Source organism: Sphingobium sp. (assembly GCF_041987595.1).
Taxonomy (GTDB): Bacteria; Pseudomonadota; Alphaproteobacteria; order Sphingomonadales; family Sphingomonadaceae; genus Sphingobium.
On record NZ_JBHIWJ010000006.1, the window covers coordinates 1 to 56829 of the forward strand.

Annotated in this window: 51 protein-coding genes, 1 tRNA gene and 1 riboswitch (1 of these 53 only partly in view); of the genes, 36 read left to right on the forward strand and 16 right to left on the reverse strand. The window is 63.4% G+C overall.

Features of this window, described 5'->3' with window-relative positions:
* Nucleotides 1-4: 4 nt before the first annotated feature.
* The 3 genes from ACFC3J_RS02890 to ACFC3J_RS02900 all read right to left on the reverse strand — a co-directional run bounded on the left by ACFC3J_RS02890 (nt 5) and on the right by ACFC3J_RS02900 (nt 7945).
* Nucleotides 5-1018 (reverse strand): hypothetical protein, encoded by a 1014-nt coding sequence (locus ACFC3J_RS02890; RefSeq protein WP_375194710.1) that lies wholly within the window; start codon nt 1016-1018, stop codon nt 5-7.
* Between the two features lie 284 nt (nt 1019-1302).
* On the reverse strand, nt 1303-2127 hold the full coding sequence (locus ACFC3J_RS02895; RefSeq protein ID WP_375194711.1) for an IS5 family transposase: 825 nt from the start codon (nt 2125-2127) through the stop codon (nt 1303-1305).
* 391 nt (nt 2128-2518) lie between these two features.
* Nucleotides 2519-7945 carry a hypothetical protein gene (locus tag ACFC3J_RS02900; RefSeq protein ID WP_375194712.1) on the reverse strand — a complete coding sequence of 1809 codons (5427 nt, stop codon included), beginning with the start codon at nt 7943-7945 and terminating at the stop codon, nt 2519-2521.
* 536 nt (nt 7946-8481) lie between these two features.
* On the opposite strand from ACFC3J_RS02900, the gene ACFC3J_RS02905 reads away from it, so the two are divergent.
* From ACFC3J_RS02905 to ACFC3J_RS02920, 4 genes are all read left to right on the forward strand, one after another.
* Nucleotides 8482-9402, forward strand: a complete 921-nt coding sequence (locus ACFC3J_RS02905; protein ID WP_375194713.1) for a HEPN domain-containing protein — start codon at nt 8482-8484, stop codon at nt 9400-9402.
* Between the two features lie 190 nt (nt 9403-9592).
* The gene (locus ACFC3J_RS02910) at nt 9593-10111 is read left to right on the forward strand and encodes a hypothetical protein (protein WP_375194714.1); all 519 of its coding nucleotides are present in this window, start codon (nt 9593-9595) and stop codon (nt 10109-10111) included.
* On the forward strand, nt 10108-10620 hold the full coding sequence (locus ACFC3J_RS02915; RefSeq protein ID WP_375194715.1) for an RNA polymerase sigma factor: 513 nt from the start codon (nt 10108-10110) through the stop codon (nt 10618-10620). Before ACFC3J_RS02910 ends, ACFC3J_RS02915 begins: the two co-directional genes overlap by 4 nt.
* Before the next feature lie 241 nt (nt 10621-10861).
* Nucleotides 10862-11776 (forward strand): ArdC family protein, encoded by a 915-nt coding sequence (locus tag ACFC3J_RS02920; protein ID WP_375194716.1) that lies wholly within the window; start codon nt 10862-10864, stop codon nt 11774-11776.
* Nucleotides 11777-11876: 100 nt separating this feature from the next.
* Here the strand turns inward: ACFC3J_RS02920 and ACFC3J_RS02925 are convergent, their stop codons facing one another.
* Genes ACFC3J_RS02925 through ACFC3J_RS02935 form a run of 3 tightly spaced genes read right to left on the reverse strand, consistent with a single transcriptional unit; the run spans nt 11877 to nt 13871 of the window.
* Nucleotides 11877-12218 carry a helix-turn-helix domain-containing protein gene (locus ACFC3J_RS02925; protein WP_044661285.1) on the reverse strand — a complete coding sequence of 114 codons (342 nt, stop codon included), beginning with the start codon at nt 12216-12218 and terminating at the stop codon, nt 11877-11879.
* Nucleotides 12211-12570, reverse strand: a complete 360-nt coding sequence (locus ACFC3J_RS02930) for a type II toxin-antitoxin system RelE/ParE family toxin (RefSeq protein WP_375194717.1) — start codon at nt 12568-12570, stop codon at nt 12211-12213. The genes ACFC3J_RS02925 and ACFC3J_RS02930 overlap by 8 nt, the downstream gene beginning before the upstream one ends.
* Nucleotides 12571-12611: 41 nt before the next feature.
* Nucleotides 12612-13871: a tyrosine-type recombinase/integrase gene (locus ACFC3J_RS02935; protein ID WP_375194718.1), complete on the reverse strand. Its 1260-nt coding sequence runs from the start codon at nt 13869-13871 to the stop codon at nt 12612-12614.
* Between the two features lie 370 nt (nt 13872-14241).
* Here ACFC3J_RS02935 and ACFC3J_RS02940 point away from each other — a divergent pair, with 370 nt between their 5' ends.
* Nucleotides 14242-14781, forward strand: a complete 540-nt coding sequence (locus ACFC3J_RS02940) for a glycoside hydrolase family 108 protein (RefSeq protein ID WP_375194719.1) — start codon at nt 14242-14244, stop codon at nt 14779-14781.
* Nucleotides 14782-14791: 10 nt separating this feature from the next.
* Nucleotides 14792-15064 (forward strand): 3TM-type holin, encoded by a 273-nt coding sequence (locus tag ACFC3J_RS02945; protein ID WP_375194720.1) that lies wholly within the window; start codon nt 14792-14794, stop codon nt 15062-15064.
* Here ACFC3J_RS02945 and ACFC3J_RS02950 read toward each other — a convergent pair.
* Nucleotides 15061-15942, reverse strand: coding sequence for a LysR family transcriptional regulator (locus ACFC3J_RS02950; protein ID WP_375194721.1), 882 nt, complete (start codon nt 15940-15942; stop codon nt 15061-15063). The genes ACFC3J_RS02945 and ACFC3J_RS02950 overlap by 4 nt on opposite strands.
* Nucleotides 15943-16041: 99 nt before the next feature.
* On the opposite strand from ACFC3J_RS02950, the gene ACFC3J_RS02955 reads away from it, so the two are divergent.
* Nucleotides 16042-17553 carry an acetyl-CoA hydrolase/transferase family protein gene (locus ACFC3J_RS02955; protein WP_375194722.1) on the forward strand — a complete coding sequence of 504 codons (1512 nt, stop codon included), beginning with the start codon at nt 16042-16044 and terminating at the stop codon, nt 17551-17553.
* 450 nt (nt 17554-18003) lie between these two features.
* Here ACFC3J_RS02955 and ACFC3J_RS02960 read toward each other — a convergent pair whose 3' ends face one another.
* Nucleotides 18004-18540 carry a hypothetical protein gene (locus tag ACFC3J_RS02960; RefSeq protein WP_375194723.1) on the reverse strand — a complete coding sequence of 179 codons (537 nt, stop codon included), beginning with the start codon at nt 18538-18540 and terminating at the stop codon, nt 18004-18006.
* Nucleotides 18541-18858: 318 nt separating this feature from the next.
* Between ACFC3J_RS02960 and rpsM the strand changes: the two genes are divergently transcribed.
* From rpsM to guaA, 11 genes are all read left to right on the forward strand, one after another.
* Nucleotides 18859-19227 carry a 30S ribosomal protein S13 gene (rpsM, locus tag ACFC3J_RS02965; protein WP_340265710.1) on the forward strand — a complete coding sequence of 123 codons (369 nt, stop codon included), beginning with the start codon at nt 18859-18861 and terminating at the stop codon, nt 19225-19227.
* Nucleotides 19228-19329: 102 nt separating this feature from the next.
* Nucleotides 19330-19719 (forward strand): 30S ribosomal protein S11, encoded by a 390-nt coding sequence (gene rpsK, locus ACFC3J_RS02970; protein ID WP_004208752.1) that lies wholly within the window; start codon nt 19330-19332, stop codon nt 19717-19719.
* Between the two features lie 121 nt (nt 19720-19840).
* Nucleotides 19841-20905, forward strand: a complete 1065-nt coding sequence (locus tag ACFC3J_RS02975) for a DNA-directed RNA polymerase subunit alpha (protein WP_375194724.1) — start codon at nt 19841-19843, stop codon at nt 20903-20905.
* A 143-nt stretch (nt 20906-21048) separates the two neighbouring features.
* Entirely contained in the window at nt 21049-21474 is a 426-nt protein-coding gene (gene rplQ / locus ACFC3J_RS02980) for a 50S ribosomal protein L17 (RefSeq protein WP_375194725.1), read from the forward strand.
* 112 nt (nt 21475-21586) lie between these two features.
* The gene (locus ACFC3J_RS02985) at nt 21587-23770 is read left to right on the forward strand and encodes a prolyl oligopeptidase family protein (RefSeq protein ID WP_375194726.1); all 2184 of its coding nucleotides are present in this window, start codon (nt 21587-21589) and stop codon (nt 23768-23770) included.
* Between the two features lie 66 nt (nt 23771-23836).
* Nucleotides 23837-24394 (forward strand): hypothetical protein, encoded by a 558-nt coding sequence (locus tag ACFC3J_RS02990; RefSeq protein WP_375194727.1) that lies wholly within the window; start codon nt 23837-23839, stop codon nt 24392-24394.
* 90 nt (nt 24395-24484) lie between these two features.
* Nucleotides 24485-25084, forward strand: a complete 600-nt coding sequence (locus ACFC3J_RS02995) for an OB-fold-containig protein (RefSeq protein ID WP_375194728.1) — start codon at nt 24485-24487, stop codon at nt 25082-25084.
* 12 nt (nt 25085-25096) lie between these two features.
* Entirely contained in the window at nt 25097-26797 is a 1701-nt protein-coding gene (locus ACFC3J_RS03000) for a flotillin family protein (RefSeq protein ID WP_375194729.1), read from the forward strand.
* A 32-nt stretch (nt 26798-26829) separates the two neighbouring features.
* Entirely contained in the window at nt 26830-27477 is a 648-nt protein-coding gene (locus ACFC3J_RS03005; protein ID WP_375194730.1) for a YoaK family protein, read from the forward strand.
* Nucleotides 27478-27505: 28 nt separating this feature from the next.
* On the forward strand, nt 27506-28780 hold the full coding sequence (locus ACFC3J_RS03010) for a TCR/Tet family MFS transporter (RefSeq protein WP_375194731.1): 1275 nt from the start codon (nt 27506-27508) through the stop codon (nt 28778-28780).
* Nucleotides 28781-28826: 46 nt separating this feature from the next.
* The gene (guaA, locus tag ACFC3J_RS03015) at nt 28827-30386 is read left to right on the forward strand and encodes a glutamine-hydrolyzing GMP synthase (RefSeq protein WP_375194732.1); all 1560 of its coding nucleotides are present in this window, start codon (nt 28827-28829) and stop codon (nt 30384-30386) included.
* 51 nt (nt 30387-30437) lie between these two features.
* Here guaA and ACFC3J_RS03020 read toward each other — a convergent pair whose 3' ends face one another.
* Nucleotides 30438-30698 carry a DUF6356 family protein gene (locus ACFC3J_RS03020; RefSeq protein ID WP_375194733.1) on the reverse strand — a complete coding sequence of 87 codons (261 nt, stop codon included), beginning with the start codon at nt 30696-30698 and terminating at the stop codon, nt 30438-30440.
* A 117-nt stretch (nt 30699-30815) separates the two neighbouring features.
* Between ACFC3J_RS03020 and ACFC3J_RS03025 the strand changes: the two genes are divergently transcribed.
* Nucleotides 30816-31991 carry an aminotransferase gene (locus ACFC3J_RS03025; RefSeq protein ID WP_375194734.1) on the forward strand — a complete coding sequence of 392 codons (1176 nt, stop codon included), beginning with the start codon at nt 30816-30818 and terminating at the stop codon, nt 31989-31991.
* Here ACFC3J_RS03025 and ACFC3J_RS03030 read toward each other — a convergent pair.
* The 3 genes from ACFC3J_RS03030 to ACFC3J_RS03040 all read right to left on the reverse strand — a co-directional run bounded on the left by ACFC3J_RS03030 (nt 31946) and on the right by ACFC3J_RS03040 (nt 34216).
* Nucleotides 31946-32467, reverse strand: a complete 522-nt coding sequence (locus tag ACFC3J_RS03030) for a hypothetical protein (RefSeq protein ID WP_375194735.1) — start codon at nt 32465-32467, stop codon at nt 31946-31948. The genes ACFC3J_RS03025 and ACFC3J_RS03030 overlap by 46 nt on opposite strands.
* 13 nt (nt 32468-32480) lie before the next feature.
* Nucleotides 32481-33275 (reverse strand): SDR family NAD(P)-dependent oxidoreductase, encoded by a 795-nt coding sequence (locus ACFC3J_RS03035; RefSeq protein WP_375194736.1) that lies wholly within the window; start codon nt 33273-33275, stop codon nt 32481-32483.
* A 110-nt stretch (nt 33276-33385) separates the two neighbouring features.
* Nucleotides 33386-34216 (reverse strand): alpha/beta fold hydrolase, encoded by an 831-nt coding sequence (locus ACFC3J_RS03040; protein WP_375194737.1) that lies wholly within the window; start codon nt 34214-34216, stop codon nt 33386-33388.
* Nucleotides 34217-34362: 146 nt separating this feature from the next.
* Here ACFC3J_RS03040 and ACFC3J_RS03045 point away from each other — a divergent pair, with 146 nt between their 5' ends.
* The 12 genes from ACFC3J_RS03045 (at nt 34363) to gltB (ending at nt 49696) form a co-directional block, all read left to right on the forward strand.
* Nucleotides 34363-35352 carry a GlxA family transcriptional regulator gene (locus tag ACFC3J_RS03045; protein WP_375194738.1) on the forward strand — a complete coding sequence of 330 codons (990 nt, stop codon included), beginning with the start codon at nt 34363-34365 and terminating at the stop codon, nt 35350-35352.
* A gap of 62 nt (nt 35353-35414) precedes the next feature.
* Nucleotides 35415-36848: a DNA recombination protein RmuC gene (locus ACFC3J_RS03050; protein ID WP_375194739.1), complete on the forward strand. Its 1434-nt coding sequence runs from the start codon at nt 35415-35417 to the stop codon at nt 36846-36848.
* 144 nt (nt 36849-36992) lie between these two features.
* Nucleotides 36993-37622: a nicotinate-nucleotide adenylyltransferase gene (locus ACFC3J_RS03055; protein ID WP_375194740.1), complete on the forward strand. Its 630-nt coding sequence runs from the start codon at nt 36993-36995 to the stop codon at nt 37620-37622.
* A gap of 12 nt (nt 37623-37634) precedes the next feature.
* Nucleotides 37635-38039 carry a ribosome silencing factor gene (gene rsfS / locus ACFC3J_RS03060; RefSeq protein ID WP_046761735.1) on the forward strand — a complete coding sequence of 135 codons (405 nt, stop codon included), beginning with the start codon at nt 37635-37637 and terminating at the stop codon, nt 38037-38039.
* 44 nt (nt 38040-38083) lie between these two features.
* Entirely contained in the window at nt 38084-38506 is a 423-nt protein-coding gene (locus ACFC3J_RS03065; protein ID WP_375194741.1) for a 23S rRNA (pseudouridine(1915)-N(3))-methyltransferase RlmH, read from the forward strand.
* Between the two features lie 57 nt (nt 38507-38563).
* The gene (locus ACFC3J_RS03070) at nt 38564-39796 is read left to right on the forward strand and encodes a murein hydrolase activator EnvC family protein (RefSeq protein WP_375194742.1); all 1233 of its coding nucleotides are present in this window, start codon (nt 38564-38566) and stop codon (nt 39794-39796) included.
* Between the two features lie 162 nt (nt 39797-39958).
* Nucleotides 39959-40065, forward strand: a riboswitch (yybP-ykoY riboswitch).
* A gap of 97 nt (nt 40066-40162) precedes the next feature.
* Nucleotides 40163-40741: a TMEM165/GDT1 family protein gene (locus tag ACFC3J_RS03075; RefSeq protein WP_375194743.1), complete on the forward strand. Its 579-nt coding sequence runs from the start codon at nt 40163-40165 to the stop codon at nt 40739-40741.
* Nucleotides 40742-40845: 104 nt separating this feature from the next.
* Nucleotides 40846-41784: a complex I NDUFA9 subunit family protein gene (locus ACFC3J_RS03080; RefSeq protein WP_375194744.1), complete on the forward strand. Its 939-nt coding sequence runs from the start codon at nt 40846-40848 to the stop codon at nt 41782-41784.
* Nucleotides 41785-41935: 151 nt separating this feature from the next.
* Nucleotides 41936-42745, forward strand: coding sequence for an undecaprenyl-diphosphate phosphatase (locus tag ACFC3J_RS03085; RefSeq protein ID WP_375194745.1), 810 nt, complete (start codon nt 41936-41938; stop codon nt 42743-42745).
* Between the two features lie 164 nt (nt 42746-42909).
* Nucleotides 42910-44361 (forward strand): NAD(P)-dependent oxidoreductase, encoded by a 1452-nt coding sequence (locus ACFC3J_RS03090; protein WP_375194746.1) that lies wholly within the window; start codon nt 42910-42912, stop codon nt 44359-44361.
* Nucleotides 44361-45071 carry a DUF2059 domain-containing protein gene (locus ACFC3J_RS03095; RefSeq protein WP_375194747.1) on the forward strand — a complete coding sequence of 237 codons (711 nt, stop codon included), beginning with the start codon at nt 44361-44363 and terminating at the stop codon, nt 45069-45071. The genes ACFC3J_RS03090 and ACFC3J_RS03095 overlap by 1 nt, the downstream gene beginning before the upstream one ends.
* Nucleotides 45072-45157: 86 nt before the next feature.
* Entirely contained in the window at nt 45158-49696 is a 4539-nt protein-coding gene (gene gltB, locus ACFC3J_RS03100; RefSeq protein WP_375194748.1) for a glutamate synthase large subunit, read from the forward strand.
* Nucleotides 49697-49705: 9 nt separating this feature from the next.
* Here the strand turns inward: gltB and ACFC3J_RS03105 are convergent, their stop codons facing one another.
* Nucleotides 49706-50131: a hypothetical protein gene (locus ACFC3J_RS03105; protein WP_375194749.1), complete on the reverse strand. Its 426-nt coding sequence runs from the start codon at nt 50129-50131 to the stop codon at nt 49706-49708.
* A gap of 190 nt (nt 50132-50321) precedes the next feature.
* Between ACFC3J_RS03105 and ACFC3J_RS03110 the strand changes: the two genes are divergently transcribed.
* The 5 genes from ACFC3J_RS03110 to ACFC3J_RS03130 all read left to right on the forward strand — a co-directional run bounded on the left by ACFC3J_RS03110 (nt 50322) and on the right by ACFC3J_RS03130 (nt 55142).
* Nucleotides 50322-50408 (forward strand) — tRNA-Leu (locus ACFC3J_RS03110).
* A gap of 231 nt (nt 50409-50639) precedes the next feature.
* Nucleotides 50640-51425: an LPS export ABC transporter ATP-binding protein gene (gene lptB / locus ACFC3J_RS03115; RefSeq protein ID WP_375194750.1), complete on the forward strand. Its 786-nt coding sequence runs from the start codon at nt 50640-50642 to the stop codon at nt 51423-51425.
* A gap of 48 nt (nt 51426-51473) precedes the next feature.
* Nucleotides 51474-52988: an RNA polymerase factor sigma-54 gene (gene rpoN, locus ACFC3J_RS03120; protein WP_375194751.1), complete on the forward strand. Its 1515-nt coding sequence runs from the start codon at nt 51474-51476 to the stop codon at nt 52986-52988.
* A gap of 51 nt (nt 52989-53039) precedes the next feature.
* The gene (locus tag ACFC3J_RS03125) at nt 53040-53891 is read left to right on the forward strand and encodes a D-amino-acid transaminase (protein ID WP_375194752.1); all 852 of its coding nucleotides are present in this window, start codon (nt 53040-53042) and stop codon (nt 53889-53891) included.
* 252 nt (nt 53892-54143) lie between these two features.
* Nucleotides 54144-55142 (forward strand): MarR family transcriptional regulator, encoded by a 999-nt coding sequence (locus ACFC3J_RS03130; protein WP_375194777.1) that lies wholly within the window; start codon nt 54144-54146, stop codon nt 55140-55142.
* Between the two features lie 155 nt (nt 55143-55297).
* Here the strand turns inward: ACFC3J_RS03130 and ACFC3J_RS03135 are convergent, their stop codons facing one another.
* The 3 genes in view from ACFC3J_RS03135 to ACFC3J_RS03145 are tightly spaced (each overlapping or abutting the next) and all read right to left on the reverse strand, a layout consistent with a single transcriptional unit that may run on beyond the window.
* Nucleotides 55298-56359, reverse strand: a complete 1062-nt coding sequence (locus ACFC3J_RS03135) for a tyrosine-type recombinase/integrase (protein WP_375194753.1) — start codon at nt 56357-56359, stop codon at nt 55298-55300.
* A complete protein-coding gene (locus tag ACFC3J_RS03140; RefSeq protein ID WP_375194754.1) occupies nt 56245-56544 on the reverse strand; it encodes a helix-turn-helix domain-containing protein in 300 nt (99 codons plus the stop codon). Before ACFC3J_RS03140 ends, ACFC3J_RS03135 begins: the two co-directional genes overlap by 115 nt.
* On the reverse strand, nt 56541-56829 hold the end of the coding sequence (locus ACFC3J_RS03145; RefSeq protein ID WP_375194755.1) for a hypothetical protein. 494 nt of this gene lie beyond the right edge of the window; only the last 289 of its 783 coding nucleotides appear in the window; its start codon lies off the right edge, out of view; it ends in the stop codon at nt 56541-56543. The genes ACFC3J_RS03140 and ACFC3J_RS03145 overlap by 4 nt, the downstream gene beginning before the upstream one ends.

The following is a 56829-nucleotide window of genomic DNA, read 5'->3' on the forward strand; positions in this document are numbered from 1 at the left end:
TGGGCTACTGGCAGCCGCCCGCGAAGAAGGTGGAGATGTTCGCCGAGGCCGTCGCGAACTCGCCGGAGGACAGCTCCGTCGACAGCTCGGTGAGGGCGTTCAGCGTCTCGGGGTCCGGCACCTGGCCCGGCTCGAGGCTGACGCCGCCGAGGGTGTCGGCGATCGAGGTGAAGGCGTCGGCGACCGTGGTGAAGTCGTCGGCATAATCGATCGCGCCATAGATGTGCCACCCGATCAGCGGCACGGCGATTATGCCCGCGAGGATCGCGACCAGCGCCACGCCGCGCGAGATGCCGCCCGACGGCTCGGGATCGGCGGGTTGCTCGGGTGGCGGCGGGGGATCGTCCCCTTCGCGCACATCGTTGTCGATATCCACCTCGCCGCCATCGAAGGTGACCAGCCCGCCAAATTCGCGCAGCGCCGCCCGCAACCGATCCTCATAATCGGGCACACCGCCTGCATTATAGGAGACCGCCCCTATGATTAGCCGCTCGCGGCCGACGTCGCCGCAGGCGAAGCTGCGGCCGCCACTGACCGCGGTGTTGATGCGGTGTATGAGATAAAGAATACCCCAGACATAGCTATGAGTCGGAGCGAAGGCGCTATTGCCATGGCCCTTTTTGATATCGGCGAGGAGCGCGAGGCTGGCAGCCGGGTTGAAGCCGGACGCGGTGCTCGCGGCGTCGGCTATCTCATCAGCCCAATAATTATCATGGCCGGGACCGCAGATGAAGCGCGATCCCTGCCCGGCTTGGCCGGTCAACTCGCGCCACCAACTGTCGGCGGGGTTGCCGCATTGCAGGGGGTCGCGCTTGGGCTGGCTGGGGCCAATAGTGCCATGGCGGCTTTCGACAATCGAGACCGCCCGGCAGATATCGAGCAATCTGCCACGGGCGGCGGCGTCGAGCAGCTTGTCGTTTTTTGGCCCCATGCGGCAGCCCAAAAAGGCGATCGTGAAATCGAGCGCAGCTTCCACCGTCGCGCGCTGCACACCCCACAGTTCAGCTTCACTCGGCAAGGCCGTTGCTCCCCTGTCGTCTTCACCCGAATCGAACCTGAACTATTTCAGCAGTAGAGCAAGAAATTTTATGCGGAGATTCCTACCGCTATTCTATAGCCCGGATGGAGAGCCACATTGCCTCGTCCAATCTAGCAGCGGTGAGCGATTAAATCGCTCTCCGAGGTGCGTTTTTTAATCGAAGCGGAGACTCCTTCTTCTCGCTGCGAAGTTTTGAACCGAATTAGATTTAGTTCTGACCGTCAATCCGCTCTTCGATCGGCTGAGAGTCCGTTTGAGAATGCTCATGGGTGGACAATTCTGCGGAGCATGAGACTGCCGAGAGCGACATGGATCATGGCCTCCGAGACGTCGATCCGCTGCTCGTAGTCGCGGACGAGCCGTTTCCACCGGGTCATCCAACCGAAGGTGCGCTCGACGACCCAGCGCCTAGGCAGCACCTTGAAGCCCGCCTCGTTGTCGGAGCGGCGGATGATCTCGAGAACGAAGTCCTGATAGGCAGCGGCGTCCATCAGACGGGTGCGATCGTAGGCGCCGTCGGCGAACAAATGCTTCAGCCAGGGCCATCGCTTGCGAATGGCCGCGACGATCGTTTGAGCGCCAGCGCTGTCGGAGATGTCGGCAGTGGTCAGATTGACCATGAGCAATCGGCCATCGGTATCGACAGCAATGTGCCGTTTACGACCGAGGACCTTCTTGCCTGCATCAAAGCCTCGTTTTTCTGCCGCTGGGGCCTTGATCGACTGACTATCCACGACGGCCGCCGTCGGGCTTTGTTCACGGCCTTCGCGTTCACGGTCCAGCATGAGGGTAACGTCGTGGAGCGTGCGGAACAGTAGCCGGCGCACGAAGCGGCGGAACCACCAATATACCGTCTGCCAGGGCGGGAAGTCGTTCGGCAACATCCGCCATCCACCGCCTGTCCGTGCCAGATAGCGAAGTGCATCGAGGACATCACGCAGGTCAGTCGCTGGTTTGCGTCCACGCCTGGCCACAGGCGGCAGGAACGGCTGAATGAAGAGCCATTCTTCGTCCGTCAGATCGGTCGGGTTGCGCTTCGATCGCTTTTCAAATCCAGCCATCCGGCTGCGGCTCGCTCGGGTCCACATCCCAAGCTTGAATCACGCCCGAGCCGCCTCAGCAACCGGTCTCTGAGCGCCAACGAAGGGTGCCGACTCGATGCTCGTGTCGCAAAACGTGAGCCGCATCCGACCAGATTCGCCTTTCCTGCTTTCTCACGGGCGTCGATGACTTCATCAGTTCTTAGATGAGAGTAGAACCCTGGATGGGATGCGACCTGGCTCGGACAAACCAAGGCCAACCCGGTCAAACAAACTCTGGATGTCCGCACCAGCCAACATACGTCGTTCGTCGATCGGGCTTAGAACGGCAGCTTCCGCCACAACCTTCCATTCGCTCAGCGGAAAGCCGTCCAGCAGTTAAGCGCCCTACTATCGATCGTTCGCCGAGTGATCGCGGCCGCCGAAAGCCGACATTCACTCAGGCCATCCGGATTTCCCGAAAGGCTTCTGCGAACTGGAGTGCTGCGCTGCGCCGATCGCCCATATCGACTAGGAGGTCGAGTATCCGAAGAAACTTCTGCGCCAGCCGGAGGGGCATGGGGGAATCCCGATCTGCAAAATGCTGCACCAGGCTTGCGATCCGCGCCGGCAGCCACGTCCCGCGCCAGCCCTTGAGCTTGGCATCATTCTCTTGGAGCGTGTCGAGAACCTGGTCTGCGAACGCCTCTGCCGGGTAGCTCGCTCTCGCTCTCTCGCACAGGGTGAGGTAATGGCCCATAACCGTGGCGGCCCAGCCACCGGCGCGTACATAGCGATCGATCAGCGGTAGGATCCGCTCGATCTCGCTCCAGTCCCCATTCACATATCGCGAAGCGCCTGTAGCGCGCTCGATGGAAACGAACATCAGATGGCGGGCCAGCCGGGGCTGGTCGAAGCCCGAGAATTCGCCGCTACGGTAGGAGCCCGCCTTGAGCTCGGGTGCGGCGAGGAAGCGCGTCAGCACGGTGTCGAGGACTTGCACAGCCCCAACGGGAACCGTCGGGGCGTCGAGCAGATACCGGCAGATATAGACATTGGCGAAGGGCGCAAGCAGCGACCAGCACGCCTCGCCATGCAATGCGGCGATTGGTGCCAGAAAGAGATCCGCGGCCTCCGGTTCCGAAATGAGCCCTGCGATACGGCCAAGCATGCTGCCCAGCGCGTGGGTCCATTCGAACAAGGAGCTATCCGTGCGGTCGCGGCGGCCCAGCTTCTCTCCCGGAGGTTCGTTCTTCAAGCTCGTCCAGAGCAGAAGGCCGCTGGCGAATCGCAACAGGCTGTCACGCATAGTGCCCGCGACAATCCTCTCGACGGGCAGCAAGGGGAGGATATTGTCGGCCAGCTGATAGTGCCAGAGAGACGCCGGCTCCGCCCAGACCTCGGTGAACCGCTCGCCGGCGATCAGGTTCTCATCGTCCTCGCCACCGTCATCGCCGTGATCGAGAATGGGGATATAGCGAAGGTCGTTCGCTTCGCTTTTCGGCATCCGGATAAAGGCTGGCGGCGGCAAGGCGAGGTCCGGCCAGGGTTGGTCGGAATGGTAAAAGGCCAGGACGGACGAGATGGCCGCGTCGGTCTCCCGCGTGGAATGAATGGGGTCGCTCGAGCCACGTGAACCCCTGGAGCGTGGCGATATATGGCAGAGCGAGAAGGCCAGGCACAAAGCCGCCCAGCTCAGCCTCGCATCGTGGTCCCATAAACGTCCTGCTTCGTCGATGGCGGCCAGGCTGACGATCTCGAGCGGATGGGCGACGAGACGGAGCAGGTTTTCGGCGGCGTTCCCGTTTGCTGTTCCCGCCGCCAGATCCGCTGCAAGCCCGCGTGCGGCAAAAGTGGCGTGATGCCAGGGAATGATCGAGCCGGAGGACCAGAACTGGTCGTGTTGCTCGGGAGCCTCAGCCGCCCTGGACACCGTCTCGCGCGCCCAGGCAAGACTTTCGGATGTCGCGCCGTCGCGGAAGCGAAGAATCATCGCAGCCGCGCCGGCTACGGCGCCGCGGCGCGTTCCGAGGCCTTCCTCTTCCGCCAAGAACAGCGTGGGCGCGTCTAGTTGCTGCGCGAGAGCGCGTGCGGAGGAGAGCGTGAAGGCGTCGCCAGGCACCCCTGTCTCGAATGCCTTGGCCGCCCAGGCCCATAGATTGCCTTCCTCCAGCCGGAGCTTTGCCTCTTCGGCTTTTGCCTTTCGATCGGGATCGGAAGCGGAAGGGCTGACATGGACGATGGCCACCTCATCCGGCACCTCGGTCCGATAGGCCTTGTAATTGCCAGGTTCGACCAGCTCGGCATATTCCGTGGCCTGCTGTGTCAGGTCCGTGATCGCAGCGGACAGGCCGCGATGCTCCTCGAGCTGGAAGGGCAGGGCGTTGGGAAAGTCTCGTACCGCGACCTGGACCGTCTTCGCGATTGCCTCGCCACCCATCATGAAGTGGCGCTGGAGCAGCGTGCTCAGCTGCTTTCGCCGAACCTCCCGCGCATTCGCGGTGGCGATGATCTCTATATCGGCCTTGTTGGCATTGCCGTCTAGGCCGATGAAACTTGCACTCCCTTCGGTGAGATCCTTGATGAACCGATTATGGTCCGCCGCCAGAAGCCGCTGGGAGGTGACGAGCGGGACCGTCACATCGGAGATGGAATCACCGTGCATGGCGATCATCGCGGCGACCCCGAGGATCGCGATACACGCATTACCTTCGACGATCTGCCGAATGAGGTCGTCCGCGTCTCTTCCGCGCTCCAGCTCCGCGAAGCACCACTCCTCTAGCGCCATGAAGCCGCAGCCCAACGCCTTGGGTGCCCACATGTTGCGAAACCAGAGATATTCCCGGTCGCCGCCCCAGAAAATCTGCTTTCCCCAGGGGAATGCGATCTCCAGCGGAACCGGCGTGCCCCTGTTGTCGCGAATATGCCGATGCAGCTGGACCCACGCTGTCATGGCGTGATTGCAAAGGTCCCCGAGCAGGGCAAGAGCATCGGCCGGCGAGGATCGGAAAAGCGAATGAAATGGTTCGCGCAAGGGCGAGACCGGCCAGAAATTTTGCATGTCACGCTCGATCGAAAGCGTCTCGAAGTCATGATAGCTGAATGCATCAAAGCCTATTCGCGAGAAGATGCCTTCGATCGCCAGTTTGTCGATCCGGTCCCGTTCCGCCTCAGGCTTCGCCAATGCACGCCTGCGGCGCTCCGAAGCAATTCGTGCTTCTTCGTCATGCCGAGCGACCTTGTCGTCGGGCAATTCCTCTCGCAGATGCTTGAGTGTCAGCTCGACGAGCAGTCCCGGATGGGATTGCGCGAGCGTCTGTGAGAAGCCGATGATCTCCTTGAACTGCTTGTCGAGTATCTCCTCACCATCGATGACGTGCCGGAGATAGGTCGTGGTGAAACTGGGCTCCACGCTTGCCGCACGCAGGATCAACTGCGTGATCTGCCCCCGGAAATCGCCAAGGCCGTCGATGCTCTTCCAATCGGCGGTGTCGGTGCTCTGCCCCTTGGATTGGTTGAATTGAGCTATGTCCGCGAGCCAGGCCTCACATTGGGAGAGGATGGCCTGCGACAGGGGATTGGCGATCGCGCCCATGGCGTTCTGCCATACCTCGAAAACCGCGACGGCGTCCGGAAATAGCCGAGGCGGGATATCGGCAATTCTGCGCAGCAGGAAGACGATGAGCCGTCGCCATGCCGAAAAATCCGAAGGCCAGCCCAGAAGATCGGCATAGCGAAGCCGTTGGTCCGCCGCCAAGTCGCTGGCAAGAACTGCCGCGTTGGGGCTCGTCTTCTCCGCCTGAAACCATACGAGTGCCTTTTTCAGGAACCGGAAATCCTCCGCGAAGGCGACGGTGGCGAACTGATCCACATCGTCCTCGAAATCCGAAGCGGCGACCGGGCCGAGGAGCCAAGCGCGGGTCCATTGCGAGCGCATGTCTGACTGCGCGACGCGACGGAGCTGGTCTGCCCATATCTCCTTGCGGGCGAATTCGGACTGGGACAGCAACTCGACGACGCGGGCGATGGCGGGAGGCTCGCCGCATGCGTTGATTTCCTCCAGCCACTCTTCGCCGCGATCGGCCAGGGTGTGGAAGAACGCCCATTCGAAGAAAATATCGTGCGAGAAGCGTACGGTGTGGCCGACACGGACCTGCTGCAGGATCCCGTCTTCGACGAATTGCGGAATCATGCTGACGCTCGATGGGCTCAATTGCTTCAGGGCAATCGGCTGGCTCAGCTTCCGAGCGCGTGCACCGGCGAGCTCCACTATGGCGCGCTGCCGTTCCAGCGCGTCTCTGCCCGCGGCATTATAGCCGCCGCGCACCCACCAATTGTCGATGAGATCGACCTCGGATTTGGGCGCGAACGTCTCCGCCTCGGCATCGCCGGCATAACCCTGGCTCAGGATCTTCGCGAAGAATGGCCGGCGAACGATTTCGCTTACTTGCGGCGGGCCGAACAACAAAGGGCGCAGATGCGGCTTGGCCACGGCGAGCTTCTCGGCTTCGTCCCGGTCCAGTTGCTTGACGTCCACGGTGCCGACGCCTGCCGCGTCGATCGTGCCGCCGAGCCAGTTCCGCGTCGGTTCTATCCCCGTGTCGCGCAGGGTCAGGACGACATGCCAGTTGTCGAGTAGCGGCGAGTTGAGGATCGACCGGAGGATCTCCAGCAGGATCGGCTGGTGCTCTCTCTCGATCCTGTCGACGGCATCGACGAACAAAATGGGCGAACCGGTTGCGCCGATCTCGACCAGCAGATCTTCCAGATGCGCGCTCGAGAGGCCGTGCGACGTGGCGAAGCTGCGCCAGCTCTTGCCTTCGAGCTGATCCCCCTTGAGGAAGAGCGCGGGGCCGATGGACAGCGCCTGCTCTACCCGATTGCGGAGTACGACGGACTTTCCGCTGCCCGGAAGGCCGCGGACCTGGACGATCCGAAAATTGGCGAGCTTCGCATCGAGCTCTGCGGCGAGAGCGTCGCGCGATATCCGTGCGCCGCCGACATCATCCTGGATGCTCTCGACATGGGTTTTAGCGATGTCCCCGAGGACATCCAGGTCCTGGCGCAACGAATGCGCACCACTCAGTCTGGCCAGCGGCGCAATCGACCGTACGACGCGGCTGCGATCGAAGACGCCGGACTTGCCTGCCGAGGCCCTGGCCAGCTCCACCAGTCTCGACCAGAGCAGCGGCGCTTTTTCTGACTCGCTGCTAGCCAGCGCACCGCGAAGCATAGTGATCGCGGCGGCGGGATCCGCCGCGCCTTCCTGAAGAAATTCAAACTCGATCAGCACGAAGTGCGCGAGGAACCGATGCACCTCCTCGGCTGTGCAATCGCTGCCCTTTGCGTCCTTGAGCAGCGAGATCACTGCATCTCGGACCACCCGGACGTCCGGCGCGGCATTGCCTCCCGGTGCGAAGCGCGCCTCGAAATGCGTGGTGGCGGGGCTTTCGCGCGCCAGCTCGCACAGCGTGGTCAGCGACCGTGCCTTTGCTGTTGCTACCGTACCCACGGCAACGCCATAACGATCGACCTGGTCTCGGAAATCGGACTTGCCCAGGCTCGCCCAGGAGTCACGGACGATATCGCGAAAGTCCGCGTTCGAGGCCGCGTTGCTGATCGTCAGCGCGCGCTTCACCTGAAGGCTGAGTCTCGACAGCTCACCTGCCGGGTCACGAAAATCGACGATCACATCGTCGAGTGGTTCACCAAAGTCACGTTGCTGAACCGCAACTTTGTGCACGATGCGGTCCGAAATTCCGGGTGCGCCGGTCTCCGCCAGCAACGCCGCCAGATAATACGCCGCGGCATTCCCTTCGTACGTAAACCCTTCGCCACCAGCCAATTCTGCCGATTGAGACAAGACTTCCCTTTCCGGAGCGTCCATACACGGACGATTATGTTTATCGCACCTTACGCAAACTGGTACCTGAGCGACCTTGGTTGGTTTTGTATTTCCAGCTTTCTCTTGCGGTCGTCGATCTGGATCTCGCTATCATCCACCATATCGAACGAAAAGCGAACTCAAGGCAATGTCGGAAGTTGCCGATCCAATCAGGTTGGCATGTGGAAAGGCAGCCTCAGCGATAACTGCCTGGGGCCTCTACCTTCGGAGGGCGGCGCTCTACGCGAAGGGATAGCGGCTGCTTTCGCCACTATTGCTCCTAAAACCTGCCAGTCCGTTGCAGGCCCAGCCTCTGTCGCTCTCCGTTAGCTGGTCGGCGCAGTGCTGGACGTCGGCTTCTGGCGGGACCTGCCATTCGACACATCACCTCGGAACGGCAGAAAAGTCCCAGCCCCAGTCGTTCCTACTCCGCCTTCCCGATGAATGAACAACGGGTTTCGAACGGCTTGATCATCAAGCCATAGCCTTGCGGCGATTGCGCTTGCCAAACAACAGCGAATGCCGAAAGAATCCCGGCAATGCGTACCGATATCGACCATCTTCCTGCGGCAAAGCAGCGCGAGCTTGAGCGCGTCGTAGAGGTTATTTTCGAGGAGTTTCGCGACGCTGTCGGGAATGCCACCGGCCCCCGCAAGGGCGCGCGCATTCTAAAGATCGTGCTGTTTGGCAGCCACGCGCGGGGCGACTGGGTCGATGCGCCGCTGTCGGCGAACCAGTACAAGTCCGACTACGACATTCTGATCATCGTCAGCCAGAAGGAACTGACCGACCGGGCGGCTTACTGGGCGAAGGCCGAGGAGCGGCTGATCCGCGCCTACACCATCGAGAAGACGCTGCGCACACCGGTCAATTTCATTGTCCATTCGCTGCACGAGGTGAATGACGGCCTCGCTCATGGCCGCGTCTTCTTCATGGAAGTCGCCAAAGACGGGATCGCGCTCTACGAATCCGACGAGCGGGAGTTGCATGAACCGAAGCCCAAGACGCCGGAACAGGCGCTGACAGCGGCGACCGAATATTTTGAAGACGGCATGGCAAGCGCCATGTCGCGTCACAAATTAGCGAAGTATGCTTCTGAGGAAGGGTTGCTGAGGGATGCGGCGTTTGATCTGCACCAGACGACAGAACGCCTCTACTCTTGCTTGCTGCTGACGCTGACATTCTACGCGCCCTACAACCACAACATCGCCTTCCTGCGGTCGCTTGCCGAAGGGCTGGACCGCCGCCTTTATGGCATCTGGCCAGAAACCACGCGCCGCGAGCGCGCCATGTTCCAGAAGCTCAAGGAGGCCTACACCAAAGCCCGCTATTCCCGGCACTACCGGATCGGCGAGGAAGAACTGGCATGGCTGGGTGAGCGCGTCGAGGAACTGGGCCGCGTCGTTCATCAGGTCTGCTCGGAACGAATCGCCGAGCTAGAAGCCGCTGCCGGGAAATAGTGATCCCGCCACACGGCTTGTCCGGACTTCCCATGTCTGGCATATTCGGCAGCACGGGATGGAAGAACTGGCGGCCATCTCGGGGATAACCCTGCCAGGCATCATGTAGGTCCGGCCACCAAGGTCGGGCAGTTGCTGGAAGCCGCGATGGCGGCGCACAGCGGACACCGCTTGCACCATCCGCGCCCGAATGCGCGGACCGCTGGTGTGCGAGCTGAAAATGGCACCCCCTACCGACGTTTACGCGCGCGAAGTGGTGATGGCGCGCGTCAATCATCTGGTCCGGCGCAAACAAAACGAGATCGAACGCATCGCGCGTATCATTCGCGCCTGCTTCGAGCCCGAGAAGGTCCAGGCACCCCAACCGGGGAAGATCAGGCGGATCATCCTGATCGGTCCCTATGCGCGCCGGTCATGGTATGAGGACCGGCACACGATCCAGTTCTCCGATTATGAATTCTGGATCGTCGTCAACCATCCCGCCTTCAAGCATGAGCGCTGCTGGCAGCGGGTGCGCGATGTCATCGACAGCGAGCTAGGCAACCGGTGCGCGGTCGATATCAACATATTCTCAAAGGCCGACATCCGTATCGCCAGGATCGAGCGCGACACCTTCATCCTGGATCGCATCGAAGCCGGCATAACGCTCTACCGCGCCTCGCGCGATGCGCCGCTGAACGAGCGCGAACGTCGGGAGGCACGGCGATGAGCCCCTCCCGTTCTACGGCAGCCTTCGAGGCACTCTACCGGGCAGAATATGCACGGGTCCTCCGCTTCTTTCGAAAGCGCGTCGGCGGCGACGATGCTCCCGACCTCGCGCAGGAGGTTTTCGTGAAGCTGTTCGCTGCGGGCGTTGTAGAACATATCGACAATCCGCCAGCCTATCTCACCCGATGCGCGCGCAACCTTCTTATCAGCCGTGCGCGTCGCAGGGCGGCGGCACACATCGTCACCTGTCCGATCGACGAGGGTCGGGATGCACCGGCACTTCCCGAGCAGACCTGGAGAATCGAGGAAGGAGACGTCCGGAGGGTCTATCGGCGGACACTGCTGGCCATGCCCCGCAAGACCCGCCGCATCTTCCTGATGCACCGGCTGAAATGCATGACCTATGCGGAGATCTCCGAGCAGGTCGGCATCGGCTACGGTGGCGTCGAATATCATATGACGCGCGCCCTGGCACGGTGCCGCAGGACGGCTTCTGTGCATCGATTGTAGAATGGCTTCCTAGGCTGGCGATTGAGCGCCGCCAGCGGCGCGACCTTCCCCGGCTCTTGAGGGAGAAAGAGGCGCTGCCTCTCTCTCCCTGCAAGGTGCCGCTTTGAGGCCGTGGCTCGCTTCGCTGCGCCCGCACCACCCCCGGCACCGGACCTTGCCCCCACTCTCTCCGCCCCTCGCCGGGTCGGCAGGGGTCACGCGCGGCATGACCCGCTGCGCGGATTGGAAGGGAGTAACAGCAATGACCCAGAGCACCGGCAAGCAAGACCCTCACAGCCGTATTACCGACCGCATCCTGGCCGAACTTGAGCAAGGCACCCGCCCCTGGCTGAAGCCCTGGAGCGGCGGCGACATGGCCACGTCCGGGCAGGCTCGCCCCTTGCGGGCCACCAGCCAGCCCTATCGTGGGATCAACGTGCTTCTCTTGTGGATCGAGGCGCAGGCGTCCGGTTTCGTCAGCCCGTCATGGATGACCTACAAACAGGCGCAAGCCTTGGGCGCGCAGGTGCGCAAAGGGGAGCATGGCGCAACCGTGGTCTATTATGGCGCCAGCACCAAGACCGTGCATGATGATGCCAGCGGCGAGGATCGGGAACAGGGCTTCCGTTTCCTGAAGACCTATACCGTGTTCAACGTGGCGCAGATCGACGGCTTGCCCGAACGGTTCCATATCATGCCGGAACCTGCCCCGGAGGTGGAGCGCATCGAAGCTGCCGAGGCATTCTTTGCCAGCATTCCGGCAACCGTGAACCACGGCGGCGACAAGGCCTATTACATCCCCTCAGCCGACCGTATCCAACTGCCGCCCTTCGCAGCTTTCCATGATGCCCACGGATATTACGCCACGAGGGGCCACGAAACCGTGCATTGGACTCGGCACGAGAGCCGCCTTGATCGCCGCTTTGGCCGGGAGAGATGGGGCGATGAAGGGTACGCCCGTGAGGAATTGGTGGCGGAACTAGGCGCTGCCTTCCTGGCCGCCGATCTGGGGCTTTGTATTGAGCCGCGCCCCGATCATGCCAGCTATATCGCAAGCTGGATCAAGGTGCTGCAAAACGACACCCGCGCCATTGTCCAAGCCGCCGCCCATGCCGAACGCGCCGTTGCCTATCTGCACCAACTGGCGGCCACAGAAGCGATCGAGAAAGCGGCGTAGATTTTTTGATGAGGCCGCCCCAAGAAGGGGCGGCCCCTTCGCTTGTCCCACCGACCGACCCTATGCGCGGGCCGCTCCCTTCGATCGCGGCTAATTGGTTTCAGGCAGCAAGCGTTGATATCGAAGCCCGCTTTCCACCCGCACGCGGCGCGACGGAAATCTTCACCCGAACGTCCCGGTTAAGCCGGTCGAGAATCCGTAACAGCCGGTCGATGGTGAATCGCTCCAGTTTGACCTGGCGGATACGCGAAAAATCGGCGGCCGATATGCCGGTGCGCGCTTCGGCATCCCGAACCGTCAGCCGCTCGGCATCGAGCGTTTTGACGATTTCAGCGGCAAGGATCGCACGAAACTGGCGAATGCTGGCATCGGGCTGATCGAAGTCGGCAAAGACATTGCCCGAACCGCGAACCAGTTCGAAATCGTCATCATGGTCAGCCATCGAGCATCTCCTTCAGCCGCTTGATCCGCTCGCGCACGAGATCGATCTCGTGGCGCGGCGTCGCAATTCCCTTGGTCGATTTCTTCTGGAAGGCATGAACCACCCAGATGTCATCGCCCAGTTGAAGCGCATAGACGACCCGAAAGGCGTCGCCGCGCTCTTTGATCGCCAATTCCCACACACCCGCTCCCAGACCGGCAAGCGGCTTGGCAATGTCCGGCGTTCCGCCATCGGCGACCACGGTCAGGGCATCCAATGCCCGATCCATGGCACGCGCAGGGAACGCCTCAAAATCTCTTCGCGCCGCCTTGATCCAAGAGACAGTGCGGCGCGTGTTACGTGATTTCGCCATATGTAGTCAAATCTGCCAACAAGGTCAATCCGCGTGCAGCATCATGCCGCCGCTGCAAATGGCGAGGTGCTGACCAGCACTTCCACGGCTTTCAGCTTATGTTCGGGCGCGAGATGGGCATAGCGCAGCGTCATCGCATAATCGCTATGCCCAAGCAGTTCGCGCACGGTGTTGAGATCAACCCCGCCCATTACCAGCCGCGAGGCGAAATGGTGGCGCATGTCGTGCCAGCGGAAGGCAGTGATGCCTGCATCCTTGAGCAAATGCCGCCACGAGAAATTGACGCGATCAAACCGCTGGCCCGCGTCGTTGACAAAAACCATCCCGTCGGTGCTTTCCGCTTGCGCGCGCCAGCCCTGCAAAACGAACATGGCCTCCCGATTGAGCGGGATATGGCGCGTTCGCCGCGATTTCGCGGTTGCACCCGTCACGGTCAGAATACGCCGGTCGAGATCCACATTCGACCAGGTGAGATCGAAAAGTTCACCGCGACGGCAGCCCGTGTTGATCGAGAGCAGAATCAGCGGCTTCACATGGTCGGTAAAGGCCAACTGCCGCAGGCTCGGCAGCAATTCATACCCGCGTTCGCTCCGCCAACGGTTAGCCGAATCGCGCTCGGCGCAGCGGCGCTCTTCGCGAGCATCGAGCGCCGCTCGCAAGCGGGCCTCTTCGTCGTAGGAGAGATAGCGAACTTTGGGGCAATTGTCGGTGCGCGATTTCTTGACCTTGGCGAGTGGATTGGTCCCAAGCAATTCCCATTCCACCGCGCGGTTGAACGCGGCCTTGATTGAGGAAATATCCCGGTTAATGGTTTCGAGGCTCAACCCGCGTTCCACCTCGCCTCCACGCCAGCGTTCGACATCCAGAGCGGTGATTGCATCGAGGCGCTTGTCCAGCAGGACCTTGAACGCAGTCGCAAGCCGGTTGAGGTTTTGCTTATGCGCTTTTTGATTGGCCTTGGCCCAAAGCCCATAGTCGCCATCGAGAAAGGCGCGGAAGGTCGGCACTTCCCGCTTGGGTTTGCGCGCTTCGATTGGATCAATGCCACGATAGACTTCGGAGAGAATGACGCGGGCGCTCTCGCGGGCCTCGAACAAACCCACCGCATCGGCCCTGCCCAGCCACACCCGCTTGCCCCGCGCATATTCGCAATAGAAAGACTTCACCCCGGCGGGCGTTATGCGCAGGATCAGACCTTTCAGCCGGGCATCCCTATAATCTTTGACTTTAACCGATATGGGAAACTTATCGACCATGGATTGAGTCAAAGCAGTTCGCATTGTTCCGGCCTCGCATGCCAAAAAATCAAATCCCGAATCGCATCATTCTGGTGGTGCGCTGGTGGTGCAACTTGCCGCAACAAAGCGGAACATAACGGGACAATCTGCACCACCAGATATGTCGGCAGACTGGCTTAAAACACAGCATTTTTCAAGGTTTATCGTTTAATTACGGAGCATTATGAGCCATCAAAAAGGCGGGCTGGGGGTGTGGGGGTCGGAGGTTCGAATCCTCTCGTCCCGACCAAATATCCGGAGACGCAAATAGCGTCTTCTCCTTCTCCCCCCGGAAATTAATCGCATCTTTCGTTCGCGACAGGCGATTTCCGCTGTCCTACAGCGAACCATATGGGATAAATGATACGCCTTCCACAACAGGAGGGCGGCGTTCATGGACATTTCTTCACTGATTGACGAGGTCATCGCGCGCGAGGGCGGCTACAGCAACCATCCCGCCGATCGGGGCGGGCCGACCAATTTCGGTATCACTCAGATCGTGGCCCGGTCCAACGGCTATATGGGCGACATGCGCCTCCTGCCCCGAAGCGTCGCGGAGGCGATCTACCGGCGGCTTTACTGGGAAAAGCCGGGCTATGCCTTTGTCGCGGAACTGGCGCCGATGGTGGCCGAGGAACTGTTCGATACGGCGGTGAACATGGGACCGGGGACCGCGAGCGGCTTTCTCCAGCGCGCCCTGAACGCGCTCAATCGGAACCAAAGCGATTATCCCGACCTCAAGGTCGATCAGTCGGTCGGCGCCAGAACGCTCGGCGCGCTGGGCGCCTTCCTCAAACTGCGCGGCAAGGCAGGAGAGAAAGTGCTGCTCAAGGCGCTCGAAGCGCTTCAGGGCGAGCGCTATCTCGCGCTGGCGGAAAGCCGCCCGGCCAACGAGGCCTTTCTTTATGGCTGGCTTGCGAACCGGATCGGTTAAGGAGGGAATAATGGATCCTGCGCGACAGAGGCGATCTGCGCCTGACCGCTGGACGCTGCGGGCGCGGCCGGCCTTTCTGTATGTAATGTATGGCCTGCTGCTCTGGTCCGTGCCGCTGGGGCTGATCGGAGGCGTTCGCCCGGATGTGGCGACAGCGATCATCCGGGCGATGCGGGCCTATTTCGCCGCCCTGCCCGAGCCGCTCTACGCGCTCTTCGGGACCGGCTATCTGGGCTATACCGCCGCGCGCGCCTGGGGCAAGGCCAAGGGGGTGGAACGCTAGCCCGGCTGCCCGGGGAAATGCGCCTTGAGAAAATCCAGCACCACGCGGGCGCGGCGCGAGAGGCGCCTGTAAGACGGATGAACGGCGAAAATGTCGAGCGGGGCGATGCTGCTGTCCGGAAGGACCGGTATCAATCGCCCCGCTTCGACATCCCCCTCCACCCGGATCGAGGGGAGCAACGCGATGCCAAGCCCGCTCAGGACCGCCCGATAGACCGCCTCGCTGCTGTCGCTGCGGAAAATGCCGCTTACCACCCTCTCCCGTCCGTCGATCATCCAGCGGGCAGGCACATCGCCATAGGCATAGGCGACGCATTGATGACCTGACAGTTCCTCAGCGCTTTCCGGCGTGCCGTGGCGGTCGAGATAGTCGGGATGGGCCACCAGCCGGCGCGGCAGGGCGCCAAGGCTGTGGACGACCAGACTGTCGTCGCCCACCGGTCCGACGCGCATCGCAAGGTCGAGCCGGTCCTCCACCACATCGCGCTGCCAGTCGGTCATGGCGCAGTCGACCTGCAGGGCGGGATAGCGCGCCGCCAGCGCCCCCAGCCGATCCACATAGTAAAGCCCAAGCGCGGTCGTGAAGCCGATGCGAACAAGCCCGCGGGGTTCATTTCGCACTGGTCCCAGATCCTGCTCCGCCATATCCAGCGCGTCCAGCATGGCCCGCGCATGGATCAGCAACCGGTCGGCCTCTGGGGTGGGGATCAGCCGGCGCGTGGTGCGATGGAACAGGGTCGAACCGAAATGCGCCTCGACCTGATCCAGACGGCGGGCGATGGTGGTGTGGCTGGCGTGCATTTCCGCGGCGACGCGCGAGAAATTGGGCTTCTCGCACAGCCGCACAAATGTCCGCATGGCGATCAACAGGTCCGACATTTGCACTGATCCCGCACAGATGTTGTGCGGCCAATCCCTATTGTCTGCGATCCCGAAAAGCCAGATGTCCTCTTACATGCAGGGAAAAAGAGGATGCCCATGTCGAACCGTATCGCCCATGCCGGACTGGCCGCCAAAAGCCGGTCGGCGCAGGATGCCGCCGCGCTGATCAGGGACGGCATGGCCGTGGGGATGAGCGGCTTCACCGGCTCGGGCTATCCCAAGGCGGTGCCGCTGGCTCTTGCGGAGCGGATGACCGCCGCCCATGCCGCCGGCGAGCATTTTCGCGTCAGGGTGTGGACGGGCGCCTCCACCGGGCCGGAACTGGACGGCGCGCTGGCGCAGGCCGACGGCATCGAATTTCGCCTGCCCTATAATAGCGACCCCATCGCGCGCGAGCGGATCAACAGCGGGCATATGCAATATTTCGACATGCATCTGAGCCAGGTCGCGCCGATGGCGTGGCAGGGCTTCCTGGGCGATCTCGACATTGCGGTCATCGAAGTCGCCGGCATCACCGCGCAGGGCGACCTGATCCCTTCCGCCTCCGTCGGCAACAACAAAACGTGGATCGACCGGGCGAAGGCTGTGATTCTGGAGGTCAATCGCTGGCAGAATCCGGCGCTCGAGGGGATGCACGACATTTATTATGGCACCGCCCTGCCCCCGCATCGCCAACCCATCCCGCTGGTGCGCGCCGATCAACGCATCGGCCAGCCCACCTTCCGCTGCGATCCCGCCAAGGTGATCGCCGTCGTCGAAACGGACGCGCGGGACCGCAACGCACCCTTTACCCCACCCGACGACAAGGCCCGCGCGATAGCCGGGCATCTGCTCGACTTTCTGCATCATGAGGTGAAGGCAGGGCGCCTGCCCGCCTCGCTGCTGCCCTTGCAATCAGGGGTCGGCAATATCGCCAACGCCGTCCTGACCGGTCTGATCGATGCGCCGTTCGAAAATATGGTCGCCTTTACCGAGGTCATTCAGGACGGGATGCTGGACCTGCTCGACGCGGGCAAGCTGCGCATGGCGAGCGCCACGGCCTTTTCGCTCAGCCCGGAGGCGGCGGCGCGGATGAACGCTGACATGGGGCGGTATCGGGATCGCATGATCCTGCGCCCGCAGGAGATCAGCAACCATCCCGAACTGGTGCGCAGGCTGGGCTGCATCGCGATGAACGGGCTGATCGAGGCGGACATTTACGGCAACGTCAATTCGACCCATCTGATGGGGTCGCGAATCCAGAACGGCATTGGCGGATCGGGCGATTTCGCGCGCAACGCGTTCCTGTCGATCTTCATGACGCCCTCGACCGCCAAGGGCGGAGCGATCTCCGCCATCGTGCCGCATTGCAGCCATGTCGATCACATCAATCAGGATGTGCAGGTGATCGTGACCGAACAGGGGCTGGCCGACCTGCGCGGCCTCGCGCCCCGGCAGCGGGCGGACCTCATCATCGAGAAATGCGCGCACCCCGACTTCCGGCCCGCGCTCAGGGATTATTTCAGGCGGGCGCTGGCGGGGTCTTACGGACTGCAATCGCCGATGCTGCCGGGCGAGGCGCTGGCCTGGCACCAGCGCTATATCGATACGGGCACGATGCGGGGCTAGACGCCGACCGGAAAAATGAGAGGGGCCGCTGGAGGGGATAAGTCTCCAACGGCCCATCATTGACATGGTCAGCGGCCGGAAGTGCCGCCCAAGGGAAACGTTCCTCGCGCTATTCTACAGATACGGAACCTCGCCTGCGGAACCGCAGTCGACAGTCACCGAATTTCTGCAAAACCGACGCTAACGGCGTCGCTCAGCGGCGCGTTCCCCGAATGGACTTGACCGACCCCATTGCTGAACCATGAGACATCGGATCACCTCCTTTCGCTAGTTGAAGCCCTTATAGCCGTTCCCGGATATAGCCCTTCGCCGAACTATGAGATGATTTGTGAATCAGACGGGCCGCATGATCAAGGCTTGTAAAATTCTTTTTTCGAATCATACTTGTGCGTCCGCGTTTCGGAGGGCGATCCACCCCGACGCCACGGCAAATCCTGTAAAATCAGATATTTACCCACGACAGTCTTCCACGACGCGACTGACCTCCGCCCAGACAGGCAGGATCAGCGTCTCCAACCCCTGCACTTCGACCGCAAAACGGCCCCGGCTATAGGCGATCTGATCCAGCGTGGCGTCGTTCGCGGCGCGGCTCGCCTGCGTCGCGGGGACGGTCCCGGCCGCCGCGCCGGCGGGCCAGCTGACCGCGCCATAGCTGGTCCGCACCGTCATCGCCGTCTGCACGATGCCGGATCGCAGGGCACGGACCTGCCGGGCGACCTTGTCGCACCGCAGGATGAACAGGCTGCTCTGCGGCCCCGCTCCAAACAGCGCCACCGACCCGGTCCCGTCGACCTGATAACGCCAGTCGCCGGGGGTTGTCGCCCGATCCTGCCATTCGACCGGCGCGGGCGGCGGTGGCGCGGGCTGGACTGGCGGGGCAGGCCGGGGCGCCGGGGCTGCCGCCGGCGGACGCTCGGGGGCACCGACGCAGCCGGCCAACAGGAGAATGGGCGTCGCCAGCGCGGCGCAGGACAAGGAAAGGCGCATCGCGCCTCCATGCCTCAGGGAAAGGCATCGCATCAACCCGAAAAGGGCAGGCGCAGGACGACATGATGCGCCCCGCCCGATGAGTTCCCGACGCCGGATTTCACCGCTTGTCCGCCGTCCCGACGTTGACAGTCCGGGACCGAATCGCTAAGGGCACCCCTTCCCAATACGCTGGCGAGCGGCAGTGCAAAGGCACTGGCCGTCTTTTTTGCGTCATGGGGCCTATCGAATCGGCTGCGGTCTTTTTACGGACTTCAGCCCGGACGCTTTGAGATGGGGTGGCGCCAACCGCCCCGTGGAGCAGGAGTACAGAATACCATGGCACGTATTGCGGGTGTCAACATCCCGACCAACAAGCGCGTGATCATCGCGCTCACCTACATTCACGGCATCGGCCGCAAAACCGCCGCCGACCTGGCCGACAAGCTGGGCATCGACCACAGCCGCCGCGTTCAGGACCTGTCGGACGCCGAAGTCCTGCAGATCCGCGAAGCCATCGACGCCGACCTCACCGTCGAAGGCGATCTGCGTCGCGAAACCGCGATGAACATCAAGCGCCTGATGGATCTGGCCTGCTATCGCGGCCTGCGTCATCGCAAGGGCCTGCCGGTCCGCGGCCAGCGCACGCACACCAATGCGCGCACCCGCAAGGGCAAGGCCAAGCCGATCGCCGGCAAGAAGAAATAAGAAATAGTCCGGGGGACTATTTCGTTTTCTTCTCCGCCGGAGGCAGCTCTCCCCCAGGGAAGACGCCTCCAGCATCAAAAGTTTCAGTAGGATAGAGCAAGAATGGCACGCGAACCTCAGCGTATCAAACGCCGCGAACGCAAGAACATCTCGGCCGGCGTCGCGCACGTCAACGCCAGCTTCAACAACACCATGGTGACCATCACCGACGCCCAGGGCAACGCGATCTCGTGGTCCTCGGCCGGCATGATGGGCTTCAAGGGCAGCCGCAAGTCGACCCCGTACGCTGCGCAGGTGTGCGCCGAAGACGCTGGCCGCAAGGCTGCCGAACATGGCGTGCGCACTCTCGAAGTCGAAGTGAAGGGTCCCGGTTCGGGCCGTGAATCGGCTCTGCGCGCGTTGCAGGCCGTCGGCTTCCACATCACATCGATCCGCGATGTGACGCCGATCCCGCACAACGGCGTGCGCCCCTCCAAGCGCCGCCGCGTCTGATCACGGCGCGAGGCTTTTTGGCGGGCGGCGGACGCGTCGCCCGCTTACCCATCTGCATCGGCCGAAACGTCCTGTCGGGTCAGGATTTTGAACGTTTCGGCCCCATCCCCAGGGGAAATACATGACTGTCAACATGAAGAACTGGCAGGAATTGAAGAAGCCCAACAGCCTTGAGATCAAGGTCGCGGGCGACGGCAAGCGCAAGGCGACCTTCGTCGCCGAACCACTGGAGCGCGGCTTCGGTCTGACGCTTGGCAATGCGCTGCGTCGGGTTCTTCTGTCCTCGCTTCAGGGCGCGGCGGTCACCTCGATCAAGATCGAGAACGTCCTCCACGAATTCTCCTCGCTCGCCGGCGTGCGCGAAGATGTGACGGACATCGTCCTCAACATCAAGCAGGTCGCGCTCAGGATGGAAGGCGATGGTCCCCGCCGTCTCCAGCTCTCCGCCACCGGCCCTGCCGAAGTGAAGGCCGGCGACATCATGACCGTGGGCGACATCGAAGTGATGAACCCCGATCTGGTGATCTGCCACCTCGACCAGGGCGCGACGCTCAACATGGAACTGACCGCTGACGTCGGCAAGGGTTATGTCCCCGCCGTCGCCAACCGTCCGGCTGACGCCCCGATCGGCCTGATCCCGGTCGATGCGCTCTACTCGCCCGTCCGTCAGGTCGCCTACAAGGTCGACAATACCCGCGTCGGCCAGGAACTGGACTATGACAAGCTGTCGCTGACCGTCGAGACCGACGGCACCGTCACGCCGGAAGACGCGGTGGCCTATGCCGCCCGCATCCTGCAGGACCAGCTCCAGCTGTTCGTCCACTTCGAGGACGCGCTGCCCGTCGCCGCTCCGGCTGCCGGTGCGACCGCCGGTTCCGCCGGTGGCGAAGCGGAAAGCGACGCGAACCAGATCAACCGCTATCTGCTCAAGAAGGTGGACGAACTGGAACTGTCGGTCCGCAGCGCCAACTGCCTCAAGAACGACAACATCATCTATATCGGCGATCTGGTCCAGAAGACCGAAGCCGAGATGCTGCGCACCCCCAATTTCGGCCGCAAGTCGCTGAACGAAATCAAGGAAGTGCTGTCGTCCATGGGCCTGCGTCTGGGCATGGACATCCCCGGCTGGCCGCCGGAAAATATCGAGGAAATGGCCAAGAAGCTCGAACAGGAGCTGCTGGGCTGATCCTGCCCTCACCGTCTCTGAATTCACTCCAGGGACGGTGTGAACTTCGCTTGATTTCCAGGCAGGGGAATGGCGGCGCCCCTTAATCGCCGCCTGGTCTGGGCTACCTGAAACGGGCCCTTAACGAACGGAAGGAAGATATCATGCGTCACAAGGTTGGTCATCGCAAGCTGCAGCGCAGCGCCGGGCATCGCAACTCGCTGCTCCGCAACCTCGCAGCCTCGCTTATCAAGCATGAGCAGATCCTGACGACCACGCCCAAGGCGAAGGAACTGCGCCCCTACGTCGAAAAGCTCATCACCCTCGCCAAGAAGGGTGGCCTGTCGAACCGTCGTCTGGCCCATGCCCGTCTTCAGGACGACGCGCAGCTGACCAAGCTGTTCGAAGTTCTGGCCGAGCGCTACAAGGATCGCAACGGCGGCTATACCCGCGTGATCAAGGCCGGCATCCGCGCTTCGGACGCAGCGCCGATCGCGATCATCGAACTGGTCGATCGCGACGTCGATGCGAAGGGCAAGGATTCGGGTCCGGTCCAGAGCGCCGAGGCCGACGAACTGGAAGCGGCGTAATCGCTGATACCACTTCTGCAAAAGTGGTAATTTGATTTCAGAACAGGCCGTGGCTTGATAAAAGCCACGGCCTGTTTCGTTTTGCTTTCATGGGGATAGAAGGAAGGGGAGGATGCGCGCCTCAAGCTGCCTTGCTTTGGCGTCGCTATGGCTGACTGCCCATCCCGCCAGCGCGGAACCCGACGCGGCGGTTGCGGCCATCTCCACCAGCGTCAGGACAGCCGGCCTTCATTATCCCCCCGCGAAACGGCTCGATCTGATCGAGGATCATTTCGGCGTCAAAGTCGCAGACCCCTATCGCTGGCTGGAAAATGACCTGCGCGGCGACCCCGCCGTCCGGACCTGGGTAGCGGACGAAAATCGCCTCACCCGCCGCTTCATCGACGATCTGCCGGGGCGCGATGCACTCAAGGCGCGCATGCAGGCGCTGTTTGCTCATGGCCGCTACACCATCCCGCGCAAAGCGCGCGGTCGTTATTTCTACGGCTATAACAGAGGCCTTCAGAACCAGACGCCGCTCTATGTGCGCGACGGCCTCAATGGCGCGCAGCGGCTGCTCATCGACCCCAATGACTGGGCGGAAGACGGGTCCGACGCGCTCGCCGAATGGGCGCCCTCCCCCGATGGCCGCTTCCTGCTCTATGCGGTGCAGCAGGCTGGCAGCGACTGGCGCACGCTCAAGATACTGGATGTCGCCACCGCGCGGCCGCTTGACGACAAGATCGACTGGGTCAAATTCTCGCAACTTGCCTGGGACGGTCAGGGACAGGGCTTTTTCTATTCCCGCTTCGCCGCGCCGCAGGACGGCAAGGCGTTCCAATCCTCCGCAATGGGCCAGCAAGTCTGGTATCATCGCCTCGGCACGTCGCAGACGCAGGACCAGCTGATCTACGCCACGCCCGACCAGCCCAGGCTCAGCCATATCGCGCAGGTGACGCAGGACGGTCGCTGGCTGGTCATCAGCAGCTTTCAGGGCACTGATCCGCGCCGCGAGCTGCATGTTGCGGAACTGACGGGCGGCAAGGTCAAGGTTCGCTCGCTGGTCAGGGGCATCACCAACGACTGGCGGCTGATCGGCAGCCGGGGCCCGGCGCTTTATTTCATCACCGACCAACATGCCGCGCATCTGCGCGTCGTCAGCATCGACGCCCGCCACCCCGGTCGCCCCAGCAGGCAGATCGTGGCCGAGCGGCTCGACACGCTGGCGGGCGGTTCACTGGTGGGCAACCGGCTGATCCTCGCTTATCTCAGCGACGCGCAAACGGTGGCCGAACTGGTCGAGCTGGACGGCCGCAAGGTCAGCGACGTGCCGCTGCCCGGCATGGGCACCGCGGCCGGTTTCGGCGGACGCGACGGGGATCCGGAAACCTTCTTCGCATTTTCCGGCTTCACCACTCCATCGAGCATCTACCGCTTCGACACGGCGACGCTGCGCTACGAACTGTTCGCCCGGCCCGAGCTGCCCTTCAATCCCGATGATTTCGGCATTGAGCAGATCAGCTATCCGTCGAAGGACGGCACGATGATCCCGATGACGGTGATCCGCAAGAAGGCGCTGGCGCTGTCCAGAACCCCCGCGCCGACCATCCTCTACGGCTATGGCGGCTTCAACATCGCGCTGACGCCGGGCTATTCGGCGACCCGCATGGCCTGGCTGGAGCAGGGGGGCGTCTATGCCATCGCCAATCTGCGCGGCGGCGGCGAATTCGGCAAGGCGTGGCACGATGCCGGCCGCCTCGCCAACAAGCAGAATGTGTTCGACGACTTCATCGCGGCGGCCGAATATCTCAAGACCAACGGCTACACCAGTAAGGACGGCCTCGCCATCGAGGGGCGCTCCAATGGCGGCCTGCTGGTCGGCGCGGTTGTGAACCAGCGGCCCGACCTGTTCGCCGCCGCCCTCCCCGCCGTCGGCGTGATGGACATGCTGCGCTTCAACCGCTTCACCGCCGGACGCTACTGGATCGACGACTATGGCTCACCGGACAATGAACTGGATTTCCACCTGCTCTACGGCTATTCGCCCTATCACAATATCCTGAGCGGCAAGGACTATCCGGCGATTCTGGTCACGACCGGCGACACGGACGACCGGGTGGTGCCAGCACACAGCTTCAAATATGCGGCGGCCTTGCAGGCCGCTGATCTGGGGTCCAAGCCGCGCCTCATCCGCATCGACGCCAAGGCGGGCCACGGATCGGGCAAGCCGGTCGACAAGCTGATCGACGAATATGCCGACAGCTATGCCTTTGCCGCTCATTATGCAGGCCTTAAGATTCGCGACGAACCGAAATAGCCGTTCAGCCCCGCGACAGCCGATCGGGCATAGCCCTAGCGCCCCATTGGATTGAGGGATTGGGCAATGACAAAGGCATGGTGGTTCGCGGCTCCGATGATGGCGGTGGCGCTGCTGGCAGGCGGCGCGTCGGCGCAGGCGCTCCAGCCGCGACAAAGCTATCCGCAGGATCAGGACGACCTCGCCCAGCCCCCTGCCGACGAGGATCAGGACGCGCCCGACGATCAGGCTATGCCGCCCCGCGCCGATGATGATTTCTCCGACGTCGTGGCGCAGGACGAGCAGAACCCCGCCGGCTCCGCCACGCGCAACGAACGCTATGGCCGCCGCAACGGTGCCGCCGATGCCATGCCGCAGGGTCGGGCCGACGATCATCAAACGGACGAGCTGACCACTAGCTGCGCCCTTGCCGCGCGCGACGAAGCGGAGCGCGACGGCGGCTATGCCGAGGTCCGGCAGATGCAGGAGCCGCGCGAGACCCGCAACGGCTTCGACGTAGAGGGCGATGTCGAGGTCCGCACCGGCTGGCGGGCGCAGGACGGCTCGATGCGGCACTTCACCTGCTCGGTGGAGAATGGCCGGATCGCGGATGTTTACTTTCAGCGGGACCGCGCCGCGCGTTAAGTCTATCGGTTCGCCGCCGAGCGGCCACGCTTGGAGCTTTCCTGTTTTACGCCAATATATTAGCTTTGGCGCGAATCAGGGGAGTCAGGGGTGGCCGCGTTCCTTTTCGCGACCGAGAATATCGTCTTCGTCTCGGCCATCGTGCTGATGCTGGTCATAGGCGCGGTGCAGGCCGTTGGCCTCGCGGGCGATTTCGATCTCGATCTGCATGCCGATACCGACCTGCTCGGCTGGCTGGGCGTCGGCCGCCTGCCGCTGCTGATGTTGCTGGCGATCTTCCTGGCGCTGTTCGGCATGATCGGGCTGATCGCCCAGCATCTGACGCTGGATTTCACCGGCGCCCTGCTCTCGCCGCTGATCGCCGCGCCCGTCGCTGCCGCCGCCAGCCTGCCCGCCACCAGCCTGGCCGCCCGATGGCTCTCCCCACTCCTCCCCCGCGACCAGAGCAGCGCCGTGCCGCTCGACGCGCTCGTCGGCAGCTTCGCCCGCATCGTCACCGGCATCGCCCGGACCGGCTCCCCCGCCCGCGCCCGCGTCGAGGACCCCTTTGGCCAGGCCCATTATGTGATGGTCGAGCCGGACAATGCCGGGCAGACGCTGGAGGAAGGCGAAACCATCCTGCTGGTCCGCCGCGAGGATCATGTCTTTCGCGCCATCTCGCATGGCGACCATTATCTGCCCCGTCTTTAGTTGGAGAATGTCATGAATCTGCCGGCCGTGCAGGGGAGCTTTTCGCTCATGCCCTATCTGATCATCTCCGGGACCGGGCTGCTGTTGCTGATCGTGCTCGGCGTTGTGGTGGCGCGGCTCTACAAGCGGGCATCGAAGGAAATCGGCTTCGTGCGCACGGGCTTTGGCGGAGAAAAGGTGGTGATGAACGGCGGCGCGCTGGTGCTGCCGATCTTCCACGAGACGATGCCGGTCAACATGAACACGGTGCGCCTTGCCGTGGAACGCAAGAATAGCGACGCGCTGATCACGCTCGACCGGCTGCGCATCGACGTGAAGGCGGAATTCTACGTCCGCGTGCGTCCCGATGCGCAGTCGATCGCGACCGCCGCCCAAACGCTGGGCGCGCGAACAATGAATCCGGAGGCGCTCAAGGAACTGGTCGAGGGCAAGTTCGTCGACGCGCTGCGTTCGGTTGCTGCGGGGATGACGATGAACCAGCTGCATGAGCAGCGCAGCGAGTTCGTGCAGAAGGTGCAGCAGGTCTCCTCGGTCGACCTCGCCATGAACGGCCTGGAACTGGAAAGCGTGTCGCTGACCGGCCTTGACCAGACGTCGATCGAGCATTTCAACGCCAACAACGCCTTCGACGCCGAGGGTCTGACCAAGCTGACCGAGCAGATCGAGCTGCGCAAGAAATCGCGTAACGATATCGAGCAGGAAACCCGCGTCCAGATCGAGACCAAGAATCTGGAGGCCGAACGCCAGTCGCTGCTGATCTCCCGCGACACCGAATTCGCGCGGCTGGAGCAGGAGCGCGAGATCGAGATGCGTCGCGCCGCCCAGATCGCTGAAGTCGCCCGCGAACAGTCGCTGCGCCAGCAGGAAGCCGATCAGGCCCGGATCGAGGCGAAGAAACTGGTCGACAGCCAGCAGATCGAGGCCGACCGAGCCGTGCAGCAGGCCCGCATCGCGCAGGAACAGGCGCTCGAACTTGCCCGGCAGGAACAGCAGATTGCGGTTCAGAACAAAAGCCGCGAGGAAAGCCAGGCGAAGGCGCAGGCCGACGAAGCCCGCGCCAAGGCCGTGGCGGCGGAGGAACAGGTCCAGACCTCCCGCGCGACCGAAGTGGCAGAGCGCGCGAAGCGGATCGAGCTGATCGACGCTGCGCGCGAAGCCGAACGCGCCGCCATTCAGGTGCGGGTCGAGGCCGAGGCGGAGAAGCAGGCCGCGGCAGACCGCGCCGAAGCGTTGCGTCTCGCCGCCGAGGGTGAGGCGGAAGCCGCGAAGCTGCGCGCCGAAGCCGACCGGGTGCGCTTCGAGGTGGAGGCAGCCGGGCAACGCGCTGTCAACGAAGCGGCGAATATTCTGTCATCCGACCAGATGTCGCTCCAGACCAAGATGGCGCTGCTCAAAGTGCTGCCCGATCTCGTGCGCGAGGCCGCGCGGCCTTTGGAAGCGATCGATTCCATCAGGATCGTGCAGGTGGACGGCATTACCGGCTCGAACGGCGACGGCGCGACGGTCATTGCAGGCGGGGAACAGAATCTCGCCAACGCCGCCGTCTCCGCCGCCTTGCGCTACCGCGCGCAGGCGCCGGTAATCGACGGGCTGATGAAGGAACTGGGCCTCGACGGATCGAGCCTCGACGCGTTGGTCAAGGGCGCCGTCGACCCCGCGCCGATCACGCCGGTCATCGTCGAGAAGATCGCGCCGGAGCAACAGGCATCGTAGCAATCCTGATGCATCGGCACTAGGGTCGCCCCATGCGCCGCTACGATGTTCCCCGCCACATGCTGGCCATTGGCCTTGCAGCGCAGGCAGGCTTCATCGACGCTCTCGGTTTCCTCAAGCTGGGCGGGCTGTTCGTCTCCTTCATGAGCGGCAACTCGACCCGGCTGGGTGCGAGCATCGCCTCCAGAACGGCGGCGGCATGGACAGCCGCGGGCCTGATCGGCGCCTTTGTCGGCGGTGTCATAGCGGGGGCGCTGGTCGCGCGGCGCGCAGGGCCGTGGCGCAAGCCCGCCGTCCTCGGCCTGGCGACGCTCCTGCTGCTCAGCGCCGCGCTGCTGACGCTGACGGCCCAGCCGGGAAACGGCCTGACGCTGCTGATGGCAGCAGCGATGGGCGCGATAAACAATATGTTCCAGCGCGACGGCGAGGTCAGCATCGGTGTCACATATATGACCGGCGCGCTGGTGAAGCTGGGCCAGCAACTGGCGGTGGCGCTCACCGGGGGCGCCATGTGGAACTGGCTGCCCTATCTGCTGCTCTGGCTAGGGCTGGTGGCGGGCGCGGTGACGGGCGGATGGCTTTTCGCCCTGATGGACCTGCACGCGCTCTGGATCGCGACGGCCTTTTCGGTGCTGCTGCTCTGGTGGAGCCGCCGCCTTGGACCGTTGGACTTGGCATGAGGAAAGCCAGAGCCTAGGGCGGATCAGCATGCCATCCTTGCCCACCCCTCCTTCCGATCGCCCTGCGCCAAAGGCGATTGGCGCGATCGCCTTCATTCTGGTGACCGCTCTGCTCGACGTCATGTCGATGGGGATCATCATCCCGGTGCTGCCGCAACTCATCGAGACGCTGGCGGGATCAAATGCGGCGGCCGGCATGTGGAACGGCCTTTTCGTGGCCCTCTGGGCGGCGATGCAGTTCATCTGCTCGCCGGTGATCGGCTCGCTGTCCGACCGCTTCGGGCGGCGGCCGGTGATCCTGATCTCCGTCGCCGGGCTGACGCTCGATTTCGTGCTGATGGCGCTGGCGCCCAATCTCTGGTGGCTCGCCATAGGCCGGATGCTGGCAGGAGTGACCTCCTCCAGTTTCACCTCGACCTTCGCCTATATGGCCGACATCACCCCGCCCGAGGGCAGGGCGCGGGGCTATGGGCTGATTGGGGCAGCCTTCAGCGGCGGCTTCGTTGCCGGGCCACTGCTGGGCGGCGTTCTGGGAGAGATTTCGCTGCGCGCGCCCTTCTGGGCAGCGGCGGGGCTTTCAGGTCTCGCCTTTCTCTACGGGCTGTTCGTGCTGCCGGAATCGCTGTCCCCCGAGAAGCGCATGGAATTTTTGTGGAAGCGGGCCAATCCTTTCGGCGCGCTCAGATTGCTCCGCTCGCATCCGGAGCTGTCGAGCCTCGCGGTCGTCAATTTTCTGCTCTATTTCGCGCACCACCTCTTCTCCGCCGTTTTCGTCCTCTATGCGGGTGACCGCTATGGCTGGGGCGCATGGCAAGTGGGGACGCTGCTGGCGCTGGTCGGCCTGATGGACATGGGGGTGCAGGGGGCGCTGGTCGGTCCGGTGGTGAAGCGGCTGGGCGACCGGACGACGATGGTGATCGGCCTCGCGTTCGGTGCGGTGGGGATTCTCGCCATGGGCCTTGCGCCCACAGGCTGGCTCTTCGTGGCCGCCATGTTCCCCAATGCGCTCTGGGGCCTTGCCATGCCGACAATCCAGTCGCTGATGACGCAGCGGGTGTCGGAGTCCGAACAGGGCCAGTTGCAGGGGGCCAACAACAGCGTCGGCTCGATCGCGGGCATCCTCTCGCCGGTCTTTTTCGGCGCGGTCTATTCGATGTCCGTCGGCGCCCGGCCGATGCTGCCCTTCATCGGGAGCGCCTTCCTCATTGCAGCAGCCGTCCTGGCGGGCGCGGCTCTGCTCGGATGGGCGGCGGGACGGCGCGATGACGCGGCTTTGCTGGACAAGGCGGGACAAGCGCACTAACCGGGCGCGAATCCCCAACTCCCTTCGATCAAGAAAAGGCGATTCGATGACGCTGCCCCTTCAGGATTCCATCCTTATCGTGGACTTCGGCAGCCAGGTGACGCAGCTCATTGCGCGCCGCGTGCGCGAAGCCGGCGTCTATTCCGAAATCGCCCCCTTCAACGCCGCCGCCGAAGCCTTTGATCGGCTCAAGCCCAAGGGCATCATCCTGTCGGGCGGCCCTTCCTCGGTCATGTGGGAAGACAGCCCCCGCGCCCCGCAACATTTCTTCGAGGCAGGCATCCCGATCCTGGGCATCTGCTATGGTCAGCAGACGATGATGCAGCAGCTGGGCGGCAATGTCGAAGGCGGCGAGAGCGGCGAATTCGGCCGCGCCTTCATCGAGGTGAAGAAGGGCTGCGCCCTGTTCGACGGCCTCTGGGCCGAGGGCGAGCGCCATCAGGTGTGGATGAGCCATGGCGACAAGGTGACGCAGCTGGCTCCTGGTTTCGAGGTCGTGGCGGTCAGCGAGGGCGCGCCCTACGCCATCACCGCGAACGAGGAGAAGCGCTTCTACGCGACCCAGTTCCACCCCGAAGTCGTCCACACCCCTGACGGCGCCAAGCTGCTTGCCAATTTCGTCCGCCATGTCTGCGGCCTTGCGGGCGACTGGACCATGGCGGAGTTCCGCGCGACCAAAATCGCCGACATTCAGGCGCAGGTCGGCAAAGGCCGGGTTATCTGCGGCCTGTCGGGCGGCGTCGACAGTGCCGTGGCGGCCGTGCTGATCCACGAAGCGATCGGCGACCAGCTGACCTGCGTGTTCGTCGACCATGGCCTGATGCGGCTGGGCGAGGCGGAGCAGGTGGTAAGCCTGTTCCGCGAACATTATGGCATCAAGCTGGTCCATGTGAATGCCGAGGAGCGTTTCCTGGGCGGCCTGGCGGGCCTGACCGACCCGGAAAAGAAGCGCAAGTTCATCGGCGCCGAATTCATCGCGGTGTTCGAGGAAGAAGCGAAGAAGATCGGCGGCGCGGATTTCCTGGCGCAGGGCACGCTCTATCCCGACGTGATTGAATCGGTCAGCTTCACCGGCGGCCCTTCGGTGACGATCAAGAGCCATCACAATGTCGGCGGCCTTCCCGAACGCATGAACATGAAGCTGGTCGAGCCGCTGCGCGAACTGTTCAAGGACGAAGTGCGCGTGCTGGGCCGCGAACTCGGCCTGCCGGAGATTTTCGTTGGTCGCCACCCTTTCCCCGGTCCGGGTCTCGCGATCCGCATTCCCGGCGAGGTAGCCAAGGATCGTTGCGACATCCTGCGCAAGGCCGATGCCATCTATCTCGAGGAAATCCGCAACGCCGGGCTGTACGACGCAATCTGGCAGGCCTTCGCGGTGCTGCTCCCGGTCCGCACCGTGGGCGTGATGGGCGATCATCGCACCTATGACAGCGTCTGCGCCCTGCGCGCCGTGACCTCGACCGACGGCATGACGGCGGACATCTACCCCTTCGACGCCGCCTTCCTCAGCCGCGTGGCGACGCGCATCATCAATGAGGTGAAGGGCATCAACCGCGTCGTTTACGACTACACCTCGAAGCCCCCCGGCACTATTGAGTGGGAATAAATTACAGCACCACCCAAAAAGCCGCCCCATCCGGGCGGCTTTTTCCTTCCCTCAAATCTCATATTCCGGCTGCCAGTGCGGGCTGAGATAGGCCGGTTCCGGCAGGTCAGGCTGACGCTGGCACATTTCGCCATAGAGGCGCTTCACGATCCTGCTGCCGGTCCGGGTAAAGAAGGCCGGGATCAGTCCATGGACGATCGCGGCCAGTCCCGCCCCCACCATCAGAAAGCCGAAGCGCGTCGCCACATGGAAATGCTCACCATAGCTTTCATTGACCTCTCGGGGATGCTTCAGGAACAGGCGGTCGATCATCGCATCTCGCTCATGCCGTTGGGAAAGGCGGCACGATAGACGAACTGCAAGCAGGGCGGCAGGGCCGGTTGCACGCAACTTGACCCACCCGATCAATTCCCGGCATCACCCTCCCCCATGACCAGCGCCGCGCCCCATGGCCACCCCGTCTACCGGGACATGCCCACCACCATTTTCGAAAAAATGTCCGCCCGCGCCCGCGAAACCGGGGCGATCAATCTGGGCCAGGGCTTTCCCGATTCACAGGGCCCGGAAGATGTGCTGCGCGTCGCCGCCGATGCGCTGCTCACAAAATCCAACCAGTATCCGCCTATGGCCGGCCTTGCCGAACTGCGCGAAGCGGTCGCGGCACATTATGCCCGCCATCAGGGCCTCGACCTCATGCCGCAGGAGGTCATCGTCACTTCCGGCGCGACCGAGGCGATTGCCGCCAGCCTGCTCGCACTGGTCCGGCCGGGCGATGAAGTGCTGGTACTCGCCCCGCTCTATGACGCATATCTGCCGCTGATCGAGCGCGCGGGCGGGGTGGCGCGGGTGCTGCGCCTCACCCCGCCCGACTGGCGCATCAGCGGCGAGGCCCTCGAAGCCGCCTCCAGTGAAAACACCCGGCTGCTGCTGATGAACAATCCGGTGAACCCCACGGGCATAGCGCTTCGCACGGAGGAACTGGCGCTGCTGGCCGAATTCTGCGTGGCCCGCGACCTGATCGCGATCTGCGACGAGGTATGGGAGCATATCATCTTCGACGGCGCCGCCCACAAGCCGCTGATCGCCTTCCCCGGAATGCGCGAACGGACGGTCAAGATCGGATCGGCCGGCAAGATCTTCTCGGTCACCGGGTGGAAGGTCGGCTGGATGGGCGCGGCCGCGCCCATCGCCACCCTGCTCGCCCGCGCGCACCAGTTCATCACCTTCACCACGCCACCCAATCTGCAATGGGCTGTCGCCGGGGGCCTTGCCAAGCCGGAAAGCTGGTTCGCGGACATGCGCGCCGCCTATCAGGCCTCACGCGACCGGCTGACGGCGGGGCTGCGCGCCGCGGGCTATGCGGTGAACGCGAGCGCCGCGACCTGGTTCGTGACGATCGACCTGACCGCTTCGGGCATTGCCATGGACGACGTCACCTTCTGCGCCCGGATCATCGACGAAGCAGGCGTGGCGGCGATCCCGATTTCCGCCTTCTACCCCAAAGAGCCGGTCACACACCTCGTCCGCCTCTGTTTTTCCAAGGCGGACGAGGTTCTCGATCAGGCGGTGATTCGGCTGGCGGCGTTCCGGGCATCCCTGGCCTGACCGCGCCGCAGGATCGCCGCGCCCAGCACCAGCATCGCGATCAGCAACAATGCCTGCGCAGCAAGGAAGGGCGGCTCGGTCCCCGTCGGCGCGAAAGCGTTGAGCGCGGGCACTTTCTGAAACGCCTGCACTACCAGCACGAACAGGTTGAGCCACAAGGCCACCGTCGCGCTGACCGCATAGGTCGCCCGCGCCCAGCCCGCCCTGTCGAGCGCGATCAACGCCACAAAGGCAACGATGAGGTCGAGCGTGGAGATCACTCCCACCCCGATCGCCGGTGTGAAGCCGTGAAAGGGGAAGAGGAAGCCGGTGAGGCTGGTGAGCAGGGTCGTCACCAGAAACACCGCCTGCGTGCGCGGCACCCAGTGACCCGACGCCATTGCAGGCAGTGCGATCAACCCGCTGATAATGCCGATCAGGCTGATGCCGACATGCAGCGTCAGTAACAGCGGCAGGGAGACAAGATCGAGGATCATGACAGGCCTCCCTTCATTCCGCCGCCTGCGACAGCCCATAGCGGGGCGCCGCGTGGGCCAGTGAAAGATTGGGCCGCATCGCCGCGCGGGCGGCCAGATAGGCGTCGAGCTGCGCATTGTCGGGCAGAGCGGGAATGGTGATAAGCTCGCCCATGTCGAACCCGGCGAGCGCTGCGTCGACCATTTCTCCCACCTCCATCACCATGGACGCGGGGATATTCGCGAGTTGCTCCTCGTCCCAGATCGCGGTGCGCGTGATACCCGGCAGGACCGCCTGCACATGCACGCCCCTCGGCCCCAATTGCGCGTGCAGCGCTTCAGTGAAGGCCAGGACGAACGCCTTGGTCGCGGGATAGACCGCCGTGAAGCCCTCTGGCATCAGCGCCGTGACCGAGGTGATGTTGATGATCGCGCCGCCCCCCTTTTCCGCCAGACGCGGCGCGATGGCGGAACTCAACCGCGTCACCGCCAGCACGTTCAGGTCGATCATGCCGGTGAGATAGGCCGGGTCCGTTTCCACAAAGCTCTGCTCGCCCGCAATGCCGGCATTGTTGATGAGGCCGGTGATGCTCTCATCGCCGCGCAGCCGGGTTTCGATTCGCGCCAGATCGTCCGGCCTGGAAAGATCGGCGGCCAGCACTTCGACATGCACGCCGGTTTCTGTGCGCAGCCGGTTGGCGAGATGGGCGAGTTTGTCCGCGCGCCTTGCAACAAGAATGAGATTGATCCCGCGTCGGGCGATCCGGTCGGCATAGACCGCGCCGATCCCGTCCGAGGCGCCGGTAATGAGGAAAGTTTCCTGAGTCATGGTCGTCTCCAAAGCTTCAATTGTCGCATCGTTTCCGCGAAAATCGGTTTCCACTTTTCCGCACGATGCTCCCAGGGGCGTCGGGGTGCGAAGATGCACCCCTTCGCGGCTCAGCCGTTGATGAAGTCCAGCAGGTCGGCATTGAATCGATCCTGATGCGTCTGCGTCAGTCCATGATCCGCCCCTTCATACACTTTCAGCAGGGCGTGCGACACGATCTTGATGGTGGACAGCGCGGAGGCGCCGATCGGCACGATCTGGTCATCATCGCCATGCAGGACGAGCGTGGGCACATCGACTTTCTTCAGGTCAGCGGTGAAATCGCTTTCCGAAAAGGCGCGGATACTGTCGAGTTGCCCCTTGAGTCCGCCCATCATTCCCTGCCGCCAGAATTCCTCGCGGATACCTTCGGAAATGACCGCGCCCTCCCGGTTATAGCCGTAAAAGGGTATGGTCAGATTCTTGAAGAACTGGCTGCGATTGTCGAACGTGCCCTTGCGGATGCCGTCGAACACATCGATGGGCAGGCCGCCGGAATTGGCCTCCGTCCTGAGCATCAGCGGCGGCACAGCGCCGATCAAAGCGAGCTTCGCAACCCGCTTCGTGCCATGGCGGCCGACATAGCGCGTGACTTCGCCGCCGCCGGTCGAATGGCCGACGAGGATGACGTCATGCAGATCCAGCGCTTCGATCAGATCGCCCAGATCATCAGCATATTGGTCCATGTTGTTATTGTCCCAGATCTGATCCGAACGGCCATGGCTGCGGCGGTCATGGGCGATGGTGCGAAAGCCCTGATTGGCGAAAAAGACCATCTGCGCGTCCCAGGCGTCGGCACTCAGCGGCCAGCCATGGGAGAAGACGATCGGCTGCCCGTCGCGTGCCCCCCAATCCTTGTAGAAGATGCGGGTGCCATCCTGCGTGGTGATAAAATTGCTCATGGTGAAATCCCTTCATTTATCCGGAAGAGCGTCCGTCACGCCCTGATGCTTGCGCTTTTACGACAGTGGCGCGAAGCTTGGGATCGGCGGAACCGACATAAAGCAGGCCGATTCCGACAGCAGATTGGAAATGACGGGAGACACGCATGCCCCCCAGCGACGCACCCAAGGCGGAAGTCGGGCTGATCCTCTATCCGGGCTGCCAGATGGCCATGGTCCACGGCATGACCGACCTGCTTGACATTGCTGGGCAGTTTTCAGACCAGCATGGCGGTCCGCGGCTGCGCGTCAGCCATTGGCAGCTTGGCGATCACGACGACTTTACCCGCGTCCATGATACCCACGAAGCGATGGAAATGAAGGGCACGCCGGAAATTTGGCTGATCCCCGGCCGCCTCACTGGTCCTCCCGGAATGGATGAATCGGCGCCCTATGCCCGCTGGCTGCTCGACCGCCATGCGCAGGGCGCCACTCTGGCCTCCAATTGTGGCGGCGCCTTCATGCTGGCGGCGACCGGCCTGCTGAGCGGCCGCCCCGCCACCACCCATTGGCTGTTTGCCGAACCCTTTAGAGCGCGCTTTCCCGATGTGCGGCTCGACTGCGACCGGATTGTGATCGACGATGGCGACATCATCACGGCGGGCGGGCTGATGGCGTGGACCGATCTCGGGCTGCGGCTGGTGGACCGGCTGTTGGGGCCGACGGTGATGCTCGACACCGGCAAATTCCTGCTGGTCGACCCGGCGGGCCGCGAACAGCGCCATTATGCGCGCTTCGTGCCCCGCATGACCCACGGCGACGAACCCATATTGAAGGCCCAGCACTGGCTCGCCGCGCGGGAGGCCAGGGCGATCAGCGTGCGTGACATGGCCGCGCAGATCGGCATGGAAGAACGCACCTTCCAGCGCCGCTTCAAGGCAGCCACCACCATGACGCCAATCGAATATGTCCAGCATCTGCGCATCGCCCGTGCTCGCGAGCTGCTGGAGTTCACCAGGCGCACCATCGACCAGATCGCCTGGAGCGTCGGCTATGAGGATGCCGCCGCCTTTCGCAGGCTGTTTCACCGCCTGATCGGCCTGTCGCCGGGAGACTACCGCCAGCGCTTCGCCGCACCCGGTGTTCAGGCGGCATGAGGAGACTTGCGGGGATGCCATCACGTCGCTAGGTTCACCTTTCGTTCCATAAAGGGGTAATCATGGACAGCCTGGCCGTCATTCTCGTCATCACCGCGCTGGTCGCCGGGGTGGGTCTGGGCTGGTGGCTTGGCGGCAAGGCCGTGGCGCCCCTGACGGCGGAAAAGGCGGATCTTGCAACCCGGCTGGAGTCCGCCAGCGCCCAGCGCAATGCCGCCCTGCAGGAGCTGGTGGTGGCGCAGGATCGGGCAGCGCAGGCGGCGGACCTCGCCCAGAAGCTAGATGCGGAACGGACCGCGCGTGAACTCGCCGCCCGCGATCTCGCCGCGCTGCGCTCCGACACGCAGGCGCGGGCCGAGGCCTTCGAAGCGCAGATCGCGGCGCTCAAGGACGCCAAGGAGCAACTCTCCGCCCAGTTCAGCGAAATTGGCGGCAAGCTGCTGCATCAGGCGCAGAGCCAGTTCCTCGAGCGCGCCGACCAGCGCATGATGCAGGCGCATGAAAAAAGCGAGGCGCAACTGAGGCAACTGCTCCACCCGGTCAATGAAACCATCCTGCGCTACGACCAGAAGATCACCCAGATCGAACAGCAGCGGACCGAGGCCTATGGCATCCTGCGCGGCGAGATCGAATCGATGAAGAGCGGCCAGGAAGCGGTGCGCGCCGAGGCCCAGCGGCTGGTCGATTCGCTGCGCCATGCCCCCAAGGCGCGTGGCCGCTGGGGCGAACAGCAGTTGCGCAACGTGCTCGAAACGTGCGGCCTTTCCGAACATGTCGACTTCGAAACAGAGGTCAGCGTGGAAGGCGAGGATGGCCGCCTGCGCCCCGATGCGATCCTGCGCGTGCCGGGCGGCCGGGCACTGGTGATCGACGCCAAGGTTTCCCTCAACGCCTATCAGGACGCCTATGGCGCGGATGGCGACGATGAAAAGAAGCGCTGTCTTGCCGCCCATGCCGCCGCGATGCGCGCCCATGTCGAGACGCTGGGCCGCAAAAGCTATGCCGACCAGTTCGACGAAGCACCCGACTATGTGATCATGTTCGTGCCGGGCGAGCATTTCCTGTCGGCCGCGCTGGAAAATGATCCCCAGCTTTGGGACTTTGCCTTCGGCAAGCGGGTGCTGCTTGCTACGCCTACCAACCTCATCGCCATCGCCCGCACCGTGGCGGCGGTCTGGCGGCAGGAGAAGATGGCCGACGAAGCCAAGCGAATCGGCATGTTGGGCAAAGAACTGTACGAACGGCTGGCAGCGGCCGCCGGTTCGCTCAAGAAACTCGGCAACCGCCTCAATGGCGCTGTCGGGGATTACAACGCTTTCGTCGGCAGTTTCGAGGGCCGCGTGCTGGTGACAGGCCGCAAGTTGCGCGACCTCAATATCGAAACCGGCGGCAAGGAACTGGAAGAGCTGGAATCGGTCGAAGCGCTGGTCCGCGAACCCGCCTCCCCCGAGGCCATACGCGCATTGCCGGAAGCCCTGCCTGACGCGGCGGAATAAGAACTCCATGGACCAATGGAGCTCAAAGGGGCCATTGGTTAGCAGGCTTATAATTTAAAGACGCGATTTCGTTTGCTAAGCAAACATCCCTGAAAGCGCCGTCCTGGATTTGCCGAAATCGCCATCTGCTGGCATGGCAAGCCAATGAAACGCATCGGCCTTCTCGGCGGCTCCTTCAATCCCGCGCATGGCGGGCATCGCGCCATTTCCCTGTTCGCAGCCAAAGCATTGAATCTCGATGAAGTCTGGTGGCTCGTTTCTCCCGGCAATCCGCTCAAGCCCAGTGCCGGCATGGCGCCTCTGGCTGCCCGCCTCGCCCACGCCCGAAAAGTCGCGCGGCGCAATCCCATCCGGCCCACCGCCATCGAAGCGCAACTCCACACCCGCTATACCATCGATACGCTCAGGGCGCTCAGGGGCCGCTACCCTCGCCACCGCTTCCTCTGGCTTATGGGCGCCGACAATCTGGCCCAGTTCGGCCAGTGGAGAGACTGGCGCGGCATAGCCCGGATAATGCCCATTGCCGTTATCGCCCGGCCCGGCTATGATAGGGATGCCCGTGGCTCGACGGCCATGAGCTGGCTGCGGCGCTTCGTCCGGCCCGCGCGCCAGAGTGCAGACTGGACGGATTGGAGACTTCCGGCGCTCGTGCTTTTGCGCTTTCGCCCTGATCCAAGATCGGCGACCCTGCTGCGGCAGGCAGACCCCCTCTGGCATCGCGAATATAGTGAAACGCGTGTGCGCGATCCGCTCACGCGCCGGATGATCGTCTAGAATGGAGCACTTTTGACCAGACCGCACCCCGCCAACGACACGGCCCAAGCCAATATGGTTCCAGGCGCCGACAGCGTTGCCGCCCTGCATGACCTTGTCCTGAAATCGCTGGACGATGACCAGGCGCAGGAAACCATCTCCATCCCACTCGAAGGCAAAAGCAGCATTGCCGACCATATGGTGATCGCCAGCGGGCGTTCATCGCGTCAGGTCGCGTCGATGGCGCAGAAGCTGGCCGAGCGAATCAAACAGGCGACGGGGCGTTCCGCCCGCGTCGAAGGCCTGCCGGTTGCCGACTGGGTCCTGATCGATGCCGGCGACGTGATCGTCCACCTGTTCCGGCCGGAAGTGCGCAGCTTTTACAATCTGGAACGGATGTGGGGGTTCGTCGACGCGCCGGTCGCAGGCACGGCCTGAACCCGGCTTAGACAAGCGCGCGATGTGCCGTTAGGAGGAGCGCCATGCTCCTCCACATCATCGCGCGCGGCAAGATCGGGCGTTCTCCCGAAGCGGACCTTGTCGACCGCTACATCAAGCGGCTGACCATGCCGCACAAGATCACCGAAATGCCTGACCGGGGCGGCAAACTGCCCCCCGCCCCGCCCGGCACCGTCACCGTCATGCTGGATGAAAAGGGCAGGCAACTCACTTCCGTCGACTTCGCAAAGCGCCTCGAAGGCTGGCGCGACGGGGGGAAACGCGAATGTCGCTTCCTGATCGGCGCGGCAGACGGTTTTGACGATGCCGAGCGGGACAGGGCCGATCTGCTGATCGCGTTCGGCGCCATGACATGGCCGCACATGATGGCCCGGGCGATGCTGGCCGAACAGCTCTGGCGTTCCTGCTCCATTCTCGCCGGACATCCCTATCATCGCGAGGGTTGAGCAACTCTCGACAGGAACGGGGATTTCCGCCTAGTCAGGATGACAGGGGGCATATCGGTGACACGCACGGCCATCATCGCGGCGATCGCAGCCAGCGCGGCGATCATCGCCGTGCGCCTGCCTGCGGCCGATGGGCAGGCGATCATTCTGCCCGGCACGGCAGGCACGAGTCTGACGGAAGAACAGTCCACCCTGAAAGCGGCCCGCCGACAGTCGGTGGAGGCCCGCGAGCGATCCGAGCGGCTTGAACAGCAGGCGGTGCTGGCCCGCGACGAAGCCGATCAGGCCCGCCGCCGCGCCGCCGCCATGGCCGCGCGCATCCAGCAGGCGGAGGCCGACATCCAGGCAGCCCAGGCCCGCATCGCGATCATCGCCCGGCTCCAGCGTGCGCAGGCCGCGCGCCTTGCTGCCCGGCAGGAGCCGGTCGTCCGCCTGACCGCCGCACTGCAAATGATGGCGCAACGGCCGTTGGCGCTGGCCCTTGTCCAGCCCGGATCAATCAGCGACGCTATTCACATGCGCGCCGTGCTGGGGCAGGTGTTGCCTGCCGTCAGGGAACGGACCGCGGGCCTGCGCGCCGAACTGGGCCGCAGCCGAGCCTTGCGCGCAACGGCCGAACAGGCGGCAGCCTCGCTCGCGCAAAGCCAGCAGGATCTGAAACAGCGTCAGGCAGCGCTCCAGACGCTGGAAGCGCGAAAGCGGCTCGCGGCGCGGGATTATCGGGCCAGCGCCGGCGTGGAGAGCGACCGCGCCCTGGCGCTGGGTGAGCGGGCACGGGACATTGTCGATCTGATGGACAAGTTGGAGGAGGCAGGCGACATGCGCGACCAGCTCGCCGCCCTGTCCGGTCCGCTGCTCCGCCCGCCCCGGCCGGATCAGGCGCTGGCACCCGCAGCTGAGCGCGCCCGCGATGCGGTCGCCGCCCCGCCCTATCGCCTGCCGGTCGTCGGCCAGTTGGTGACGGGCATGGGCGAGATATCCCCCAGCGGCATCCGCTCACGCGGCCTTACCATCGTCACCCGGCCGCAGGCTCTGGCCGTGGCGCCGACTGCGGGCCGCATCGTCTTTGCCGGTCCCTATCGTGGCTACGGGCAGATCGTCATCATCGATCATGGCGGCAGCTGGACGACGCTCATTACCGGGCTTCTGCGCCTGAATGCCGCCGTGGGAGACACTCTGCGGCAGGGCGATCCCATCGGCAGTGCCGGCCCCGGTCGCCCCAGCATAACCGTGGAATTGCGGCGCAACGGCCGGCCGGTCGATATCGTGCCGTTGCTGGGATCGGGCTGAGAGACGGTTTGGAAATGCGCCTCCCGGCGCAAGGCGGAGCCTGCTCAGAATGCGCTCTTCCGCGCATTTCCAAACCTCTCTCTCAGGCGTTACGGATCGGCCGCCACGAAACGGCGCCTTCCCATCATTTTTCTTGAAGCGCTGTTCGATCTCCCCTAAAGCGCACCCGTCATCTGGGGAGTAGCCAGCCGTTCCGTTAAAGGAACGGGTCGTTCGTCAACATATTTGACCGAGAGGTCGTGGCGGACGGGATGGGGGATTCCCCCATCGGGCGAGACCAATGGCACCATCTTCCTCGTCCGGCCGGGCGGGGGAAGGTGGTGGCATTGCGTCTTCATTCTTCGCCCGGCCCTGGACAGACTGACCATGGAAGCCATCCTAACATCGACCACACTCGTTGCGCTCGCCGAAATGGGCGACAAGACGCAATTGCTTGCGATGCTGCTCGCCACCCGTTTCCGCAAGCCCGTGCCGATCATCCTCGGCATCCTTTTTGCCACGCTCGCCAATCACTTCCTCGCGGCGCTGGTCGGCCATTCTGTCGCGGGCGTGCTGACGCAGAGCTGGTTCCGCTATGCCATTGCGGCAAGCTTCATCGCCATGGCCGCCTGGACGCTGGTTCCCGACAAGATCGACGAGGATGAACCGCTGAAGGCCCCCTCCAGGGCAGGCGTGTTCATGACGACGCTGATCGCTTTCTTTCTGGTCGAAATGGGCGACAAGACGCAGGTGGCGACAGTGATGCTGGGCGCGCGGTTCGACAATGTCCTTGCCGTCACCGTCGGCACGACACTGGGCATGATGATCGCCAATGTTCCTGCCGTGCTGTTCGGCAATGTGCTGGCCCGGAAGGTGCCGATGCGGGCGCTTCAGGTCGGCGCGGCGCTGCTGTTCCTCGGCCTTGGCCTGTGGATGATTGCTGATTTGCAGGGCTGGATCGGGTAAAGCTGGTTGTCAGCGGGCCGCGGCTGCGGCAAGGGGATGGCGTACAGCCGTCCCCCGTCGAAAGACGAGGCGCGCGCTGAGTCAGCCCCTTTGAAAAGACATGCATGGGATACGCGATGAAGGACAGTCTGGTTACGGTGTTCGGCGGTGGCGGCTTTCTGGGTCGGCAGGTCGCTCAGGCGCTGATGGCGCGAGGCGCCCGCGTGCGGGTGGCCCAACGCGATCTGGCGACGGCGCTGCGCGTGAAGCCGCTGGGCGGCCTTGGCCAGACCCAGTTCGTCGCAGCCGACATCCGCAAGCCCGCCAGCGTCGCACGCGCCCTTGTCGGTAGCGACGTCGTCATCAATCTGGTCGGCGTGCTGTCGGGCGATTTCGAAGGATCGCACCATGACGGCGCCGCCAATGTCGCCAGGGCGGCAGCGGACGCGGGCGTTCAGGCGCTGGTGCATGTGTCGGCCATCGGCGCCGACGCCGCCAGCCCATCCGCCTACGGCCGGTCCAAGGCCGCGGGCGAAGCGGCAGTTCTGGCCGCCTTTCCCAACGCCACCATCCTGCGCCCATCGATCATCTTCGGGCCGGAGGATCAGTTCCTCAACCGCTTTGCAGAGATCATCCGGCTCGCTCCAGTCGTGCCGGTGATCGGCGCGAACACAAGATTCCAGCCCGTGTATGTCGCGGATGTGGCGCAGGCCATAGCCAATGCCGCTGAAAATCCCGGCGTCTATGGCGGCAAGACTTTTGAACTGGGCGGGCCGCAGACCTATTCGATGCTGGAACTCAACGCCTGGATCGCCAAGACCATCGGCCGCGAGCGCAGCCTTTGCGCGGTTCCCGCCTCGCTCGCGTCGCTGATCGCCATGCTGCCGGGCGGCCCGATCACCCGCGATCAGCTGGCGATGCTGGGCAGCGACAATGTCGTCGCGGCGGGAACCGGCGGCCTTGCAGATTTGGGCGTTACGCCGACGCCGATGCCCGCCGTCGCAGAAAAATGGCTGGTGCGCTATCGTCGGCACGGTCGTTTTGCCGGGCGCGTCAAAGCCTGACCGGGCAAAACGACGCCGCGCCGCGACCGGCCGTGCAGCAAAACGCTTTGCGCACGGCTTTCGCTTCTGCACAATGGCATGAAAGCCTTCCACCCCCTTCCGTCCGGGAGGGGGTTTCCCTTTGTCCGACGCGCAAGGATCTGACCGACCCATGGACCTGCATTATCTGACAATCATCCTGCTTGGCATTGTCGAGGGGTTGACGGAATTCCTGCCGGTGTCCTCGACCGGCCATCTCATTCTCGCGAGCGAGTTGCTGGGCTATGACGCGTCCGTTTGGGCGATGTTCAACGTCATCATCCAGTTGGGCGCGATCCTGGCGGTGGTCGTACTCTACTGGCGGACCTTCTGGGCTGTCGGCATGGGCCTGTTGCGCAACGAAGGCACCAGCTGGCGTTTCCTGCGCAATCTGATCGTCGCCTTCATCCCCGCCGCGGTCATCGGCCTTGCGCTGCATAAATATATCGAAGCCCTGCTCGGCGCGCCCAAAGTCGTAGCGTGGGCGCTGATCGCGGGTGGTGTCGCCATCCTGCTGATCGAGCGGATGGTCAAAGAGAACCGATTCCACGGGATCGCCGACATTCCCTTCATCCGGGTGATCGGCATTGGCTTCATCCAGTGCCTCGCGATGATCCCCGGCGTCAGCCGCTCGGGCGCAACGATCATGGGCGCACTGACGCTTGGCGTCGAGCGCCGCACCGCTGCGGAGTTCAGTTTCTTTCTGGCCATCCCGACGATGCTGGGGGCTTCCGCGCTGGAACTGCTGAAGAATGGCGACAAGTTGACCTCCGCTGCCGTGGGCTGGGACAGCATCGCTCTGGGCTTCGTCGTCTCCTTCATCGTCGCGCTGCTGGTTATCAAATGGTTTGTCGGGCTGGTGTCCCGCCACGGTTTCGCGCCCTTTGCCTGGTATCGAATCATCGCCGGGATCATCGCCCTATTGTGGCTTTCCTTGAGGTAAGTCCGAACCGGCCCTAAATTGCGCAAGATTATTACGGCCTTTGCTCAGTCACGCGAAAAATGATCGAAATTTAGGTCATTATTACTGACGTAAATAGTCGAATCCGCGTGACTCCGCAGGTTTTTCTGCTATGCGCACCCTGAAATCATTTTCAGGGACTCATTATGGCTGACAATCCAATGCTGAAATTCGTGGGAACGGGCCAAGCCTATCCCGAGAAGCGTTCGGCCGACGATCGCGCCGACGACTTTCTGGAAATCAGCCGCAGCTTCATTCTGGACAAGGCTGAAGAACAGGCGTCGCGATGCTCGCAGTGCGGCGTGCCCTATTGCTCGACCCATTGCCCGCTGCACAACCATATCCCGGACTGGTTGCGCCTGACCGCCGAGGGCCGGTTGCGCGAAGCCTATGAGCTGTCGAACCTGACCAGCACCATGCCGGAAATCTGCGGTCGCATCTGCCCGCAGGACCGCCTGTGTGAAGGCAATTGCGTCATTGAATTTTCCGGCCATGGGTCGGTCACCATCGGCTCGGTGGAAAAGTTCATCACCGACACCGCCTGGAAGGAAGGCTGGGTCGAACCGCTGGTGCCCGGCGTCGCGACCGGCCAGTCGGTCGGCGTCATCGGCGCAGGTCCGGCAGGCCTGACCACGGCGGAATATCTGCGCGTCGCGGGCTATGAAGTGCATGTCTATGACCGGCATGATCGCGCGGGCGGTTTGCTGACCTACGGCATCCCCGGCTTCAAGCTGGAGAAGGACGTCGTCATGCGCCGCATCCAGCGCCTGAAGGACGGCGGCATCGTCTTCCATGAGAGCTTCGAGGTCGGCCGCGACGCCACTATGGAAGAGTTGCGCAACCGCCATGACGCGGTGCTGATCGCGACCGGCGTGTACAAGCCCCGCGACATCCGCGCACCGGGCGTCGGCGCGCCGGGCGTGGTAAAGGCGCTCGACTATCTCACCGCCTCCAACAAGGCCGGCTTCGGCGACGCCGTGCCCGAGCATGAGGACGGCACGCTGCTCGCGACGGGCAAGAATGTCGTCGTCATCGGCGGCGGCGACACCGCGATGGACTGCGTGCGCACCGCCATCCGTCAGGGCGCCAGATCGGTGAAGTGCCTCTATCGCCGCGACCGTGACAATATGCCCGGTTCGCAGCGCGAAGTCGCCAATGCCGAGGAAGAAGGCGTCGAGTTCGTCTGGCTTTCCGCCCCTATCGCCTTCGAGGGCACGGAGCATGTCACCGGCGTCAGGGTCACGAAAATGCGCCTGGGCCAGCCCGACGCCTCGGGCCGCCGCGCGCCGGAGGCCGATCCGGGTACCGAATATACGCTCGACGCCGATCTGGTGATCAAGGCGCTGGGCTATGATCCGGAGGAACTGCCCAAGCTGTTCGGCGCGGAGGATCTGTCGGTCACCCGCTGGGGCACGTTGCGCGTCGATCACAAGACGATGATGACCAGCATGGACGGGGTGTTTGCAGCCGGCGACATTGTGCGCGGCGCTTCGCTGGTCGTCTGGGCGATCCGCGACGGACGCGACGTGACCGAGCATATGCACCGCTATCTGAAGGCTAAGGCGAAGGCGGCGGCCGGAGAAAGGCAAGCCGCCTGATGCGCGCCGCCTTCCTCCTCCTGCTGGCGACCCCGATAGCTGCACAGGCCCAAACGCAGGTTCCGGCGACAGCCGTCCAGTCTGTGGATTCGGCACTGCTGGCCAAGGCTCAGCCGATCGCCGCCATCATTTTGCCCAACGGCACCATGGAAAAGATGATGGGGCCGATGATGCAGAAGATGACGGGGCCGATGTTGGACGGCATGACCAAGATGCCGATCCGCGAGTTTCTGAAAGTCGGCGGTTTCGACCCAGAGCGGGCGGAAAATCTGGGTAAAGGCACGATTGAGGAAATGATGGCGATCATCGATCCCAATTTCCGCAAGCGGATGGACGTAATGGTCAACACCATGATGCCGGCCATCGGCCAATTCATGGGACGTTATGAGCCGGACATGCGGGAAGGCATGGCAGAGGCGTTCGCCTATCGCTACAGCGCAGCCGAGCTTGATCAGATCAGTGTTTTCCTGAAAACCCCTGTCGGCGCCAAATTCGGTGCAGGCTTCATGGAGCTGGCCGCCGACCCGCATTATGTTGGCCGAATGCAGAAGATCATGCCGGAAATGATGCGGGCCATGCCGGAGATTATGAAATCCTCCGCGGCGGAACTCGCCAAGCTGCCCAAGCCGCGAACCTACGATGATCTGACAAAGGCTGAGCGCGAGCGTCTCACCGCATTGCTCGGCGCGGACGCGAAGAAAGCCGACTGACGATAGCGCCGGCTATGCCGGCAACCAACGGAATGACAGCGGCCGTGCCCAAAAATACGGACGGCCACATGCAAGGGTAAGTCATCATGACCGACACCAATTTCATGGCCAGCCCCGAAGAACGCGCACGCATCGCGGCCGAGGGCATGTATCACCCGGAAATGGAAGGCGATGCCTGCGGCGTCGGCCTGGTCGCCGCGACCGACGGCCGCCCGAGCCGCCGCGTCGTGGCGTCGGCCATCGATGCGCTGAAGGCCGTATGGCACCGTGGCGCCGTAGACGCCGACGGCAAGACCGGCGACGGCGCGGGCATCCATGTCGACCTGCCGGTGCGCTTCTTCGACGACGCCATTGCCGACTCCGGCCACAAGCCGCTGCCCAACCGCCTCGCCGTCGGCATGATCTTCCTGCCGCGCACCGATTTGAGCGCGCAGGAAACCTGCCGCACCATCGTTGAATCCGAGATCATTGACGCAGGCTACACCATCTACGGCTGGCGTCAGGTACCCGTCGACGTCTCCGTCATCGGTGAAAAGGCCCAGCGCACCCGTCCTGAGATCGAGCAGATCATGATCGCCGGCCCGATGCCGGAAGAGCGCGATCAGGCCGAGTTCGAAAAGGATCTCTATCTCATCCGCCGCCGGATCGAGAAAAAGGTGATCGCGGCGCAGATCGCCGATTTCTATATCTGCAGCCTGTCGGCGCGCTCGATCATCTACAAGGGGCTGTTCCTCGCCGAATCGCTGTCGGTCTTCTATCCCGACCTTCAGGATGAGCGGTTCGAGAGCCGCGTCGCCATCTTCCACCAGCGCTATTCGACCAACACCTTCCCGCAATGGTGGCTGGCCCAGCCGTTCCGCACGCTCGCGCATAATGGTGAGATCAACACCATCCGCGGCAACAAGAACTGGATGAAGAGCCACGAGATCAAGATGGCCAGCCTCGCCTTCGGCGAGCAGTCGGAGGACATCAAGCCGGTGATCCCGGCGGGTGCGTCCGACACCGCCGCGCTCGATGCCGTGTTCGAGGCGATCTGCCGTTCGGGCCGCGATGCGCCGACCGCCAAGCTGATGCTTGTGCCCGAAGCCTATCAGTCGGCCAGCGCCGAACTGCCCCAGGCGCATTCGGACATGTATGAATATCTCGCCTCCGTGATGGAGCCGTGGGACGGCCCGGCTGCGCTGGCGATGACCGACGGCCGCTGGGTGGTGGCGGGCGTCGACCGCAATGCGCTCCGGCCCCTGCGCTACACGCTGACCGGCGACAATCTGCTGATCGTGGGTTCGGAAACCGGCATGGTCGTCGTGCCCGAAACCACAATCGTCCGGAAGGGCCGCATGGGACCGGGCCAGATGATCGCCGTCGACCTTCAGGAAGGCGTGATCTTCGACGATCATGAGATCAAGGACCAGATTGCGGGCGAGCGCCCCTATTCGGAACTGATCAAGGACTTCATGACGGTCAACGATCTGGGTGACGTGCCCAGCGCCTTGCCCAGCTGGGACAAGGCCGAGCTGACGCGCCGTCAGGTCGCCGCCAACATGACGCTTGAAGATATGGAACTGATCCTTGCCCCGATGGTCGAGGATGCGAAGGAAGCCGTCGGCTCGATGGGCGACGACACCCCGCTCGCGGTCATTTCCGACAAGCCGCGCACGGTCAGCCATTTCTTCCGCCAGAATTTCAGCCAGGTCACCAACCCGCCGATCGATCCGCTGCGGGAACGGTACGTCATGAGCCTGAAGACGCGCTTTTCCAACCTCCACAACATATTGGAGCAGGACGCACAGAACAGCCATGTGCTGGTGCTGGATTCACCGGTGCTGACCTCGTCCGAATGGGCGAAGCTGAAGGGGCATTTCGGCCCTGCCGTTGCGGAAATCGATTGCACCTTCCCGGCCGAGGGCGGGCAGGAGCAGTTGCGCACGGCCATCACCCGCATCCGCGAGGAGGCCGAGCAGGCCGTGCGCGAAGGCCGCACCGAAATCTTCCTGACCGACGAGTATGTCAACGCCGACCGCATCGCCATTGCTGGGGTGCTGGCGGCCGCGGCCGTCCACACCCATCTCGTGCGCAAGGGGCTGCGCAGCTATGCGTCGATCAACGTGCGCTGCGCCGAAGCGCTCGACACCCATTATTTCGCGGTGCTGATCGGCGTAGGCGCGACCACGGTGAACGCCTATCTGGCGGAAGCCAGCATCGCTGACCGCCATGCCCGCGGCCTGTTCGGTGATCTGGCGCTGGATGCCTGTTTCGAACGCTATCGCATCGCCATCAACGAGGGCTTGCTGAAGATCATGTCCAAGATGGGCATCGCGGTCATCAGCAGCTATCGCGGCGGCTATAATTTCGAAGCCGTGGGCCTCAGCCGCGCGCTGGTCAACGATCTCTTCCCCGGCATGCCCGCGAAGATTTCGGGCGAAGGCTATCAGTCGCTCCATTATAGCGCGAAGATGCGGCACGACACCGCCTATGACAGCGCCGTGGTGCGCCTGCCGGTCGGCGGCTTCTACCGCCAGCGCAACGGTGGCGAGACGCATGCTTACTCGGCGCAACTCATGCACCTTTTGCAGACCTCGGTAGCGACCGACAGCTATTCGACCTATCTGCAATTCTCGCGGGGCGTGCGCGACCTGCCGCCGGTTTACCTCCGCGACCTGCTGGAGTTCAACTTCGCCCGCGAGGCGGTGCCGATCGATGAGGTCGAGGCGACCACCGAGATCCGCAAGCGCTTCGTGACGCCGGGCATGTCGCTGGGCGCCCTGTCTCCGGAGGCGCATGAGACGCTGGCCATCGCCATGAACCGCATCGGCGCCAAGGCCGTGTCGGGCGAAGGGGGCGAGGATGCGAACCGCTTCAAGCCCTATGAGAATGGCGACAATGCGAACTCGGTGATCAAACAGATCGCATCGGGCCGCTTCGGCGTCCATGCTGAGTATCTTGGGTCGGCCGAGGAAATCGAGATCAAGGTGGCCCAGGGCGCCAAGCCCGGCGAAGGCGGCCAGCTGCCCGGTTTCAAGGTGACCGAGTTCATCGCCAAACTGCGTCATGCGACGCCCGGCGTGACGCTGATCTCGCCGCCGCCGCACCATGACATCTACTCGATCGAGGATCTCGCGCAGCTCATCTACGACTGCAAGATGATCAATCCTCGGGCGCGGGTTTGCGTGAAGCTGGTCAGCCAGGCGGGCATCGGCACCGTGGCTGCGGGCGTGGCAAAGGCCCATGCCGACGTCATCCTCGTCGCGGGCCATGTCGGCGGCACCGGCGCTTCGCCGCAGACTTCGGTGAAATATGCGGGCACGCCGTGGGAAATGGGCCTGTCGGAAGCCAATCAGGTGCTGACCCTCAACGGTTTGCGTCATCGCGTGAAGCTGCGCACCGACGGCGGCCTCAAGACCGGCCGCGACATCGTGATCGCAGCGATTCTGGGCGCGGAAGAGTTCGGCATCGGCACGCTGTCGCTGGTCGCCATGGGCTGCATCATGGTGCGCCAGTGCCACAGCAACACCTGTCCGGTCGGCGTCTGCGTGCAGGATGAAAAGCTGCGCGAGAAGTTCACCGGCACGCCGGAGAAGGTCATCAACCTCATGACCTTCATCGCGGAAGAGGTTCGCGAGATCCTCGCCCGTCTGGGCTATCGCAGCCTCGATGAGGTGATCGGCCGTACCGAACTGCTGAAGCAGGTCAACCGTGGCGCCGAGCATCTGGACGATCTCGACCTCAACCCGATCCTCGCCAAGGTGGACGCGCCCGACGATCAGCGCCGTTTCAGTCTGACCGAATGGCGCAATGCCGTTCCGGACAGTCTGGACGCACAGATGATGAAGGACGCCCGCGCGGTGTTCGAACGCGGCGAGAAGATGCAGCTCACCTATACGGTGCGCAACACGCATCGCGCCGTGGGCACGCGCCTTTCGGCTGCCGTGACCGAGCGATTCGGCATGTCGAGCCTTGCGGATGGGCATCTGACCGTGCGTCTGCGCGGTTCTGCGGGTCAGTCGCTGGGCGCCTTCCTCTGCAAGGGCATCAAGCTGGAAGTATTCGGCGACGCCAACGACTATGTCGGGAAGGGCCTGTCGGGCGGCATCATCACGGTGCGCACGACCGTTTCCTCGCCCCTGTCGAGCAAGGACAACACCATCATCGGCAACACAGTCCTCTACGGCGCGACCAGCGGCAAGCTGTTCGCGGCGGGTCAGGCGGGGGAACGCTTCGCCGTCCGCAACTCGGGCGCGCAGGTGGTGGTCGAGGGCTGCGGCGCCAATGGCTGCGAGTATATGACTGGCGGCACCGCGGTCATATTGGGCAGGACCGGCGCGAACTTCGGCGCGGGCATGACCGGCGGCATGGCCTTCATCCTCGACGAGGATGGCAGCTTCCCGACCCGTGCAAACCCGGAGAGCATCATCTGGCAGCGGCTGGAAAGCGCCCATTGGGAGGCGGAGCTGAAGTCGCTGATCGCCCAGCACGCGGTGGCGACCGACAGCAAATGGTCGAACACCATCCTGGACGACTGGGACCGCTGGCGCCGTTACTTCTGGCAGGTCTGCCCGAAGGAGATGGTCAGCCGCCTCGCTTACCCGTTGAGCGATGCGTCCGCAGAGGTCGTCGCCGCCGAATAAGCGGCACGATCAATAAGATATGGCAGCGTCCGCCGGGATATCCTCGGCGGGCGTTTTGCTATCGGGGGCCTGGGCGATCCTCACCGTCCCCCAATCACCGCCTTCATCCGAAACGAAACGTTCGACCGAAGCGGGCAGTGTTCGGACGCGCGGCGGCGGTTCGACGACATCGACCGGTATCTCCTCATCCTGCGACGCATATTCGCGCACCGCCGGATCGTTCATCCCGTTCCAGCCCGCCATCTCAGCTGCCATCTGCCGATCGGCCAGCGTGGGACCGCAACCCTTGCAATGGATGATCGCCGGTCCGCTCAAGGCCGCCGTCTCATAGGGTGGATCATTCCGTGTCGTCGCCTCCGGCAACGCCGTTTCCACCCATGCTCTTGGCGATGTCGTCGCGTAGAGACCAAGGCCATAGCCTCCGGTCAACGCCACCCCGGCACTTGCACATGAAAATAACCAGAAGCGCGCGGACATTGGTGACCCTTCCCTATCCTTCCATCGCTCCCCGACTTTCTCTGTCCAAAACAACGCTTGTGCAGATAGGTTGTTGCATGACCCAAAAGCCTTTGCTAAGGGCCGCCTCCTACCAAGGCACCGGCCCCGCCGGTTCCCCGGAAAATGTGCGGTCGTGGCGGAATTGGTAGACGCGCAACGTTGAGGTCGTTGTGGCCGAAAGGCCGTGGAAGTTCGAGTCTTCTCGACCGCACCATTTCCTGAAATCGGGATCATCCTTGCCTTCGGGCAGCCCGGCGCTTTTGCGTAACATTCGCATTGAAAGCTTGCCCGCCAAGCCCAATCTAGCCGCGGTTCATGGCTTTAAGGGCTATGAGGACCATTTTCCCCCTTGCCCCGGCGGCGATCCCATGCACAAAGCTTGCCAATTGCCGTGCGGGTCTAGGGATTTTACCCGCAATTAACCATGCGGCAGCAAGGATGGGTTATGGACGACGTGATGATGCAGGACCGAACAGCCCCGGCATCGCCCCTTCCTCCTCAAGAGGTGGGAGAGGGTCTTTCCGTCATCTCCATCGCAAAAAGTTACGACAAGCGTGTGGTGCTGGCCGACGTGTCCTTGACTGTCGGCAAGGGTGAAGTGGTCGGCCTGCTTGGTCCCAATGGTGCGGGCAAGACGACCTGCTTCTATTCGGTGATGGGCCTGGTGCGGCCCGACCATGGGCGCATCGTACTCGACGGGCAGGATATTACCGGCCTGCCCATGTATCGGCGATCGATCCTGGGTCTGGGCTATCTACCGCAGGAGACTTCGATCTTTCGCGGCCTGACCGTCGCGCAGAATATCGGCGCGGTGCTGGAACTGGCCGAACCGGACAGGGCAGCCCGCGCCGCGCGGCTGGAACAGCTGCTCGAAGAATTCGGCCTCACCCGGCTGCGCGATTCGTCGGCCGTGGCGCTCTCGGGCGGTGAACGCCGACGCTGCGAAATTGCCCGCGCGCTGGCGGCCAACCCGTCGATCGTGCTGCTCGACGAGCCTTTCGCGGGCATCGACCCCCTCTCCATCGCCGATATTCGCGATCTGGTGAAGCAATTGAAGACCCGCGGTATCGGCGTCCTCATCACCGATCATAATGTCCGCGAGACGCTGGAGATCGTCGATCGCGCCTGCATCATCTACGACGGCAAGGTGCTGTTCGCGGGCAGTCCGACCGAACTTGTCGCCAATGCCGATGTGCGGCGACTCTATCTGGGCGAGAATTTCTCGCTCTAGCATGACAGACCGGGCCCTTCCCCCCAGCACAGGCAAGGGAAACGGTTGATGGCGCTCGCGCCCCGTCTCGACCTGCGGCAAAGCCAATCGCTCGTCATGACGCCCCAGCTCCAGCAGGCCATCAAGCTGCTGGCGCTGTCCAATCTGGAGATCGAGGCCTTTGTCGCGAGCGAGATGGAGAAGAATCCGCTGCTCGAGGCGTGCGGGCCTGACGATTTCACCCCCTCCGCCGACGGCATCGACCGGGAGACCCAAACCCACAGCGTCGCGGCGGAGGTCGGCGACAGCGACCAGCTGATCGGCCAGGGTCTGGGCAGCGCCGATTCACCACTCGACGTCGATTTTGGCGCGGAAACCTTCATCGACAATGGCCCTGCAGACCGCATGGCTGGCCCGAGCGCCAGTTCAGGGGGCATGGAGCCGCTATCGGGCGGCACTGGCGAAGCGTTCGATTTCGACAGTTTCGCCAATCCCGAACCGGGGTTGCAGGAACATCTGATGGATCAGGCCCGCGCCGTCCTTTCGGACATGGATCTGCTGATCGCCACCCAGTTGATCGGCCAGATCGACCCGGCAGGCTATCTGGACGCTAATCTGCTCGAAACCGCCCATGCGCTGGGCGTACCGCTCTTCGAAGTCGAGCATGTGCTGGACGTGATCCACAGCTTCGATCCTACCGGCGTCGGCGCGCGGTCGCTGTCCGAATGCCTCATGCTTCAGGCGATGGAGGCTGACCGCTACGATCCCTGCATGGCGAGGCTGCTCGCCAATCTCGACCTGCTGGCCAAGGGCGCCCTGCCCCAGCTGCGCCGCATCTGCGGCGTGGATGAGGAGGATATGGCCGACATGATCCGCGAACTGCGCGGCTATGATCCCAAGCCCGGCCTGCGCTTCTCGCACGACAGCGCCCCTCCGGTGACGCCGGACCTGTTCGTGCGCCCGACCCGCGACGGCTGGTCGATCGAGGTGAACAACGCCACCCTGCCCCGCCTGCTGATCAACCGAAGCTATTATGTCGAGCTCGCCGCCGGCCCGCAGGACAGGGCATCCAGGGCATGGCTGGCCGATTGCCTTGCCAGCGCCAACTGGCTGGTGAAAGCGCTGGACCAGCGCCAGAAGACGATCATCAGGGTCGCAAGCGAGATCGTTCGGCAACAGGAGGATTTCTTCCGCAAGGGAGTAGAGCATCTCAGACCCCTGACTCTCAAGGCCGTGGCTGAGGCGATCCAGATGCATGAATCCACAGTGAGCCGGGTCACGTCGAACAAATATCTGTCGTGCCCGCGCGGCCTCTTTGAACTCAAATATTTTTTCACCAGCGGCGTCGCGGCAGCCGGAGGCGAGGGCGCGGTATCGGCCGAGGCGGTGAAAAGCCATATCAAGGCGCTGATCGCCGCCGAAACGGCCGACGCCATCCTCTCCGACGACACGCTGGTCGACATGCTGCGCGCCAAGGGCATGGACATTGCCCGCCGCACCGTCGCCAAATATCGCGAAGCGATGGGGATAGGCTCATCCGTGCAACGACGGCGGCAGAAGGCGTTGCGGGGGCAAGCGGCTTGACCGAAGGGCGGTGACAAGCCAGATCGGCCGCCTTGAACAGGGGATCACCGCATGTCCGTCGCTTATCTCAATGGCCGCTTCGTGCCGCTGGCCGAAGCCCGAATCTCCGTGCTGGATCGCGGCTTCCTGTTCGCCGACGGCATTTATGAGGTCGCGGCGGTCATTGACGGCAAGCTGGTCGACAGCGCCTCGCACCTTGCCCGGCTGGAGCGCTCGACCAGCGCGATCGGCATCGGTCTGCCCCTCCTTTTGACAGAGATCGAATCCGCGCAGAAGGAACTGGTGGCGCGCAACAATCTGACCGAAGGCCTGGTATACGTCCAGATCACGCGTGGAGCGGATGCGACCCGCGACTTCCTGCCCTCGCCCGACATCCAGCCGACGCAGGTGATGTTCACCCATGCCAAGCCCTTTCTCGACGTCCCCGCCGCGCGCAACGGCTTAGCGGTCGCGACGATGCCGGACCTGCGCTGGGCGCGGCGCGACATCAAGAGCGTCGGCCTGCTGGCTCAGGCCATGGCGAAGCGCGCCGCCGCAGATGCAGGTGCGCAGGAGGCCTGGATGGTCGAGGACGGTTTCGTGACCGAGGGCGCCTCCTCCACCGCCTTCATCGTGACGGACGAAGGCATCATCACCCGCCCCTATTCGCAGGCGGTCCTCGCTGGCTGTACCGGCGCGGCCCTGACCGCGCTGGCGGAGGAGAGCGGCATCGCCGTCGTCCGCCGCCCGTTCACGGTCGCGGAGGCTCTGGCGGCGAAGGAAGCCTTCATAACCAGCGCTTCGACCCTCTGCCAGTCGGTGGTGCGGATCGACGGCCAGAGCATCGGGGACGGCGTGCCGGGTCCGGTCGCGATGCGGTTGCGCGCCCTTTATATTGACTTTGCCCGGCGCACTTCAGTCTGAAGTTCCGCAAATGCGCAAAAGCTGATCCGTTTCGGATGAGACGCAGCGCCACCCCTGTTCCCGCCAATTCGGCGTTTGCGGACGCTCCAATTTGATCAGCGGGGGCGTGCGGACTCGCATCTTTGGCCGGATACAAGGGCAAATGCGCACCATCAGGCGAAATCAGGTCCGTTTCGGAGCTTGGTAAGGCTGCGTAACGAAGGCATTGCGGTAAATGGGAACCGGAAGGCGACAGGAGACAACATCGTGGAAATGGATCAATCCCAGCCCCGCTACGAAGCAGCGCTTGATCAGCCTTTCGGTCAAAAGGACGTAAGGCCGCGGCTGCTGATCCTGGCCGACGACATATATCTTGACGACGCGGAAGCGCTGAGCAGTGCAACCGGCCTGCGCCTGCTCGGCAAGGTGGCGCTGAATCAGGCCTGCGAGCGGCTGGATGCTCAGATCGATTGCGACATCGTCCTGCTATTCTGCCCCTCCCCCGACGACCGGCTCGAACGGCTGTTGGTACAGGTCGAAACGCTCGCGGTTCAGAAGGACATCTCCGTCATTCTGGTGGCGGGCCTCCACACCATCGATCTGGCCTATGCCTGCCTTCGCAGCGACCGCACGCAATTGCTGTGCACGCCCGATCACGCCGATCTGGCCGCCGCCCTGCTCGCGGCGGTCAATCAGTCGCAACAGCCGCTGCTCCATGACATGAACCCGGAAAGCGAAGGCGCCCGGCTTCAGCAATTGAGCGAGGAGGTCAGCCGTCTTGCCCGCACGCTGGAGACCCTGACCAAGCGCCCGCGCCATGCAACGCCTTCCTTTGATCTTGGTCCGCGCATTTCCGACCAGCCCAGCGACTATATCGGCATGCCCGCGCTCGAACCGATCGGCAGCGCCGACAAACCCGCCGAAAACCTGACGGTCGATGCAATGCAGGTGCGCGATCTGTTGCGCGCCCGCCGCTTGCGCGATGATTTCCTGCCCGCCGACCTGTTCGCCGATCCAGCCTGGGACATGCTGCTAGACCTGCTTGCCGCGCGGCTGGAGCATGAGCGGGTCTCGGTTTCCAGCCTGTGCATTGCTTCTGCGGTGCCGCCGACCACCGCCCTGCGCTGGATTCGGACGCTGACCGATCAGGGCTTCGTTCAGCGTCAGGCCGACCCGCATGACGGCCGCCGCGTGTTCATCGCCCTGGCCGACAGCACGGCCGAAGCGATGAGCCGCTGGTTCGTCGCCAGCCGCCGTTTCCTGTGCGCCTGAGGAATTTGTCCTCATCGCGCTTGACCAGCGCAAGGATTGCCGTAGATAGGCGCCCACCGAACGCTGGCCGTCAGGAACAGGCATCGGGCGATTAGCTCAGTTGGTAGAGCGTCTCGTTTACACGGAAATTTGGCGATTGCCATACCGCGTTGAATTTACGCGATTTTCTTCGTGTTCTCTGCATCCACTTCGGGAATAGTTCGGGACTCCGAAGCCTCCAGCGCCTTTCGCACATCGTCATCGAACGCGTGGGCATAGCGCAGCGTCGTGCGGATGTTCCTGTGTGCCAGGGCTTTCTGCGCGGCGGCCAAGTTGCCGGTCTGGCGCAGGATCCGCGTCCCGCGCGTGTGGCGCAGATCGTGGAAGCGGAAATTTTCGATTTCAGCGGCACTCAGGGCCTCGCCCCACACCTTCCGCCAGCCATCCTTGGAAATTGGGTATCGTTGCCCCTTGCGGCGCTTCTGGCGGCTCTGCTGGCATTCATAGGTGAATACCTGCGGGCACGCCTGCGGCTGCGTCGCTATGAGGACGATCATGTCTGTGGTCAGGGGACGCTTGATACGGTTGCCGCCCTTTACAGTGCGCCATGCCACCTTCGCGGGCAAATCCAGATCGGACCAGAGCAACGTCCGTACCTCGGAAACGCGCCATCCTGACAGCAGGGCGAATTTGACGAACGGCTGATAATCCTCCCGGATCGTGGAAAGCAGCCGGTCTTCCTCATCGAATTGCAGTTCGCGCGGGTCATGTTCCTTGACCGCATAGCGCATTGCGCCCCAATCCGGCATTTCGCCGACATCATAGCGGGCGCGATCGGTCGCGCGCCAGAAAGCGCGGGCGACGTCGATTTCCCGATTGACGCTGGAGCCTTCGACCAGCGCGGCGCGCTGCCGGAAATATGCACCGATGTCCGTGTGATCGACGTCGGACATGAAGGTGCGCGAGCCGATGGCATTGACGAAATTGTCCAGCCAGCTTTCAGATGATGCGCTCCATCGGGCTTCCTTGCGCAGCTTCGTCTCATATAACCCAGCGGCATCGTCCATCGTGATCGGCTTGCGATTTTTGATGTCGAGCGCCGCCTCAGCCCGCTTGCGCGCCTCTACCCTTTCCGCTTCTCGTTTCGTTTTCTGGCCCGTCGAGCCGTGAAATCTCCGACCACGATGCTGGAAATCGTAGAGGTAGAGGGTCGAGTTTTTCGGCTTGTAGACTGACATTGATCATCCTCACGGACGCGGGCCGACACGTAGGCGTCGCAGTCTTCCGGGCGGTAACGAATCTTGCGCTCTGTGATGGCGACGTAACGAATATGGCCCTGCTGGCGAAGGCGGCGCAAGGTCTTGTCGCTGATATGCAGGCGCTTCGCCGCCTCCGTTGGGGTTAAAAGGACCGGGCCGCTCATGCCGCGAACCTCAGCTGCTTTTCCACGGCAACCTTTTCGCGGGGCGGGATCCAGAAGGTTGGGGCGAATGGCCGACCTTGAGAGTCCGTCATGGGGGCGCGGCACTTGTCCCAAACCACCCACATATAGTCGATCTTGCCATGATCGTATGCGTTGTCGCCCAGCTGCTCGATGACGTCGCCGGGCGGCATGGATGGCCGTTCGCACAGGATCCACACGCCGATCGGCGTCTCGTCCGTGAAAAGCCGGTAGCGGCCTTCGCTGGCGAGCCATTTCAAAGGCAGC

Coding starts and splice junctions, on each gene's coding strand:
- ACFC3J_RS02895 (WP_375194711.1), bottom strand. CDS start 2,127: ATGTGGACCCGAGCGAGCCGCAGCCGGATGGCTGGATTTGAAAAGCGA.
- ACFC3J_RS02900 (WP_375194712.1), bottom strand. CDS start 7,945: ATGGACGCTCCGGAAAGGGAAGTCTTGTCTCAATCGGCAGAATTGGCT.
- ACFC3J_RS02905 (WP_375194713.1), top strand. CDS start 8,482: ATGCGTACCGATATCGACCATCTTCCTGCGGCAAAGCAGCGCGAGCTT.
- ACFC3J_RS02910 (WP_375194714.1), top strand. CDS start 9,593: ATGCGCGGACCGCTGGTGTGCGAGCTGAAAATGGCACCCCCTACCGAC.
- ACFC3J_RS02915 (WP_375194715.1), top strand. CDS start 10,108: ATGAGCCCCTCCCGTTCTACGGCAGCCTTCGAGGCACTCTACCGGGCA.
- ACFC3J_RS02920 (WP_375194716.1), top strand. CDS start 10,862: ATGACCCAGAGCACCGGCAAGCAAGACCCTCACAGCCGTATTACCGAC.
- ACFC3J_RS02925 (WP_044661285.1), bottom strand. CDS start 12,218: ATGGCTGACCATGATGACGATTTCGAACTGGTTCGCGGTTCGGGCAAT.
- ACFC3J_RS02930 (WP_375194717.1), bottom strand. CDS start 12,570: ATGGCGAAATCACGTAACACGCGCCGCACTGTCTCTTGGATCAAGGCG.
- ACFC3J_RS02940 (WP_375194719.1), top strand. CDS start 14,242: ATGGACATTTCTTCACTGATTGACGAGGTCATCGCGCGCGAGGGCGGC.
- ACFC3J_RS02945 (WP_375194720.1), top strand. CDS start 14,792: ATGGATCCTGCGCGACAGAGGCGATCTGCGCCTGACCGCTGGACGCTG.
- ACFC3J_RS02950 (WP_375194721.1), bottom strand. CDS start 15,942: ATGTCGGACCTGTTGATCGCCATGCGGACATTTGTGCGGCTGTGCGAG.
- ACFC3J_RS02955 (WP_375194722.1), top strand. CDS start 16,042: ATGTCGAACCGTATCGCCCATGCCGGACTGGCCGCCAAAAGCCGGTCG.
- ACFC3J_RS02960 (WP_375194723.1), bottom strand. CDS start 18,540: ATGCGCCTTTCCTTGTCCTGCGCCGCGCTGGCGACGCCCATTCTCCTG.
- rpsM (WP_340265710.1), top strand. CDS start 18,859: ATGGCACGTATTGCGGGTGTCAACATCCCGACCAACAAGCGCGTGATC.
- rpsK (WP_004208752.1), top strand. CDS start 19,330: ATGGCACGCGAACCTCAGCGTATCAAACGCCGCGAACGCAAGAACATC.
- ACFC3J_RS02975 (WP_375194724.1), top strand. CDS start 19,841: ATGACTGTCAACATGAAGAACTGGCAGGAATTGAAGAAGCCCAACAGC.
- rplQ (WP_375194725.1), top strand. CDS start 21,049: ATGCGTCACAAGGTTGGTCATCGCAAGCTGCAGCGCAGCGCCGGGCAT.
- ACFC3J_RS02985 (WP_375194726.1), top strand. CDS start 21,587: ATGCGCGCCTCAAGCTGCCTTGCTTTGGCGTCGCTATGGCTGACTGCC.
- ACFC3J_RS02990 (WP_375194727.1), top strand. CDS start 23,837: ATGACAAAGGCATGGTGGTTCGCGGCTCCGATGATGGCGGTGGCGCTG.
- ACFC3J_RS03000 (WP_375194729.1), top strand. CDS start 25,097: ATGAATCTGCCGGCCGTGCAGGGGAGCTTTTCGCTCATGCCCTATCTG.
- ACFC3J_RS03005 (WP_375194730.1), top strand. CDS start 26,830: ATGCGCCGCTACGATGTTCCCCGCCACATGCTGGCCATTGGCCTTGCA.
- ACFC3J_RS03010 (WP_375194731.1), top strand. CDS start 27,506: ATGCCATCCTTGCCCACCCCTCCTTCCGATCGCCCTGCGCCAAAGGCG.
- guaA (WP_375194732.1), top strand. CDS start 28,827: ATGACGCTGCCCCTTCAGGATTCCATCCTTATCGTGGACTTCGGCAGC.
- ACFC3J_RS03020 (WP_375194733.1), bottom strand. CDS start 30,698: ATGATCGACCGCCTGTTCCTGAAGCATCCCCGAGAGGTCAATGAAAGC.
- ACFC3J_RS03025 (WP_375194734.1), top strand. CDS start 30,816: ATGACCAGCGCCGCGCCCCATGGCCACCCCGTCTACCGGGACATGCCC.
- ACFC3J_RS03030 (WP_375194735.1), bottom strand. CDS start 32,467: ATGATCCTCGATCTTGTCTCCCTGCCGCTGTTACTGACGCTGCATGTC.
- ACFC3J_RS03035 (WP_375194736.1), bottom strand. CDS start 33,275: ATGACTCAGGAAACTTTCCTCATTACCGGCGCCTCGGACGGGATCGGC.
- ACFC3J_RS03040 (WP_375194737.1), bottom strand. CDS start 34,216: ATGAGCAATTTTATCACCACGCAGGATGGCACCCGCATCTTCTACAAG.
- ACFC3J_RS03045 (WP_375194738.1), top strand. CDS start 34,363: ATGCCCCCCAGCGACGCACCCAAGGCGGAAGTCGGGCTGATCCTCTAT.
- ACFC3J_RS03050 (WP_375194739.1), top strand. CDS start 35,415: ATGGACAGCCTGGCCGTCATTCTCGTCATCACCGCGCTGGTCGCCGGG.
- ACFC3J_RS03055 (WP_375194740.1), top strand. CDS start 36,993: ATGAAACGCATCGGCCTTCTCGGCGGCTCCTTCAATCCCGCGCATGGC.
- ACFC3J_RS03065 (WP_375194741.1), top strand. CDS start 38,084: ATGCTCCTCCACATCATCGCGCGCGGCAAGATCGGGCGTTCTCCCGAA.
- ACFC3J_RS03075 (WP_375194743.1), top strand. CDS start 40,163: ATGGAAGCCATCCTAACATCGACCACACTCGTTGCGCTCGCCGAAATG.
- ACFC3J_RS03080 (WP_375194744.1), top strand. CDS start 40,846: ATGGGATACGCGATGAAGGACAGTCTGGTTACGGTGTTCGGCGGTGGC.
- ACFC3J_RS03085 (WP_375194745.1), top strand. CDS start 41,936: ATGGACCTGCATTATCTGACAATCATCCTGCTTGGCATTGTCGAGGGG.
- ACFC3J_RS03090 (WP_375194746.1), top strand. CDS start 42,910: ATGGCTGACAATCCAATGCTGAAATTCGTGGGAACGGGCCAAGCCTAT.
- ACFC3J_RS03095 (WP_375194747.1), top strand. CDS start 44,361: ATGCGCGCCGCCTTCCTCCTCCTGCTGGCGACCCCGATAGCTGCACAG.
- gltB (WP_375194748.1), top strand. CDS start 45,158: ATGACCGACACCAATTTCATGGCCAGCCCCGAAGAACGCGCACGCATC.
- lptB (WP_375194750.1), top strand. CDS start 50,640: ATGGACGACGTGATGATGCAGGACCGAACAGCCCCGGCATCGCCCCTT.
- rpoN (WP_375194751.1), top strand. CDS start 51,474: ATGGCGCTCGCGCCCCGTCTCGACCTGCGGCAAAGCCAATCGCTCGTC.
- ACFC3J_RS03125 (WP_375194752.1), top strand. CDS start 53,040: ATGTCCGTCGCTTATCTCAATGGCCGCTTCGTGCCGCTGGCCGAAGCC.
- ACFC3J_RS03130 (WP_375194777.1), top strand. CDS start 54,144: ATGGATCAATCCCAGCCCCGCTACGAAGCAGCGCTTGATCAGCCTTTC.
- ACFC3J_RS03135 (WP_375194753.1), bottom strand. CDS start 56,359: ATGTCAGTCTACAAGCCGAAAAACTCGACCCTCTACCTCTACGATTTC.
- ACFC3J_RS03140 (WP_375194754.1), bottom strand. CDS start 56,544: ATGAGCGGCCCGGTCCTTTTAACCCCAACGGAGGCGGCGAAGCGCCTG.